The 57,671-nt window shown below is 58.4% G+C and carries 48 protein-coding genes and 5 tRNA genes (1 of these 53 running past the window's edge); 36 read left to right on the forward strand and 17 right to left on the reverse strand.

The window, feature by feature from the left end; all coding sequences use genetic code 11:
* Positions 1–212: 212 nt before the first annotated feature.
* Positions 213–285 (reverse strand) — tRNA-Lys (locus tag HMPREF3098_RS02865).
* 523 nt (positions 286–808) lie between these two features.
* Here HMPREF3098_RS02865 and HMPREF3098_RS02870 point away from each other — a divergent pair.
* Complete coding sequence (locus HMPREF3098_RS02870) at positions 809–2,230, forward strand: L,D-transpeptidase (RefSeq protein ID WP_246815822.1); 1,422 nt, start codon at positions 809–811, stop codon at positions 2,228–2,230.
* Here HMPREF3098_RS02870 and HMPREF3098_RS10910 read toward each other — a convergent pair.
* Entirely contained in the window at positions 2,157–3,125 is a 969-nt protein-coding gene (locus tag HMPREF3098_RS10910; protein ID WP_141739645.1) for a phytoene/squalene synthase family protein, read from the reverse strand. The genes HMPREF3098_RS02870 and HMPREF3098_RS10910 overlap by 74 nt on opposite strands.
* Positions 3,126–3,248: 123 nt before the next feature.
* Between HMPREF3098_RS10910 and HMPREF3098_RS02885 the strand changes: the two genes are divergently transcribed.
* Positions 3,249–3,461, forward strand: a complete 213-nt coding sequence (locus tag HMPREF3098_RS02885) for a heavy-metal-associated domain-containing protein (protein ID WP_070433931.1) — start codon at positions 3,249–3,251, stop codon at positions 3,459–3,461.
* Here HMPREF3098_RS02885 and HMPREF3098_RS02890 read toward each other — a convergent pair.
* The 7 genes from HMPREF3098_RS02890 to HMPREF3098_RS02920 form a co-directional block, all read right to left on the reverse strand.
* A complete protein-coding gene (locus HMPREF3098_RS02890; protein ID WP_070433932.1) occupies positions 3,458–4,000 on the reverse strand; it encodes a flavin reductase family protein in 543 nt (180 codons plus the stop codon). The two genes, HMPREF3098_RS02885 and HMPREF3098_RS02890, sit on opposite strands and share 4 nt — an antisense overlap.
* A 211-nt stretch (positions 4,001–4,211) precedes the next feature.
* Positions 4,212–4,287, reverse strand: a tRNA-His gene (locus HMPREF3098_RS02895).
* A gap of 95 nt (positions 4,288–4,382) precedes the next feature.
* Positions 4,383–5,030, reverse strand: coding sequence for an oligoribonuclease (orn, locus tag HMPREF3098_RS02900; RefSeq protein ID WP_035115531.1), 648 nt, complete (start codon positions 5,028–5,030; stop codon positions 4,383–4,385).
* A gap of 43 nt (positions 5,031–5,073) precedes the next feature.
* Positions 5,074–5,922: a mycolate reductase gene (cmrA, locus tag HMPREF3098_RS02905; RefSeq protein WP_035115534.1), complete on the reverse strand. Its 849-nt coding sequence runs from the start codon at positions 5,920–5,922 to the stop codon at positions 5,074–5,076.
* 311 nt (positions 5,923–6,233) lie between these two features.
* Positions 6,234–6,965: an anti-sigma factor gene (locus tag HMPREF3098_RS02910; protein WP_052095151.1), complete on the reverse strand. Its 732-nt coding sequence runs from the start codon at positions 6,963–6,965 to the stop codon at positions 6,234–6,236.
* Positions 6,962–7,531 carry a sigma-70 family RNA polymerase sigma factor gene (locus HMPREF3098_RS02915; protein ID WP_035115610.1) on the reverse strand — a complete coding sequence of 190 codons (570 nt, stop codon included), beginning with the start codon at positions 7,529–7,531 and terminating at the stop codon, positions 6,962–6,964. The genes HMPREF3098_RS02910 and HMPREF3098_RS02915 overlap by 4 nt, the downstream gene beginning before the upstream one ends.
* A 52-nt stretch (positions 7,532–7,583) precedes the next feature.
* Entirely contained in the window at positions 7,584–7,952 is a 369-nt protein-coding gene (locus HMPREF3098_RS02920; protein WP_035115536.1) for a hypothetical protein, read from the reverse strand.
* A 263-nt stretch (positions 7,953–8,215) separates the two neighbouring features.
* Between HMPREF3098_RS02920 and HMPREF3098_RS02925 the strand changes: the two genes are divergently transcribed.
* Entirely contained in the window at positions 8,216–9,952 is a 1,737-nt protein-coding gene (locus HMPREF3098_RS02925) for a cytochrome c biogenesis protein CcdA (RefSeq protein ID WP_070433933.1), read from the forward strand.
* Positions 9,953–10,078: 126 nt separating this feature from the next.
* On the opposite strand, the gene HMPREF3098_RS02930 is transcribed toward HMPREF3098_RS02925, so the two are convergent.
* Positions 10,079–10,155, reverse strand: a tRNA-Arg gene (locus HMPREF3098_RS02930).
* 164 nt (positions 10,156–10,319) lie between these two features.
* On the opposite strand from HMPREF3098_RS02930, the gene HMPREF3098_RS02935 reads away from it, so the two are divergent.
* The 5 genes from HMPREF3098_RS02935 to HMPREF3098_RS02955 all read left to right on the forward strand — a co-directional run bounded on the left by HMPREF3098_RS02935 (position 10,320) and on the right by HMPREF3098_RS02955 (position 16,983).
* The gene (locus tag HMPREF3098_RS02935) at positions 10,320–12,536 is read left to right on the forward strand and encodes a bifunctional copper resistance protein CopD/cytochrome c oxidase assembly protein (protein ID WP_070433934.1); all 2,217 of its coding nucleotides are present in this window, start codon (positions 10,320–10,322) and stop codon (positions 12,534–12,536) included.
* A gap of 410 nt (positions 12,537–12,946) precedes the next feature.
* Entirely contained in the window at positions 12,947–13,486 is a 540-nt protein-coding gene (locus HMPREF3098_RS02940) for a single-stranded DNA-binding protein (RefSeq protein ID WP_052095152.1), read from the forward strand.
* 165 nt (positions 13,487–13,651) lie between these two features.
* Positions 13,652–15,322 (forward strand): energy-dependent translational throttle protein EttA, encoded by a 1,671-nt coding sequence (gene ettA, locus HMPREF3098_RS02945; protein WP_070433935.1) that lies wholly within the window; start codon positions 13,652–13,654, stop codon positions 15,320–15,322.
* 349 nt (positions 15,323–15,671) lie between these two features.
* Positions 15,672–16,196, forward strand: a complete 525-nt coding sequence (locus HMPREF3098_RS02950) for an acyl-CoA thioesterase (protein WP_070433936.1) — start codon at positions 15,672–15,674, stop codon at positions 16,194–16,196.
* A gap of 22 nt (positions 16,197–16,218) precedes the next feature.
* Complete coding sequence (locus HMPREF3098_RS02955; RefSeq protein WP_070433937.1) at positions 16,219–16,983, forward strand: DUF8185 domain-containing protein; 765 nt, start codon at positions 16,219–16,221, stop codon at positions 16,981–16,983.
* Between the two features lie 512 nt (positions 16,984–17,495).
* Here HMPREF3098_RS02955 and HMPREF3098_RS02960 read toward each other — a convergent pair.
* The 3 genes from HMPREF3098_RS02960 to pepN form a co-directional block, all read right to left on the reverse strand.
* A complete protein-coding gene (locus tag HMPREF3098_RS02960) occupies positions 17,496–18,281 on the reverse strand; it encodes a TSUP family transporter (protein WP_070433938.1) in 786 nt (261 codons plus the stop codon).
* Positions 18,278–18,712, reverse strand: coding sequence for a globin (locus HMPREF3098_RS02965; RefSeq protein ID WP_083284005.1), 435 nt, complete (start codon positions 18,710–18,712; stop codon positions 18,278–18,280). Before HMPREF3098_RS02965 ends, HMPREF3098_RS02960 begins: the two co-directional genes overlap by 4 nt.
* Positions 18,713–18,812: 100 nt before the next feature.
* Positions 18,813–21,503 (reverse strand): aminopeptidase N, encoded by a 2,691-nt coding sequence (gene pepN, locus HMPREF3098_RS02970; RefSeq protein WP_070433939.1) that lies wholly within the window; start codon positions 21,501–21,503, stop codon positions 18,813–18,815.
* A 127-nt stretch (positions 21,504–21,630) separates the two neighbouring features.
* On the opposite strand from pepN, the gene HMPREF3098_RS02975 reads away from it, so the two are divergent.
* The gene (locus HMPREF3098_RS02975; protein WP_070433940.1) at positions 21,631–22,269 is read left to right on the forward strand and encodes a mycothiol-dependent nitroreductase Rv2466c family protein; all 639 of its coding nucleotides are present in this window, start codon (positions 21,631–21,633) and stop codon (positions 22,267–22,269) included.
* A gap of 168 nt (positions 22,270–22,437) precedes the next feature.
* The gene (locus tag HMPREF3098_RS02980) at positions 22,438–22,911 is read left to right on the forward strand and encodes a ribose-5-phosphate isomerase (RefSeq protein ID WP_070433941.1); all 474 of its coding nucleotides are present in this window, start codon (positions 22,438–22,440) and stop codon (positions 22,909–22,911) included.
* A gap of 161 nt (positions 22,912–23,072) precedes the next feature.
* On the opposite strand, the gene HMPREF3098_RS02985 is transcribed toward HMPREF3098_RS02980, so the two are convergent.
* A complete protein-coding gene (locus tag HMPREF3098_RS02985; RefSeq protein ID WP_035114353.1) occupies positions 23,073–23,288 on the reverse strand; it encodes a helix-turn-helix transcriptional regulator in 216 nt (71 codons plus the stop codon).
* Positions 23,289–23,549: 261 nt separating this feature from the next.
* Here HMPREF3098_RS02985 and HMPREF3098_RS02990 point away from each other — a divergent pair.
* The 7 genes from HMPREF3098_RS02990 (at position 23,550) to clpX (ending at position 29,373) form a co-directional block, all read left to right on the forward strand.
* Positions 23,550–23,624: transfer RNA gene (locus HMPREF3098_RS02990), tRNA-Gly, on the forward strand.
* Between the two features lie 166 nt (positions 23,625–23,790).
* Positions 23,791–24,105 (forward strand): hypothetical protein, encoded by a 315-nt coding sequence (locus HMPREF3098_RS02995; RefSeq protein WP_070433942.1) that lies wholly within the window; start codon positions 23,791–23,793, stop codon positions 24,103–24,105.
* Between the two features lie 248 nt (positions 24,106–24,353).
* A tRNA-Pro gene (locus HMPREF3098_RS03000) sits at positions 24,354–24,427 on the forward strand.
* Between the two features lie 289 nt (positions 24,428–24,716).
* Positions 24,717–26,258: a trigger factor gene (gene tig, locus HMPREF3098_RS03005; RefSeq protein WP_070433998.1), complete on the forward strand. Its 1,542-nt coding sequence runs from the start codon at positions 24,717–24,719 to the stop codon at positions 26,256–26,258.
* Between the two features lie 304 nt (positions 26,259–26,562).
* Positions 26,563–27,159, forward strand: coding sequence for an ATP-dependent Clp protease proteolytic subunit (locus HMPREF3098_RS03010; protein WP_035114347.1), 597 nt, complete (start codon positions 26,563–26,565; stop codon positions 27,157–27,159).
* Positions 27,160–27,164: 5 nt separating this feature from the next.
* Complete coding sequence (locus HMPREF3098_RS03015) at positions 27,165–27,785, forward strand: ATP-dependent Clp protease proteolytic subunit (protein ID WP_070433943.1); 621 nt, start codon at positions 27,165–27,167, stop codon at positions 27,783–27,785.
* 313 nt (positions 27,786–28,098) lie between these two features.
* Positions 28,099–29,373: an ATP-dependent Clp protease ATP-binding subunit ClpX gene (gene clpX, locus HMPREF3098_RS03020; RefSeq protein ID WP_070433944.1), complete on the forward strand. Its 1,275-nt coding sequence runs from the start codon at positions 28,099–28,101 to the stop codon at positions 29,371–29,373.
* Between the two features lie 214 nt (positions 29,374–29,587).
* On the opposite strand, the gene HMPREF3098_RS03025 is transcribed toward clpX, so the two are convergent.
* Complete coding sequence (locus tag HMPREF3098_RS03025; protein ID WP_083284007.1) at positions 29,588–30,367, reverse strand: hypothetical protein; 780 nt, start codon at positions 30,365–30,367, stop codon at positions 29,588–29,590.
* 138 nt (positions 30,368–30,505) lie between these two features.
* Between HMPREF3098_RS03025 and HMPREF3098_RS03030 the strand changes: the two genes are divergently transcribed.
* The 6 genes from HMPREF3098_RS03030 to ndk all read left to right on the forward strand — a co-directional run bounded on the left by HMPREF3098_RS03030 (position 30,506) and on the right by ndk (position 38,963).
* Positions 30,506–31,540: a malate dehydrogenase gene (locus tag HMPREF3098_RS03030; protein ID WP_070433946.1), complete on the forward strand. Its 1,035-nt coding sequence runs from the start codon at positions 30,506–30,508 to the stop codon at positions 31,538–31,540.
* A gap of 548 nt (positions 31,541–32,088) precedes the next feature.
* A complete protein-coding gene (locus HMPREF3098_RS03035) occupies positions 32,089–33,234 on the forward strand; it encodes an alpha/beta hydrolase (protein WP_246815823.1) in 1,146 nt (381 codons plus the stop codon).
* A gap of 173 nt (positions 33,235–33,407) precedes the next feature.
* Positions 33,408–36,197 carry a valine--tRNA ligase gene (locus HMPREF3098_RS03040; RefSeq protein ID WP_246815827.1) on the forward strand — a complete coding sequence of 930 codons (2,790 nt, stop codon included), beginning with the start codon at positions 33,408–33,410 and terminating at the stop codon, positions 36,195–36,197.
* Positions 36,198–36,295: 98 nt separating this feature from the next.
* Complete coding sequence (locus HMPREF3098_RS03045) at positions 36,296–37,891, forward strand: bifunctional tetrahydrofolate synthase/dihydrofolate synthase (protein ID WP_083284029.1); 1,596 nt, start codon at positions 36,296–36,298, stop codon at positions 37,889–37,891.
* 162 nt (positions 37,892–38,053) lie between these two features.
* A complete protein-coding gene (locus HMPREF3098_RS03050) occupies positions 38,054–38,518 on the forward strand; it encodes a DUF4233 domain-containing protein (RefSeq protein WP_070433949.1) in 465 nt (154 codons plus the stop codon).
* 34 nt (positions 38,519–38,552) lie between these two features.
* A complete protein-coding gene (gene ndk / locus HMPREF3098_RS03055) occupies positions 38,553–38,963 on the forward strand; it encodes a nucleoside-diphosphate kinase (RefSeq protein ID WP_035113277.1) in 411 nt (136 codons plus the stop codon).
* Positions 38,964–39,089: 126 nt separating this feature from the next.
* On the opposite strand, the gene HMPREF3098_RS03060 is transcribed toward ndk, so the two are convergent.
* The gene (locus HMPREF3098_RS03060) at positions 39,090–39,860 is read right to left on the reverse strand and encodes a helix-turn-helix domain-containing protein (RefSeq protein WP_070433950.1); all 771 of its coding nucleotides are present in this window, start codon (positions 39,858–39,860) and stop codon (positions 39,090–39,092) included.
* A gap of 163 nt (positions 39,861–40,023) precedes the next feature.
* Between HMPREF3098_RS03060 and HMPREF3098_RS03065 the strand changes: the two genes are divergently transcribed.
* The 6 genes from HMPREF3098_RS03065 to HMPREF3098_RS03095 all read left to right on the forward strand — a co-directional run bounded on the left by HMPREF3098_RS03065 (position 40,024) and on the right by HMPREF3098_RS03095 (position 49,096).
* Entirely contained in the window at positions 40,024–43,674 is a 3,651-nt protein-coding gene (locus tag HMPREF3098_RS03065) for an Rne/Rng family ribonuclease (protein WP_070433951.1), read from the forward strand.
* Positions 43,675–43,982: 308 nt separating this feature from the next.
* Positions 43,983–44,285, forward strand: coding sequence for a 50S ribosomal protein L21 (gene rplU / locus HMPREF3098_RS03075; protein WP_035113279.1), 303 nt, complete (start codon positions 43,983–43,985; stop codon positions 44,283–44,285).
* A 41-nt stretch (positions 44,286–44,326) separates the two neighbouring features.
* The gene (gene rpmA, locus HMPREF3098_RS03080) at positions 44,327–44,593 is read left to right on the forward strand and encodes a 50S ribosomal protein L27 (protein ID WP_013888020.1); all 267 of its coding nucleotides are present in this window, start codon (positions 44,327–44,329) and stop codon (positions 44,591–44,593) included.
* Between the two features lie 176 nt (positions 44,594–44,769).
* Positions 44,770–46,281: a GTPase ObgE gene (gene obgE, locus HMPREF3098_RS03085; RefSeq protein WP_070433953.1), complete on the forward strand. Its 1,512-nt coding sequence runs from the start codon at positions 44,770–44,772 to the stop codon at positions 46,279–46,281.
* Between the two features lie 54 nt (positions 46,282–46,335).
* Complete coding sequence (proB, locus tag HMPREF3098_RS03090; RefSeq protein ID WP_070433954.1) at positions 46,336–47,640, forward strand: glutamate 5-kinase; 1,305 nt, start codon at positions 46,336–46,338, stop codon at positions 47,638–47,640.
* A 163-nt stretch (positions 47,641–47,803) separates the two neighbouring features.
* Complete coding sequence (locus tag HMPREF3098_RS03095) at positions 47,804–49,096, forward strand: glutamate-5-semialdehyde dehydrogenase (protein ID WP_035113452.1); 1,293 nt, start codon at positions 47,804–47,806, stop codon at positions 49,094–49,096.
* A 97-nt stretch (positions 49,097–49,193) separates the two neighbouring features.
* Here HMPREF3098_RS03095 and HMPREF3098_RS03100 read toward each other — a convergent pair whose 3' ends face one another.
* Positions 49,194–50,099, reverse strand: coding sequence for a YwiC-like family protein (locus HMPREF3098_RS03100; protein ID WP_083284011.1), 906 nt, complete (start codon positions 50,097–50,099; stop codon positions 49,194–49,196).
* Between the two features lie 174 nt (positions 50,100–50,273).
* Here HMPREF3098_RS03100 and nadD point away from each other — a divergent pair, with 174 nt between their 5' ends.
* The 7 genes from nadD to holA form a co-directional block, all read left to right on the forward strand.
* Positions 50,274–50,933 carry a nicotinate-nucleotide adenylyltransferase gene (gene nadD, locus HMPREF3098_RS03105; RefSeq protein WP_141739649.1) on the forward strand — a complete coding sequence of 220 codons (660 nt, stop codon included), beginning with the start codon at positions 50,274–50,276 and terminating at the stop codon, positions 50,931–50,933.
* A 36-nt stretch (positions 50,934–50,969) separates the two neighbouring features.
* Positions 50,970–51,440 carry a ribosome silencing factor gene (rsfS, locus tag HMPREF3098_RS03110; RefSeq protein ID WP_035113282.1) on the forward strand — a complete coding sequence of 157 codons (471 nt, stop codon included), beginning with the start codon at positions 50,970–50,972 and terminating at the stop codon, positions 51,438–51,440.
* Positions 51,440–52,264 carry a histidine phosphatase family protein gene (locus HMPREF3098_RS03115; RefSeq protein ID WP_070433956.1) on the forward strand — a complete coding sequence of 275 codons (825 nt, stop codon included), beginning with the start codon at positions 51,440–51,442 and terminating at the stop codon, positions 52,262–52,264. Before rsfS ends, HMPREF3098_RS03115 begins: the two co-directional genes overlap by 1 nt.
* The gene (locus HMPREF3098_RS03120; RefSeq protein WP_070433957.1) at positions 52,261–53,394 is read left to right on the forward strand and encodes a DegV family protein; all 1,134 of its coding nucleotides are present in this window, start codon (positions 52,261–52,263) and stop codon (positions 53,392–53,394) included. The genes HMPREF3098_RS03115 and HMPREF3098_RS03120 overlap by 4 nt, the downstream gene beginning before the upstream one ends.
* A gap of 267 nt (positions 53,395–53,661) precedes the next feature.
* Positions 53,662–54,567: a ComEA family DNA-binding protein gene (locus HMPREF3098_RS03125; RefSeq protein WP_168155979.1), complete on the forward strand. Its 906-nt coding sequence runs from the start codon at positions 53,662–53,664 to the stop codon at positions 54,565–54,567.
* Positions 54,568–54,594: 27 nt separating this feature from the next.
* Positions 54,595–56,673 (forward strand): ComEC/Rec2 family competence protein, encoded by a 2,079-nt coding sequence (locus tag HMPREF3098_RS03130; RefSeq protein WP_070433958.1) that lies wholly within the window; start codon positions 54,595–54,597, stop codon positions 56,671–56,673.
* A 61-nt stretch (positions 56,674–56,734) separates the two neighbouring features.
* Positions 56,735–57,671 carry the 5' portion of a DNA polymerase III subunit delta gene (holA, locus tag HMPREF3098_RS03135; RefSeq protein WP_070434001.1) on the forward strand. Its footprint extends 41 nt past the window's final position, so the window shows 937 of its 978 coding nt (coding positions 1–937); its start codon is at positions 56,735–56,737; the stop codon falls past the right edge of the window.

Below are 57,671 nucleotides of genomic sequence, written 5' to 3' on the forward strand. Positions count from 1 at the left end.
CTGATTTCTCAGTCCAACTAATGGGGAGCAGTTCGCTTATGCTCCCTGTGGCGGGGGTCTTTTTGCGTTTCGGGTGACGACGACGTGACGACATTTTGACGACAATAGGCACTAAAATAGGCTAAAACACACCGAAATCCAACACGTGCAGAAAACACGAAAAACCCCGCCCTACCAGCTATTTAGCCTGATAAGACGGGGTATCTAAAATGTGGGCCATCAGGGACTCGAACCCCGAACCCGCTGATTAAGAGTCAGCTGCTCTGCCAGTTGAGCTAATGGCCCTTGTGTTGAACACGCTGTGTTAAAACACTGTGCAATAAGCACTTGGCTGTTGCCTCCGTGCTCGTTGGCAACGAAAAGAACTCTATACCGTATGGGTGAATCTTTACAAATCGCCAGCTCAGTTAGTGTTTCGTGGGGCTTGATTGTGCAAGGGAGAATGAGCCTGTGGCGGTCGGGAGCATTGCTCGGAGGAGCGAGTGCCGGACGGGGTTCGGTTCGGTCCGGTTGGGCGCGGGTTGATTGCTGGCTGGGTTCGGGTTGGCTGCAGGCCGGTTGCCGGACGGGGTCCGGTTGGGTGCAAGTCGGGTGAAGGGTACACGAGAGGCGAGGCGGTAACGATTTGGCCACAATCGAACAGTGTCAAGAGTTTCTGGTAACGCGATGTCGGACATGGGCGGTATGGTCCATGTATCAGATTTAAGCATTGGTAGCGCATGGCCCTGTGTGGGTTGTGCGGCCTAAAACCGCACTGGTTACCTGCGGATTCCCACACGGCACTACCAACTTTCGCAGTCGGAGCACGATGAACTTGAACACCCCGATGTTTTCGCCGCGCGCAATGCGGCACTCAGCTACTTCACGATCAGCCGAGCGTGAAACCGCCCAGGGCACCGTTCGTGGTGGATCCACCCCTCCACCGGCTTCTGGGGTTGTTTTTCGTCACAGCAAGGGTCGCGACCATAAGAATTCTCACCACAATGATCACGACCACAATGACCGTCACCACAATGACCGTCACCACAAGGATCCCAACTACAAGGGTCGTCGCTGGGGTGCGCGCGGCGTTACCGCCGCGGCGCTCAGCGGCCTGTTGCTGGTCTCTGGATGCACCATCGACAATGACGGTTCTGCCGAACAATCGTCAGGTCGCACCGAGGAGAAGACCTCCAAGCCCACCAGCGAGGTCAAGGGCAAGCTTTCCACAAATGTGAAAGATGGCGCGCAGGACTGGGGCGTCAATAAGAAAATCAAGGTGACAAGCGAAAAGCAGATCGCGGCCGCAACCATAACGGACGTGTCCGGAAACACGGTCGAGGGGAAGCTTAACGACGACAAGACCGAGTGGGTATCCACCGGGGACCTGCAGTTCGGAACTACTTACACGCTGACAGCGAAAGCTGGTGATAAAGAGATCAGCCGAACGTTCACCACTCAGGTCGCCCAAGCACTAGCTAGCACTGCACTAGCGCCCCTCGATGGTGCGACCGTCGGGGTGGCCCAAACTATTTCGTTGATTTTCGATACACCGATTCCCGACCGAAAAGCCGTGGAAAAGGCCATCGAGGTGAAAACGGATAACAACACCGAGGGGGCCTTTTACTGGCTAAATGATCGCATGGTGCGTTGGCGCCCGAAGGACTACTGGGAGCCCGGTACGAAGGTATCGGTAAAGACTCATCTGCGCGGTGTTGATCTGGGCAATGGAACGTTTGCGACCGAAGAACGCAATGCGGATTTCACTATCGGTGATGACGTGCGGGCCATCGTCGACGACAAAACCAAGATGATGGACATCTTCAAAAACGGCAAGAAAATCAAGACGATGCCAACATCCAATGGCCGCGATGGTGAATTTGCCACGCCAAACGGTGTGTACACGGTGGGTGAACAACATGAGCATCTGATGATGGATTCCACGACGTACGGCCTAGCGCTGGATGCCGGTGGATACCAAACCCAGGTGGCCTATGCGACCCAAATGAGCTACTCCGGCATCTACATCCATGGTGCACCGTGGAGCGAGTGGGCGCAGGGGTCGCAAAACACGTCCCACGGCTGCATTAACGTTTCCGTCCCCAACGCTCAGTGGGTGTTCGAAAACCTTAAGCGTGGCGATATCGTCGAGGTGAAAAACACCTCGGGAGATAAACTCAACGGGATGGATGGCCTAGGCGACTGGATGATTCCATGGGCGAAGTGGAAGGCCGGAAACGCCGACCAGTAACCCGTAGTTGAGCCCGCGCCACGATGCGGAGTTTGTGGCGATTGGGGATCCGCACCCGTTCGCGGGCGATTACATGAGCGGGGGTGCGATCCAGTTTCTCGGTGAGCTCTGCGAACAAATCGTGCGCCAGAACAACTCCGCTGAAAGCCTGCTCGGGCAGCAGATGAATGCCCCCTTGGGCGGTGCGCAATTCACTGCGTATCTCCTGGACGATGGCGGTTTTGGCCTGTTCCGTGAGCCCTCCGTCAACAAGCTGCGGAAGATAGAACCGCGCTAAAGCCGCAGAATCGTGGCGATAATCACGAAGGAAGTTAACTTTCTGGAACGCCGAGCCCAGGGCATAGGCAGCACGCTCTGTAGTCTGCTTTTCCGCATCGGTGAGAACCCGGCCGTTGGCTTCTGAGGTTTTCAGAAACACGGCGTTGCACATCCACCCGATGACACCGGCGGAGCCATGAATGTACTCTGCAGCTTCGCGCGACGTGTAGGACGTGGGCCCGCAGCTAGCTGCGCTGTGGGCATCCAACCGCATGGAATGGAAGAAATCGCGGATATGCTGCGTGTTGATTTCAGCCCACCGCGCGGTATTCGTGAATGCCTGGAGAATGAGGTCGGGGCTGAACCCGTCTTGGAGGGCAGTTAGCGTGGAGCGCTCGTACTCATCGAGGACGTCGAGCACCCTTTCAGCGGATAGACCTGCGCCAGATGCCGCACCATCCACGATTTCGTCCGCCACTCGCACCATCCCATAGATGTTGCGAATGTGGGTGCGAACCGGCTCGTCAAGTATTCGGCTGGCCAAGGAAAAACTCGACGAATATGAACTGATGACATCTGCGGCGATTGTTTCCGCCACACGCGAGTACTGCATAAAGGCAGCGGGAAAAGCTCTCATGATGGAACCCACTGTAGCGCGAGAGGGTGAGCAGGCGGTCGTACAATGGAGCCGAGTTCGTCACATGCGGCGAGCGATCGTCTGCACAACGCACGAGGCAATCGCGACACAAGGAGGTCCACTATGAGTCAGCTAGTTTTCAAAGTTGAAGGTATGAGTTGCGGTCACTGCGAGGCGGCAGTGCGCGAAGAGGTTTCCAAGATCCCAGGTGTAACCACGATTTCCGTGAGTGCGCAGGACGGATCCCTGCGGGTTGACGAGGATGGCACAGTTACTCCAGATGCCGTCATCGCAGCGGTTGATGAGGCGGGTTACGACGCCACGCAGGTCAGCTAACCCACTTCATCTTTGGACCCCAGCTGAGCGCCGCTGAAGTAATGCCTATCCTTGAAGATCAAGGCGGGGACTTGATGTTCGGGGTCAGCGAGGTTGGGTGCTTGGAGTACGTCCGTTACCTCTGCGGCAATGAGCGTAGATTCACCTGCGCGAGCCGCATCGAGGATATTCACACGCAGGACCGCACGTGAATTCGGCAAGAAGGGTTCGCCAGTCTCGGCTACCTGCCAGCCCTGCTCCTCGCTAAAACGATCTGGCGAGGGTTTTGCGAAGGATTTGGCGACGGAGGATTGGGCGTCGGAAAGAAAATGAACCAGTTGGCTTTCGGAACGCAAGATGCGTTCGGCCGAGCCCGTGCGCTTCATGAATGAAAAACTGATGGACAAGGGGTCCAAACTCAGCGACGCCACGCTGGACACGGTGATTCCCACAGGTTCGCCATCGACGGTTGCGGTAATGAGTGCCACACTTGCGGGATGGCCCCTGAAAATATCGCGGAACGCGGCTTGTTGGTGGGCCGTGGGCTTGGACTGGGACATCGCGTGTGAGTTTCCTCCGTGGTGCTGAATGAACGCGCTGCGGACAAGCGCTTGGATACCACTGTAACCCTCCCGGGGAGGTTGTACGAGGAGCGCCGGATGAACAGGACGCTGAATGGCAGGAGGTGCGGATGAGGGGTGCGGTGGATGGGGCCAATGCTGCATGAACGAAACCCCGAGTGATTAGAAGGATCAACTCGGGGTTAAAAATTGGGGTGGCTGACGGGACTCGAACCCGCGACACCCAGGATCACAACCTGGTGCTCTACCAGCTGAACTACAGCCACCATGGCATGTTTGATAGCTCTCAAACAGCGAATTTCATGTTAGACCACAATGATGTATTTTCACAAAAACGCTGCTGAGAGCCATTTCAAGGGGATTAAATAGGGTAATTCTCGCTAGCCGTCGCGGCTGCGTTGTGCACTTCTTCACTTGAGGGGGACTCTGCGGGGAAAAGCGCCGCTCGGTAGTACGCCAGTTCGCGAATGGATTCTTTGATGTCAGCCAGTGCGCGGTGGGCCAGGCCTTTATCAGGCTGCCCGTTGTAGACCCGTGGGTACCAGCGACGCGCCAGTTCCTTGATGCTGGATACGTCGATCATCCGGTAGTGCAAGAACTCGTTGAGGTCCGGCATGTAGCGTGCGATGAAGGTGCGGTCCGTTGCGATCGAATTGCCAGCCAGTGGCGCCGTACGGCTGAGGGGGACGAATCGCTTGATGTACTCGAGCACGTGCTGCTCGGCTTCGGAGACGCTCAATGTGGATTCGCGGATTTGATCCGTTAGCCCAGAGTTGCCATGCATCTTCGACACGAAGCTATCCATCCGGGACAGTTCATCCTCGCTGGCATGTATGACCAGGTCAATGCCTTCATCGAGCAGGTTAAGGTTGGCATCCGTGACGATCGCGGCAATCTCCACCAGCACGTGTTGATCGGGATCCAGCCCCGTCATTTCGCAATCCACCCATACAATGCGATCGTTTTTGGAAATCTGGTTTGGAGTGGTGTGCTCCGACGTGCTGGTCATGGGGGTTTCAAACTCCTTTGGAGAGATGGTGAGGGAGGGGGGACTACTTGGAATTCTGGGCTTTGGAGGCTTGTTCCTTGGCTACCTCTTGGGCCATCTTGGCGTATAACTTGGCCATGACCGGTGCGCTTAGCTTGCGCGGGATATAGGTAGACAAGGTGTTCATGATCTTGGACAGCGGCCCAGGGACGACACGCAATTTATTCGCAGCGAGAGCGTCGAGGGTTTCTACCGCGCAATCCTCGTAGGTTGTCCATACGAAATCAGGAGTGACCCGATCTACACCCGTGCGCTTTTCTTCTTCTTTGCGCGCCTCACGTACTGGTCCTGGTGCCAACAACGTGCACTTCACACCATGTTTCTTCAACTCGTAGTGAAGAGATTCGGTGTAGGTGTTCACCAGGGCCTTGGTACCCACGTACGTGGCATTACCGGGAATTGCCATGTTGCCAGCGGCTGATCCAACGTTGACGATCCCACCTTCCCGGCGGCTGACCATGCCCGGAATGACCGCTGCGGTCAATTCGAAAAGTGCAGTGGCGTTGAGTTCAAACTGAGCGCGCTCGTAACCGTAGTCAAGATCCGCGAAATCGCCGAAGGTTGCGATGCCCGCGGAGTTGATAATGATGTGCACTGGAAGCTTCTGCAGTTCGCTAACGAGTTCGGTGCGGCTTGTGGCGTCGGAAAGATCAACGGAGCGAATTTGTACATCGCGTTCCGGCAGTTGGTCGGCGATTGCCTGCATGGGGCCGGTGGAGCGAGCAACGAGTACAAGATCATGGCCTCGACGTCCCAGTTCCAAAGCCAAGGCTTCACCGATTCCCGAGGACGCGCCGGTGACAACCGCGTAGCTGCCAGGGCGTGGTGAGGGAAGTGAGTGCTCGGACGTCATTGACAATTCTCCTTTAGGTGTAGCCAGCGGGTGGGGCGCCGGTTAGTGATTATGCAAACGTGAACCACCCACTAGGGTACAGCGATCGTGATGAAGGCAAAACGAACGAAAGGAGGGAGCAGCGGTGTGGCGCGGGCGGTGTCCAGGAGAACACAGCGGGTGGTGTCCAGGAGAACACGGCGGGCGGTTCTCCAGGAGAACATGGCGCCGGGCGGTGCTCTGTGGTGGGCAAAACGCCGTAACGTGAAAACGAAAGCGCCCGGCACTGGCTGTGCCGAAAATGGCGCAGCGGCGAGGGGCGAGAATTCGACCTAAGAGACGTCCTCGGAGGACAACATCTGCCCCGATGGGGACTGACTGCCGGTGCCGGGTTCTTCCGTGATGGTGACGCGCATGGTGCCCGCGGGCAGGGGCATCCAGACATCGGAGTGAGGGTTGCGGTCAATCACGCCCGCAGATTTAGCTGTGCCGTCGCTCATGATTGCCCAAACTTGTGCACCCATGCCGTCATCGACGGAAGGGGTGCCTTGGACCATAGCGCCAGCTTTACCCATCGTGTCGCTTGCAACGATCGCGATGGACATTCCGTGGCCATTGATATCTGCGGTGCGGAGGTCTTTTGCCGCCATGATGTCGTGCATTTGGTCCACCCCGGTGGCAGGGCCCGTGGGGGTATGCGATGGGGAAGTGGGTTGTTCTGCCACGGTGTTTTGTTCTGACTGGTTGGTCAGCTGCGGGAGAACCACCATGCTTCCAGCCAGAATCGCTACGGTGGCCGCGGCGAGGAGGATTAACCCTCGACGCGGTTGGGCCTTGAAATCTGGCTGCGGGGTGGGCTCGGTAAAAGTGGGCCCGTTAGGGGTAGGCCCAGTAGATGTGGGCCCGGTTGGGGTGAGTTCGGTCGGGGTGGGTTCACCGGGCGCAATGCCGCCAGGAACCACCCGTGCATCTTCTTCATCAATGTGTTTCATGATGGATGCGAAGAGGTCTTCCGAGGGCTCGAGGGGTTCAGGTGCGCGGTTGAGTGCGTCTTCAGTGTTCACTGGGTGATCCCCCTCTCGGAAAGTAGTGAGGCGAGTCGCTTCATCCCGTTACGCACGCGAGTTTTCGCGGTGCCCAGCGGAATCTGATTTAGTTCGGCGATCTCGTTATGACTTAGGCCTTGATAGTAGGACAAGATGACCGCGGTGCGATTGGGCTCACCGATATCATCGATTGCCTGCCGGATTTCCGCACGCTCAGCTGCAGCTTCTGCGTTATCGGCCGGAGACGCGGGGCCGGGGTTAGCTAGGTTGAGCTCAAAATCGCGATGATCCCTTGCCTGGGAAGCTCGATCAGATCGCAATCGATCGATGGCCCGGGATCGGGTGAGGCGGAGCACCCAGGATTTAGCCCCTCCGCGACCAGCATCAAAATCCCCAGCTTTGCGCCAAATCTCCACGAAGACTTCCTGGGTGACTTCTTCTGCTGCAGCGCGATCGTTGAGGATGTAAAACGCGAGGCCTAAAACATTGCCGCTCAGACGTCGGTAGAGATCTTCGAAGGCGCGTTTATCGCCCCGAGAGACCCGCCCCAAGAGGGCGCTTTCAATCTCGACCGAATCTTTCACGATGATCAATGTTAGACCCTACGCAGTCTGGCACATGGGAAAAGGACTACTTTTACATGCCGTCTTTCATGCCATCCTTCATCTCGCCGGCCTTATCGCCCATCTTGTCGGTCATCTGACCGCCCTCTTTACTCATCTTGTCCTTCATACCATCGGCCTTTTCGCCCATTTTGTCCATGGCATCGGAAGGCTTCATGCTGTCAGAGCCCTCCATCTTGTCACCCTCCATCTTGTCGGAAGGCTTCATGGAACCGGACTCGGACATGGAATCGGAAGGCTGCATCATGGAGCTAGAAGGCGCCATGGAACCCGAGGGCTCCATCTTGGAATCATCTGCACCCTTGTCGTTGCAGGCAGCCAGGCCAACAGCCATGGTGGCGCATGCGGCGATGGTCACGGCCTTTTTAGTGAAACGAGTCATGGGAATATCCTCCAAAGAAAACTGAATGTTCAAAACGTGAGCGTGACAACTATCGAGCTGCCATTGAAAGCGCTGACAAAGCGCTCTCATACAGCACTACGGAGCAGACGGGCGGGGTGGATTGCAGGAGAGCAGAATTATTTTTCTTTTGTTTTACGCAATCCAAAAGTGGGGCACGCTCCGAACACCTGACTAGACACGGGCGAATGAATGCCGAAGCGCTAGATCGCCCATCAAGCCGTTGAATCTTTGAAAGGAACCCCATGGACTTAGTGCTGGTCGGGCTGCTCGGAGGGTTAATCACAGGAATTTCGCCGTGCATACTCCCTGTACTGCCCATTGTCTTTACAGTCGTGACCTCTCAAGGTCGTAAACCAGTGCCTGTAGTGGCCGGAATAGTGCTCAGCTTTTCCGTTATTACACTGCTGGGGACCAGTCTGCTTTCAGCCCTCGACCTCCCCCATTCCACCATCCGGTGGGTAGGTATCGGCATGCTGGTTATCTTGGGCTTGTCGATGATGATTCCTCCTTTGGGCGACGCCATCGCTAAACCTTTCCTCGCTATCCCCAAGCCCACGTTTTTGCAAAACAAAACGAAGAACAAGGGCGGTTTGGCCGTTGGACTAGCGCTGGGTGCTGTCTACGCACCATGTGCCGGACCAGTTCTCGCGGCAGTTACTGTTGCCGGCGCCACCGGTGAAGTGGGGTGGCCAACCGTCATCCTGACTTTGTCCTTCGCCGTGGGGGCCGCCATTCCCTTGCTGTTTTTCGCCATGGCAGGTGATAAAGCCGGTGATAAAGTTTCCGCGGTGCAGCGCCGGACCAAAGGGTTTTCCGTGGTTTCGGGCCTCATCACCATTGCCCTCGCAGTTGCCCTAGCTTTTGATGCACCGGCGGCATTGCAAAGGACGTTGCCCGACTGGTCCCAAGGACTGCAGGCCAAGTTCAATAATGACGAGCGCGTGCGGGACACAGTCGACTCGGTCCGAGCTGCAGGAGGCGCCGGGAGCGCAGGCGGGAATTTGGAAAACTGCCGGGCGTCGGGAAATAAAGGCCTGCAGGAGTGTGGCGAGGCACCCGAGCTAGAAGGGCTAACCGGGTGGTTTAATACCGATAAGCCGGTTGATCTGAAGCAATTCGGCACCGTGAAGTTTGTGGACTTTTGGGCCTATGCGTGCATCAATTGCCAGCGGGCGAATAAGCACGTTACGGCGCTGTATGACCATTATCGCGAAGCCGGATTAACGGTCGTTGGAGTGCATGCGCCGGAATATAGTTTCGAAAGGGACCTAGAAAACGTCAAGGCGGCGGCGCGCGAACAAGGAATCCACTATCCGGTCGCGCAAGATAACGACTTTAAGACGTGGCGGAATTACCACAATCAATACTGGCCAGCGCATTACCTGGTGGACGGCAAAGGTCATGTTCGCTCCATTCACGAGGGTGAAGGCCAGTATGCGGAAACAGAGCACATGGTGCGGGAACTGCTGAAGGAAGCCAACCCCAATGTGAAGTTGCCGGAACCCCTCAATAACGAGGAAGTAGCTACCGTTCGAGATCGCAATCCCGAGACCTATCTGGGATACGAACGCGCCGAGTATTTCGCTAATTCGAAACAGGAATACCGCCAGGGAACACGCACTTTTACTGCAGTGCCAAACTTGGAGTTTCCCAATTACGCATTGGAAGGGGAGTGGACTATCGGTCCCGATTTCATCCGAGCAGGTAAGGCAGCGAAATTACGATTGAATTACCGCGCCGGGTTAGTACAGATAGTGGCCTCTGGAGGGGAAGGGGCTGGCCAGGCGGGGCAATCGAGCGGTGCCGCGGGCGGGAAATCTGGACGCGCGGGGATCACCGTGAATGGGGTGCAACACAGCTTGCCGGTCACGCCTGGAACGATCGATATCGCCGGAAAGCCTGGAGGGGAGAAGCGGGAAGGTGTGTTGGAGATCGATGTGGCCCCTGGAGTGGTGCTGCATTCGATGACGTTCGGGTAGAAGCACGAAGAACCCGGTGCCCGAAGTACCCGGTGCACGAAGTACCTGGTGCGCGAAGTACCCGGTGCACGAAGTACCCGGTGCACGAAGAACCTTGCGCCCGAAGTACCCGGTGCACGAAAGACCTGGTGCCCCCGGCAGGACTCGAACCCGCGACACAAGGGGTAGAAACCCTCTGCTCTAATCCGCTGAGCTACGGAGGCTGACACGATCTGTCCCACACGTATCGGAACAGAACGCTACTTAGATTAACCCACCAGCTCCAGCGATGCCGGAGGGAGGTCGGGCTAAGCCAGCCCGTGGTCAGCGCTGTTACCCGCGTCTCAAGAAATCGGAATTCGCGCGCTACGGCGGTAATGTCAGGGGCATGTCTGAGACTGTCAATGCGACTTCATCTACAACGGCGGGCGCGGAAGAATCGTCGACTCGCGACTTGGTGGATAAGAACACCGCTGCCAAGAAGCGTACCTCCGCTAAGCCCACGCTATTTTACGTGGTGGCGGCAGTTGTCGCCGGCATCGTCGGCGCCGCGATCGGGTATAGCTTTCTGGGGGAATCCCTCGCGATTCTCGGTATTCCAGATCCCGGAGAACTCACGACCATCGGGTTGCCGTTTGTGCGCTCGGCCGTAACGTTGGTGGCGTTCCTGGGGATTGGCTCGTTCATGATGGCCGCGTTCGGGGCGCCGCCTCGTAAGGACGGCTACCTGGACCTTGACGGGTACAAGGCCTCGCGAACAGGCACGTGGTCCATGGTCGTGTGGGGTTTGGGTGCGCTGGCCCTAGTACCGCTGTACTTATCGGATGTGTCCGGCCAGCCACTGTCGGTCGCGATGGATCCCACTTTCTGGGAAACCGCCCTGTCCCAGGTCAGTGCCGCTCGCGTGTGGTTATGGGTCGCGGCGTTTGCCTTCGTCGTGGCCATCTTTTCTGCCACAACGCGCAAGTGGATTTGGCAGCCGGTTTATTTTGCCATCTCGATTCTTTCGCTTATTCCCCTCGGCTTGGAAGGGCACTCCGCCAGCGGTGGCAACCACGACTATGGTGTGAATTCCTTGTTGTGGCACCTCGTCCTCACGGCGGTGTGGGTTGGCGGTCTGATGGCCTTGGTTGCCCATGCCAAACGTCGTGGCGAGCACCTCGCTGTCATTGTAGAGCGTTATAGCTTTATCGCGTTGTGCGCAATCATCGGCATTGCTATCTCCGGGCTTATCAATGCGGCTATCCGCCTGAAATTCTCTGAGTGGTTCAGCACTCAATATGGGCTGGTTATCACGGCGAAGGCTGTCCTTACAATTGTTTTGGCCTACTGTGGTTGGCTACATCGTCGCAAGGTTATTCCTTTACTGCAGGCTGCAGAGGCCAAGGGTGATCGCACATCTATTTCCGACGCCCAGCGCCGTCCCTTCATCCGCCTTGCCCTGGTTGAAGTTTTGATCATGGCTGCGACCATCGGGGTGGCAGTGTCCCTGTCCCGCATCCCACCTCCGATTGAGCTGCAGCTAGATCTCACTCCCCAAGACCTGTTGTTGGGCTTCCGTTTAGAGGAGCCGCCGAGCGTGGCGAATTACTTCACCATGTTCCGCATGGATTTGGTGTTTGGCGTGGGGGCGTTGATCCTGCAGTGGATCTACACGTGGGCCTGGTTGTCTTTGAAAAAGCGTGGCATTGATTGGCCACTGTCCCGGTTGTTCTGGTGGACGTTAGGCAATGCGACCTTGTTCTGGGCTACGTCCTCGGGATTGGGCATGTACTCCATGGCGATGTTCTCCCCGCACATGTTGCAACACATGATTTTGTCGATGGCGGTTCCCGTGTTCTGGGTTTTGGGTGGGCCCATGACGTTGTTGCTGCGTGCGCTGCCACCGGCGGGACGCAACGGTGTGCCGGGGCCACGCGAGTGGCTGGTGGTGTTCATTAACAATCCCGTCTCGCGGTTTCTCACCAACCCCATTGTGGCCGGTATTCAGTTCGTGATCGGGTTCTACTACCTGTATTTGTCCTCCCTGTTCAACGTCATCGGCGACAATCACGGTGGCCACTTGTTCATGATGATTCACTTCATCATTTCCGGTTACATCTTTTACTGGGTGATCATCGGTGTGGATGCGGCGCCGCGCCAGCTCAGCCCATTCATTAAGATGTTGACGTTGTTCGCCGTCGTGGTATTCCACGCGTGGTTTGGTATCGCGATGATGCAAATGGCTACCCCTTTGAATCTGGAGTTCTACAAGCAACTGGACTTCCCATTCCCCGTGGATTTCGCGGAAGAACAGAATAAGGGCGGTGGAATTGCGTGGGCTCTGGGTGAGATCCCGTTGCTGGTGGTTACCGCTGCTCACGGTGTGCAGTGGATGCGCACCGATCGCAAGGAAGCCGCGCGCCATGACCGCCGTGAAGAGCGGACTGGAGGGGAAGAATTGGAGGCGTACAACGCCATGTTGCAGGGGCTTGCGGAGGGCCGTGGTGATTTTGGTAACGCGGAATACTACAGCGCGGACTACCACGATCAAGAAGTCCAGGGGGCTCTGCACACCAAGCGCCATCCTGCGAAGAAGCGAGGCCAGGTGGATAAGAACGAGTAGGGCGCTGACGGGGCAGAAGTGCGGCTAGCGATGGGGCGATGGGGCGCTGCCTGGGCAGAAGTGCAGCTAGCGATGGGGCGATGGGGCGCTGCCTGGGCAGAAGTGCAGCCAGAGATGGGGGCGATGGGGCGCTGTTTGGGCACAAGTGCAGCTAGAGATGGGGGCGATGGGGATTGCCTGGGCAGGGGTGCGGCCAGGCTGATTGAATCGATTATATTGACGCGCCACACCGGTACGCGTCCCCATGTCAAGGCCTAGGTAGTGGACTGTGGATAAGCCGGCGGTTCACCGTAGTTATGCACAGCAGGGCGTCGAGAAAAATGGCATGAGCACGTGATTGTGGCAACGTCGGAGTCAAACACTGGGGGACAAGCCCTCGGTGGGGACGAAAGGGAAAACACGTGTTTAATATGGCGACCGTTCATTTGGCAGGGCGGCTCACGAGGGAGCCGGAACTCAAATTTAGGAATTCAGCCAACGGGCGCACGTTGGTGCTACTCAACCTCGCACTGAATCACCGCTACCAAGATGCTAATGGTAACTGGTCGGAAGGCGAGCCAACCTTTGTCGAGGTGCAGTGCTGGGGGAAGTTAGCGAACAACGTGCTGGACTGCATGGGCAAGGGAATGTCGGTCCTGGTAATTGGCCGGTTGATCCAGAGCAATTGGGAAGCCGAGTTGAATGGCGAAAAGGTCAAGCGTTCGGTGCTGCGTGTGAAGGCCAGCCACGTGGGGCCTGATCTGAATTGGCAGCGAGCGAAAGCGATCAAGGATGAGGATTTCGGGGAGTTTGAAGCCCGTGGTACGGAAACCGCGCGCGCCGCAGAGAAAGCAGCGGGTGGCAGCGAAGACAACGAGGAGCGTGAATTGGTTGGCGCGGGCGTGGGAGCCCAATCCGGTAACTCGTTGGGGGGAAATGAGGAGGACAATAGCTCGAAGCCACCATTCTAGAAGCGGCAGGTCCCGCAACCAGGTCGCAAAGTGGGATGGACCCCTGTGACCACGTACACTGAGGGGCATGCGTGGTAGTCGCCGGCGTTAACCTCGGCGGCTTCCACATCGATAATTTCAGTGACGTGAGAAATCTATACCGGAAAGGTCGGAGACGAGTTCACAGTGGGCGAGTTCATCTACACCATGAAGAACGTGCGCAAGGCGCACGGCGAGAAGGTCATTCTCGATAACGTGACCATGGCGTTCTACCCGGGCGCCAAGATCGGCGTGGTCGGTCCTAACGGTGCCGGTAAGTCCTCTATTTTGAAGATCATGGCTGGTATCGATCAGCCTTCGAACGGTGAGGCGTTCCTCGACCCCGGTGCTACCGTTGGCATCCTGCAGCAGGAGCCACCTTTGAATGAGGAGAAGACCGTTCGCGAGAATGTCGAAGAGGGCATGGGCGAGATCTTCCAGGTTCGTCAACGCTACGAGGCGATCGCCGAGGAAATGGCGACCAACTACACGGACGAGCTCATGGAGGAAATGACCCAGTTGCAGGAGCAGATTGATGCTGCCGATGCGTGGGAACTGGATTCCAAGATTGAGCAGGCCATGGAGGCGTTGCGTTGCCCGCCATCCGATGAGCCAGTGACACACTTGTCTGGTGGTGAGCGCCGCCGCGTAGCATTGGCGAAATTGCTGCTCAGCGAGCCAGATTTGCTGCTGCTCGACGAGCCTACTAACCACTTGGATGCGGAGTCCGTGCTGTGGCTGGAGCAGCACCTGGCGAACTACAACGGCGCTGTTTTGGCCGTGACTCACGACCGTTACTTCCTGGATCACGTGGCCCAGTGGATCTGTGAGGTCGACCGCGGCAATCTATACCCATACGAGGGTAATTACTCCACTTACTTAGAGACCAAGGCCAAGCGTCTCGAGGTTGCAGGTAAGAAGGACCAGAAGCTGCAGAAGCGCTTGAAGGAAGAGCTGGCCTGGGTGCGCTCCGGTGCCAAGGCTCGTCAGGCGAAGAACAAGGCTCGTCTGCAGCGCTATGAAGAGATGGCTGCGGAGGCGGAACAGTACAAGAAGCTGGATTTCGAGGAAATTCAGATCCCAACCCCACCGCGCCTGGGTAATCAAGTTGTTGAGGTTAAGGATCTGCAGAAGGGTTTTGATGGCCGCGTGCTCATCAAGGACTTGTCCTTCACCCTGCCTCGTAACGGCATCGTGGGTGTGATCGGCCCTAACGGCGTGGGTAAGACCACCCTGTTCAAGACCATCGTCGGTCTAGAAGAGCCCGACGCAGGTGAGGTCAAGATTGGCCAGACCGTGCAGCTCAGCTACGTTGACCAGAACCGCGCGAACATCGATCCAGAGAAAACCGTGTGGGAGGTTGTGTCCGACGGCTTAGATTACATTCACGTGGGGCAGAACGAAATGCCATCCCGTGCGTACCTGTCCGCCTTCGGATTCAAAGGGCCGGATCAGCAGAAGCCATCCAAGGTCCTGTCCGGTGGTGAGCGTAACCGCCTAAACTTGGCGCTGACCCTGAAGCAGGGCGGAAACCTGATCCTGCTGGATGAGCCGACTAACGACCTGGATGTGGAAACCCTGTCCAGCTTGGAAAACGCGCTGCAGAACTTCCCGGGCTGCGCCGTTGTGATCTCCCACGACCGCTGGTTCTTGGATCGCACCTGTACCCACATTCTCGCGTGGGAGGGCAATGTTGCCGAGGGGCAATGGTACTGGTTCGAGGGTAACTTTGAGGACTACGAGAAGAACAAGATCGATCGCTTGGGTGCCGAGGCCGCCCGTCCGCACCGCGTTACGCACCGTAAGCTGACGCGCTAGGTTCCGCCGGTGCACGCCCCCGTGGGGGAGCATGGTTCTGCGAGGGATCGTCGGCTGCTTCGTGTAGTGGTAGCTGCCTTCGAGGAACCCCATTTGGTTCATCCGCTTTCGCTGGCCGTTCTTGGGGAACCGCCGACGGTCTCAACCCATGTTCCGGCCGGCTCCGCCGTAGTGTCGGCTTAACCAATTCCCGTGACTGGGCACTGAAAAAGTGTAAGAGTCGCGGGAATTTTTCATGGGTTGTGCATGTAACTTCTTTACCACCAGCCCCGATTGCTACAATGTACGTTCCGTATGGAATCCTTTTAACTTCGACAACAAACTTACAATCGAAGGGGACTGGCAAGCGATGCCTTTTATTCTTAATAAGAAGACCGATACTCGCTGGCACACGTGCCATCGGGAACTCCGTTGGACTGATTTTGATCAATACCAGCATGTTAACAACGCCAAGTATCTTGAATTCGCCCAAGATGCGCGCATGGTTTTTCTCAAGGACGTTCTGCTGGAGATGGATATTGCCGTTCCACCGTTCTTCGTTCGCCACACGACGATCGATTACCCTCGCCCGTTGTCTCCGGGTGAATCTGAGGTCGCAGTGAGCTCATTTTTCACCAGTCTGGGAACCCGTTCCTGCGTAATGCGCCAGCAGATCAAGGATTCGCTTGGCCGTGTTGCGTCCACGATTGATACCGTCATGGTGGGCATCGACGTGATGACCGGAAAATCTCGCGAGTGGTCGGAGCAGGACCTGAAGAACATGGGGTTGTTCTTAATTCCGGTTTCCGATGACGAAGAATCGAACTCCTCCGAAACCTCTGCTCGCGAACGCAATCGCACCCGTGCTGTGGAGAAGGCTAACAACGTTTCCTAAGCGCCCACCTATAGTGGGGTTTATGGAAATTCGTCTCGTTGTCCCTGATCTCGTCCATGCCAGTACCGCTAAGCAATGGCAAGCCGCTGCGCGCCGAACTAGCCAAGTCGCAGACCGGGTGCTGGCTATGGATCCGGATGCTTTGGCGCGGCTGCGGCAGGTTGACGGGGCGGTTGATTTTTTCTTTTCGACGCCCACGAGCACCATTTACATGCAGCGCATCCCTGGCACTTTGGTCGGTAGCGACGACGCGGTGGTTCGGGCACGTGCAATCAGGGACGCACTGGGATCCTACCTTTCAAGATTCGTCCCCCCACAGGGTCGATCGGAACAGGGCGTAACACTGGGTCAGACTGAACCGGGTACGCCAGGTCAGGACTTACCGCAGGAACTTGCCTTGGGTGCGGATTGTTCGTTGTTGTGGCGGGGTGCGTTGCCGCCTGAAACGGGATACACCCTGATTGACACCCCACCGGGGTCTGTGCTGCGTGAGTTGTACCAAGCGATGGTGGCAGAAAATCGCGAGCACTCAGGTCCCGCGGGGATTGCGCGCTCCCTCCTTGATCAGGAGCTCATGGAGGTGAGCTCTGATTCGGCGCAGGTGAGCATTACCGGTCGGATGATGGCAACAATGGGAGCGTTGGGTTTGGCACCAGAACCTGTGAATCCCGCGATGAAATCCTACGACTACGCACGAGTGAGTGCCCACGCTTCGTGGATTCGAGTGGATGGCGTAGGCGGCACCCTTTATGCGCCCCGACCAGGGGGGCTCGCGCGGGTGCCATGATTCTCTCGACGACGCTGATCTGCTCATTCCCGTGATCAGACCGCCATCTCCGGTGTCACTGGGTGCTGGATTAGCAGAATGAAATGATGTTGTGGCCACGTTTGTTGGGCTTTTCGTTCTGCTTTGTTGACATGGGATTGGTGTGGGTCCTGCCGTTGGTTCTGTATTTTTGGTGCTGTCTGGGTGCTGGATTAGCAGAATGAAATGATGTCGTGGGCACGTTTGTTGGGCTTTTCGTTCTGCTTCGTTGACATGGGATCGGGCGTCGACCTCGGGAGGGGCTTGGCCACGGCAAAGTGCGCAGTCGGAACTCATGAGCTCCCAACCCTTAGTCCGAACCACGTGGGACATGCGCGGCGTGGATGGCGGATCCCGCACTTTCAACCAGGCTCCGGCGTGGATGGCGGATCCCGCACTTTCAACCAGGCTCCGGCGTGGATGGCGGATCCCGCACTATCCACTAGGCTCCGGCGTGGATGGCGGATCCCGCACTGCGAGGGGGCAGCAGACAACTAACCGTTGAACAGGTCGTACGTTAGTTTCCCAGCCATCGCCACCACCACGATCAGCAGCATGATTCGAATGAAGCCCGTTCCACGCGAAATCACCAGCCGTGCCCCGGCTACCGATCCGCAGATATTGGCAATCGCGAGGACAAATCCCAGCAACCACATGACATTCCCGGTAGCCGCCAGTACGCACAGCGCGCCAGCATTGGTGGAAACATTGATGACCTTGGTCATTGCAACTGATTCCAAAAATGATCGGCTTAGAAGCGCCGTTAAGCTGATAATGAGGAACGTCCCTGTTCCCGGACCGAAGAACCCGTCGTAGGCGGAAATTAACCCGATCACCATCAGTGCTAGGAACCAGCGCCGGCGCGAGATGGCCTTGCGCTGCGTAATCGCGGAGCTTTCGCCAAAGGAGGGTTTCAGCGCCACGTAGGTTCCCACGGCAAGCAGTAAAACGATGATGATGGGCCGCAGTATCGCACTGTCGACCACGGAAACCATCAACGCGCCGCCCGCTGAACACGCCAGCGCCAGCGGAACAGCCCATGTAAGGAGGAATTTATCCACCTTCACTCGTCGCAGAAACGAGATCGCCGCGGTTGTTGTACCGCTGACGGATGCCACTTTATTAGTGGCGATGATGCTGGGCTCGGGCACCGTGGGAAGCGCAATCATCAGCAAGGGAATGAGGATCAGGCCACCACCACCAACGATGGCATCTACCAATCCCGCACTGAAAGCCCCCGCAACGAGGGCCCCAATGACGGGAGGAGCGATGTCCATCATCGCGCGTTAGGCTCCTGCGGGGATCCTTTCGATAAATCGGGGTGCCCGCTGGGTGCGTTAATCAGCATGTTTGCAACTCGTTCCATGTGATCCCACATGGCTGCTCGGTGCGCATCGGGCAAAGTGTCCTCATCAACAGTCGCCATTGCCTTGGACATCAGTTCCAACCACCGATCCCGCGCGGCCTCATCAATGTGGAAACGAGCGTGCCGCATGCGCAGCCGAGGATGGCCACGCTGGATGTTGAACTCTTGCGGGCCACCCCAGTATTGTGCGAGGAACCACCGCAGCCGATCCTCAGCACCTTCTAGATCGTCATCGGGGTACATGGGCCCCAGGATGTCGTCGGCGGGCACTTGCTTGTAGAACTCGTGCACAACCTTGCGGAAGGTTTCCTCCCCGCCGACTGCCTCGTAGAAATTCGCGCTCACTGCCTACCTCTCTGTTCGCATGCGTGCCAGCGCCCTTTTTTCTGACGCCACCCTGATCTCCACCGATCACATCTTTCAGTGGGAGCTGGACGCGACCGTGTTAGGACTGGTCGTATACCACCGCGGACTTACGGCGAGCGACGACATCGCGTCCCTCGCGGAGGGGGCGACGCAAACCGACCGGGGTGCTGTCCTTTTCAATCATATCGGCAATCACGGTGTCCGTTTCTTCGCTGGTATCCCAGGTGGGGTAGATGCCCTCCAGGGTGCGCAGCGCCATCTCCGGGGACAGTGCGTTCCACAGCGATGGGGCGACTTCGGCGTACTTCAAGCCAAAGCCGTCCAAGAGATCGCGCTGGCCGACGTGGTAGAACCCAGCCATGAGGTGGCGCAGTTCTAGGTTGGAGCGCTCTGGTCCGTGGACGGTGATTTCCTCCCATACCTTCTGCTTCGTCTCTACCGTGGGGATGACGGAGCGCGCTTGGAGCGCCCGCATTGCACCGGTGCTGGAGGAATCCGTCTTCTGTTCAGCTTCGATGCGTGCGGTGAGCGTCGGTTCCGATTCGTTCGTGATACGGGCCGCGCCGGTCAACGCGATGATGAAGGCCCAGCGAAGATCCTGGTCCACATCGAGGCCCGTGATGCCCGTAGGGGCGTCGGTTTCACCCAAAAGGGCCCGCAGGATTTCGGCAGATTCGGCAGACTGCAGACAACCGGCGAATGCGCGAGCGAAGGCGAGCTGGGCTGCTTCCGTGGTGGTGCGTACGCCCTCAAGGTAGGCATCGCGAAGCATGGCCCATCCGGTGCTGTCGGCCCACGCGGGATCAGCGTATGAGTCAACGGCGGAGCGCCCTTGCAGCAAAATCTGTTCTAACACTGCCATCTCGGTTTCAGCCACACATCCGCGGGCCACCAAGGCAACGAAATCGCGAGCCTTCATCTGGGCATTGCGGGTCATCTGCCACGCAGCGGACCACACGAGAGAACGTGCCATGGGGTCACCGATCTTGTCGATGTTTTCCGTGGCGGTACTCAGCGACTTTTCGTCCAGAGACATGAAGGCATAGGTTAGATCGTTGTCGTTAACTAATATGAGATCGCCCTCGTTGGCCCCAACCAGGTCTGCAATTTCGGTCTCAGGCCCTTCAATGTCCAGCTCCGTCTTGTGAGTGCGAACCAGCTGGCCAGAGTTGAAGGCGTAGATACCCACCGCGATGCGGTGGGTGCGAGTCTCGCCAGCGCCTGGTTCTGCACCCTGCTGTGTCACGGCAAAGCTGGTGTACTTACCGTCATTGACCTGGAACTTCGGCGCCAGCGTGTTGATGCCGGTGGTCTTGAGCCATTGGTCGGCCCAACTGGAGAGGTCACGGCCACTGGCTTTTTCGAGGGCTCCAAGAAGGTCATCAAAGGTGGCATTTGACCATGCATGCGCAGCAAAGTGGGAGCGAAGGCCGGAAAGGAATGGTTCCAAGCCCACGTACGCAGACAGCTGCTTCAATACACTTGCGCCCTTGGCGTACGTAATTCCATCGAAGTTGGCGTCTACCGTCACGATGTCCGAAGCGTCCGAGAAAACGGGGTGCGTGGAGGATAGCTGGTCTTGGCCGTAGGCCCATGCTTTTTCCTTGTTGGCGAAAGTCACCCACGCGGTTTTAAATTTCGTGGCCCCGGCTTGGCTCATGGCAGCGGACCAGGTTGCAAAGGACTCGTTGAGCCACAGGTCGTCCCACCACTGCATGGTGACAAGGTCGCCGAACCACATGTGCGCCATCTCGTGCAAAATTGTGTCCGCACGACGTTCGTATTCGTAGTGGGAGGCTGCGCTACGGAAGATGTATTCGTCGCGGAACGTCACCGCACCGGCGTTTTCCATCGCGCCCATGTTGTATTCGGGGCAGAAGATCTGGTCGTACTTGTAGAACGGGTAGCCCACACCAAAGTGCTCGGAATACCAGTCGAAGCCTTGCTTGGTGATTTTCAGCAACTCGTCAACATCCATGTACTCCGCCAATGACTGGCGGCAGTACAGACCGAGGGGCACGGTGATATCGCCGGATGTCTGCAAAGGAGCACGCTTGGTTGCTTCGGCAATGGCCTCCTGAGACATTTCGGGGTGTTCCGTGATGGTGCCGGTCCATTCGTCTCGAACCTCGTACCACGGGCCGACGCACAGGGCAACTAGGTAGGTGGACAGTGGGTAGTCGACGGTGGCGCGGTGGATACGGTGGACGTTACTGCCGTCGTCTGCATTTCGGTCATCCACGCTGACCACATTGTTGGTGACGACAGTCCACGTGGAAGGCGTAGTAACAGTGATGTCGTAGGTGGCCTTGATGTCTGGCTGATCGAAACAGGCGAAAACGCGCTTGGCATCTGCAGTCTCGAACTGGGTGTACATGTACACCTCGCCATCTGCGGGGTCACGGAACCGGTGCAGGCCTTCACCGGTAGCAGAGTAGACAGCATCGGCTTCCACGACTAAGGAGTGAGAACCAGTCGTGAGGTTGTGGAGCTGGATGCCTTGTTCTTCGTCGTAGGAACCGTTCTTCAACGGCACAGCGGTCTGGGTAATATCTTCCCCATCCAATTCCACCTTGCTGACGGAAGCGGCCCGCAGGTCCACAAAGGTGGAGCCAGATTCCGAGCTAAAGGTGATGGTGGTCTGAGAGGGGAACGTTTTCTGGTCGATATTGGCACCCTCGGTGAGGTCAACGTTGAAGCTGTAGCTCACGTTCGAAATGAGTCGGGCGCGGTTAGCGGCCTCGGTGCGTGTGAGGTTTGTAGAAGTCATGCGACCAACCTTAGTAACCGAGCGCGACAACGTGTAGAGCGGTAGCTGGTGTACTAACCCCGTTCTCACACGAGTCCGACTCGGGGGCCGCAGACGCGATGTCTGGGTTGTCGTTACAGTGGGAACCATGGCTACTAACAAAGTAACGATGTTTTTCGATTCCACCTGCCCTTTTGCATGGGTAACCAGTCGCTGGTTGCTTGAAGTTGAGAAGGTCCGTGATGTGACCATTGATTGGGCGCCCATGAGTTTGGCGGTTCTCAATGACGGCCGTGAAGGGCTCGATGAAGGTTATAAAGACCGTATGCAGTTCGCATGGGCGCCAGCCCGGGTGGCTGCTGCTTTGTACACCGAAGCCCCAGAAAAGATCGGCGCCTTTTACACCGCGATGGGCAACCGAATTCACAATGAAAAGCGCGTGAGCTATGAGGATTTGCACGCCAATGACGAACTAATTAAGGAGGCCTTGGCGGAGGCTGGAGCCCCAGCCGAGCTCTTCAACGCGGCATATAAGGGCTTGGGGGAGGATGGTTCCTACGAACAGCAACTACGCGATTCGCACCAACGTGCGCTGGATTTGGTTGGCGACGATGTTGGAACACCGGTTGTGCAGTTGGGCGATACAGCCTTCTTCGGCCCAGTCCTCACCCGTGTGCCTCAGGGTGAGGAAGCCGGCGAACTGTTCGATGCGGCCATGGTTCTGGGTGGCTACCCCCACTTCTTCGAGCTCAAGCGCACGCGTACTGAAGACCCGGTTGCCGAATAAGGTTTCGGTAGCGTAGCCGGTCCGGGCAATATCGGGCCAGGCGCCGAGTGTCCCGTCGTCGAGTACGACTTGGCACGACAGCTGGTGACAGGTCAGTGGTCGCTTGGGGCGCGCGCCGAGAATCCCGCCATCGGATGCGTATTTGAACCTAACGTTTAAACTGGCACCATGCGTATTTACCTAGGTGCGGACCACGCAGGGTTCGAAATGAAAAATGTCATCAAAGCTCATTTGGCGGACAAGGGATTTGAGGTCATCGACTGTGGCGCTCACACCTACGATGCCAACGACGATTATCCAGCTTTTTGTATTGACGCCGCCACGAAGGTGGTTGCCGACGAGGGATCTTTGGGAATCGTTCTGGGTGGCTCCGGAAATGGCGAGCAGATCGCTGCAAACAAGGTCCCAGGGGCACGTTGTGCGCTGGCCTGGTCTGTCGAGACCGCCAAGTTGGCGCGCGAGCACAACAATGCGCAGCTCATCGGTTTGGGTGGGCGTATGCATTCTGAGGAAGAGGCCTTGGCCATCGTGGATGCTTTTGTCTCCCAGCCGTGGAGCCAGGAGGAGCGCCACCAGCGTCGCATCGACATCCTCGCTGAGTATGAACGCACCGGTGAGGCCCCGGAGGTCCCCGGCCAGTAATACTCGCGTTTCTACCGAAACATCTGGCCCCAGAAATCGAAGCCCCCGGATCCCTATTGCGGAATTCGGGGGCTTGGTTTTGCGGTGATATGTCTCTGTGAATGGAATGTGGTGAAGTTCCCGGAGACGAGGGAACAAGGGTGGGGGATTAACTGAAAGGCTTACTTTTCGCGCTGTGCGATGCGGTTATTGTGCCACTCGCGGATATCATCCGAAAGCCAGAGTGTTAACCCGTGATGCTTGGCTACGGGCTCAGGCGCGCGACCGCGCCCGGCGTAACTGGTGAATGTCCCACGGGCAGTTCCCGTGTATTCAGCACACTGGGAAGCTGTCCACAGCTCAACTCCCGTGTCCTTGTCGATAATGATCGGTTGCATATTAAGTATGATAGCGTCCGGTTTTGGTGACGAGGATAGGTGTATTGCCTGTCGGGGGGGACGCACATTAGCTAACATACCGGAAAACTGCAGGTTAAGGGAAACCCTATGGGGGAAAGGAGAGGCGACAGTTGAACGGCCGAAAGTTCGAATTTGATTAGTCATGTGAATGGCGTGTAGGCTTTGGCTCCAGTGGTTACGCTACTTACTGCACGCTATCGCCGGGCCGGTTGTAGTGAGCAACGTAGAGTTACTACTTAGGGGAACGTCGTATAGTGGCTAATACCTCAGCCTTCCAAGCTGAAGACGCGGGTTCGATTCCCGTCGTTCCCTCCAGTTCAGGGGCGGTTTTTACTGCCTCTTGCCTTTTTAGTCATGACGTAAGTCATGACAATCATGGCATAGGTGCTTTTTAATGTGTACTCATCTGGGGGGAGCTCCGGGGGGTAATTCGGATGGCTCACCTTTGTGATGGCGGGGGTGGGAGGCACGAATCCTAAGCATGCCGGTGGGGTTGTGGGGTTCCATCGCAGTCGCGACAGGAATCGGGGTGATACTCAGCATTTCGCTGCAGATTTTCCTCGTGGGTATCGTCGCTGTCTTTCCAGTAGATCAGTATCGTCGCAGTCTTTCCAGTAGAACGCTGGGTGGAATGGGTCACGTCTCCGCGCTTATTGGATGGGGCTTGCAGTCTCTAGTCTTTAGCCTGATCATTAAGCCTATCGGGACAGCGCAGGCGGTAACGAATGCTTTCGCTACTGTGAGCTACGTGCCGGATAATGCAATTCCAACCTCATTAGATGCCGACCCTACGTAGGGGACTGCTGTAGCGGTAGGGGCCACATTCACTGGGGAGGTGACCGACCGTCTGTGGGATAGGGGGCCGCTGTAACGGTAGGTGCTACATGCTCTGGCTTGCCCATTCCCTGTGCCCGTTGAATTCGTTCTACTGATCGTATGCCACAAGCCCCTGAACTGTTGTTTTGTGTTTCCCTCCCGGTGCACGTAAAGTAATGCACGCAACAGCGCAAGCACCTCCTTGAGGGGTGCTAGTGTTTTGTGGATCGGGATATGGCGCAGTTTGGTAGCGCACTCGCTTTGGGAGCGAGGGGTCGTGGGTTCAAATCCCGCTATCCCGACAGTACTAAGATGACCCTCGGGCTAACCAGCCCAAGGGTCATTCGCATATTCGCGGCTCCGGGGGGATAGATCAAAGTCGGCGTGACGTGGCGGGATTAACTGGTTTCAGCGCGTTCAGTTTGGCCAAAGGCCCAGTAATAATCGACCCTTACGCAGCCAGCGGGGCGTCGACATATAAAATTGACGATCGACCGAAAAGATGCGGGAACGACCGCGCCCCAGAAACGGCGTATCGTGACAAAAGACCGCATCCGCGAAACCCTATTATCGACACAGGAGTGTGCATTCGTGAAGAGCTCTGTAGAGAAGCTGAGCGCCACCCGCACCAAGATCACCGTCGAGGTACCCTTCGAGGAGCTCAAGCCGGAGTTCGACAAGGCGTATGCCTCCCTGGCGCAACAAGTAAACATGCCAGGATTCCGCAAGGGTAAGGCCCCTGCAAAGTTGCTGGAAGCGCGTCTAGGCCGTGGCATGGTGCTGGATCAGGTAATAAACGAGATGCTGCCAAGCCGTTACAGCCAGGCAGTCGATGAGCACGACCTCAAGGTGCTTAGCCAGCCGGACATCGACATCACCGAGCTGGAAGATGGCAAGCACGTCATCTTCACTGCTGAGGTTGACGTTCGCCCAGAGATCGACGTTCCAGACTTCTCCAAGATTTCCGTCGAGGTCGACCCAGTAGTCGCCGACGAGGCTGCAGTCGACGAGGAACTGAAGAACCTACAGGCACGCTTCGGCACCCTGAAGCCAGTTGAGCGCGCTGTGAAGAAGGGCGACTTCGTTTCCATTGATCTCTCCGCCACCATCGATGGTGAGACCGTTGACGAGGCGACTACCGAGGGGCTGTCCCACGAGGTCGGCAACGATTCCCTCATTGAGGGCTTGGACGATACCCTGGTCGGCATGAAGGAGGGGGAGGAAAACACCTTCACCTCTAAGCTCGTTGCCGGTGAACACGCGGATGAAGAGGCCGAAGTCACCGTGAAGGTCGTATCCGTCAAGGAACGTGAACTGCCAGAGCTCGATGACGAGTTCGCACAGCTGGCCTCCGAGTTCGACACCTTGGACGAGCTGCGCGACTCCCTGAAGACCCAGGTGGAGAACCAGCTGAAGAATACCCAGGCCGGTCAGATTCGTGACAAGGTCTTGGAAGCTGCTCTGGACCAGGCCGAGGTTCCGCTGCCTGAGTCCGTTGTCAAGGAGCAGGTCGACGGGCAGATCCAGCAGATCATCGCCCAGTTCGGTGGTGACGAGAAGGTATTCGAGTCCATGCTGGCCGCACAGGACTTGACCCGTGAGAAGTTCGAAGAGGACGCACGCAGCTCCGCTGAGGATTCCGTGCGTACCCAGTTGTTCCTCGATGCGCTGGCTGACGTTGAGCAGCCAAACGTCTCCCAGGAAGAGCTGATGGACCACATCGCGTTCACGGCTAACCAGTACGGTATGGACCCGAACCAGTTCATCATGCAGCTGCAGCAGGCTAACCAGCTGGGCAGTCTGTTCGCCGACGTTCGTCGCGGTAAGGCTCTGGCATTGAACATCGCCAAGACCTCCGTGAAGGACACTGACGGCGAGGTTGTCGATCCCAAGCAGTTCTTTGGTGAGGAAGAGGCCGAGGGTGCCGAGGCCGAGGAGTCCACGGCTGACGCGAAGGCTGAGAAGAAGGCCGGCACCAAGACCGAGAAGAAGGCCGAGGACAAGGACGACAAGCCTGCGAAGAAGACCGCAGCTAAGAAGTCCACCAAGAAGACTGCGGCGAAGAAGTCCACCGCCAAGAAGTCCACGACGAAGAAGTCCACCAAGAAGGCTGACTCTTCAGAGGACAAGTAAATCCGCGCTCCGCCCTCTGGCCCTCGCTGAGCACCGACCGTCGCGCAGAATAGTGCGTGGGCGTGGCCATCAGCGGATGAGGGGCGGGGTTTCTAGGGTTTAGACGCTCCCACTGGTCTTGTCGACAAGACCGGTGGGCTTTGTCTTTTCCTGTCTCAATGCCTGCAGCTTTTTTCGTTTCGACGCCGACCTCCTCCCCGGATCGTGCGCTGATAGCGAACAAGCGCCTTCGGCGTCACACGATGTCCATAGACGTGACTAGGCTGGGGCGCACAACGAATTACACCTTGCTATAAGGAGCACAATGAGTACTCAATCCAGCCCTCGGGCGGCTAACGGCATGGAGGCCCCGAACATGAACGATCATGTTTTCGAGCGCCTGCTGCGGGAGCGCATTATCTTCCTCGGCAGCCAGGTCGATGACGAGATCGCCAACAAGCTCTGTGCCCAGATCCTGTTGTTGGCGGCGGAGGATCCCACCAAGGACATCTCCCTGTACATCAACTCTCCCGGTGGTTCGGTCACTGCGGGCATGGCTATCTACGACACGATGCGTTACGCACCGTGCGATATTGCCACCTACGGCATGGGATTGGCAGCATCCATGGGGCAGTTTCTGCTCTCCGCCGGGACTAAGGGAAAGCGCTACGCTCTGCCACACGCTCGCATTATGATGCACCAGCCATCTGCCGGTGTGGGCGGTACCGCTGCGGACATTGCTATCCAGGCCGAGCAGTTTGCGCATACTAAGCGCGAAATGGCGGAGCTCATTGCTGAGTTCACCGGCCAGACCGTGGAGCAGATTACCAAGGATTCGGATCGTGATCGCTGGTTCACGGCCCAACAAGCCAAGGAGTACGGCTTCGTTGATCACGTCATCACCTCTGCGAAGGAGAAGTAAGAACCATGCAGATGCCAGAAATGCGATACATCCTGCCATCCTTCGTAGAGCACTCTAGCTACGGTGCGAAGGAATCTAATCCGTACAACAAGCTGTTCGAGGAGCGCATCATTTTCCTGGGAACCCAGGTCGATGATGCTTCTGCCAATGACATCATGGCGCAGCTGTTGGTTTTGGAAGGTCTCGATCCAGACCGTGATATCACCATGTACATCAACTCGCCCGGTGGCTCTTTCACCAGCTTGATGGCGATTTACGACACGATGCAGTACGTACGACCCGATGTACAGACCGTGTGCCTCGGGCAGGCAGCATCCGCTGCCGCGGTGTTGCTGGCTGCCGGTACCCCGGGCAAGCGTGCCGCGTTGCCGAACGCCCGAGTGCTGATTCACCAGCCTGCCACCGGCGGGGTTCAGGGCCAGGTTTCCGACTTAGAGATTCAGGCCAAGGAAATCGAGCGCATGCGTACCCTGATGGAAACCACGTTGGCGCGCCACACCGGTCGTACTGCCGAGCAGGTTCGAATCGACACGGACCGTGACAAGATCCTTACCGCTGAGGAAGCCAAGGAATACGGCATCATCGATCAGGTATTTGAATACCGAAAGCTTTCCGCGCAAGATTAAGTTCTTCACGAAGAAAAGCGTTGTCATCGCGGGGTTCGGGGCCGGTAGGCCTCGGGCCCCGCGTGGCGTCGGTAATGAGGAAGCCCAGATGTGGCCCGCGTGTTTTCCCCTGCGGCGGTGAGTGCTGTGGGGGAGAGGGGCGTCGGTTCAATAGAGTAAGAAATGTGCGACACACCCACCGCCAGCAGGACACGGTGATGGTTGCGACGGCGGGTAAAGTGGAAAGCCTGAAGGCCGAAGGTGCTGTCGTTGTGGGGAATGTGGCAACGGGGCAGCACTCCGAGAGATTAGTAGAAAGCTGGACTGGAAACTCATGCCAGAAAGCGCAGAGCTATTGAAGTGCTCATTTTGCGGAAAGAGTCAAAAGCAGGTCCGCAAGCTCATCGCGGGGCCTGGTGTTTACATCTGCGATGAATGCATTGAACTGTGCAACGAGATCATTGAAGAGGAAATGATCTCCGCACCCGGTGGTGAGGGGAGCGATAAGCTGCCGAAACCATCGGAAATCGCTAAGTTCTTGGACGAATACGTCATCGGCCAAGACGATGCCAAGCGCACTTTGGCAGTGGCTGTGTACAACCATTACAAACGCATCAAGGTGGAGGAGGCCAATGCATCGGCCCGTCGCAGTGATGATGAAGTGGAGCTCAGCAAATCCAATATCTTGATGCTGGGGCCAACTGGTTCCGGTAAGACCTACTTGGCACAGTCTCTCGCCCGGAAGTTGGATGTGCCCTTCGCTATCGCCGATGCCACCAGCCTGACGGAGGCCGGTTACGTGGGCGAAGACGTGGAAAACATCCTGCTCAAACTGCTGCAGGCTGCGGATTTTGATGTAGCGAAGGCGCAGCGCGGGATCATTTACGTTGACGAGGTTGACAAGATTTCGCGGAAGTCGGAAAACCCTTCCATCACGCGCGATGTTTCGGGAGAAGGTGTGCAGCAGGCGCTGCTGAAGATTCTGGAGGGCACCGTTGCCAGCGTTCCGCCACAAGGTGGGCGCAAGCACCCCAACCAGGAGTTCATCCAATTCGACACGAAGAACGTGTTGTTCATTGTGGCGGGCGCGTTTGCGGGGCTGGAGAAGGTGGTCTCCGAACGTCGAGGCAAGAAGGGGCTGGGTTTCGGAGCTGAGATCAGCGGAAAGAAGGACGAGGAACCGAATCCGTTCCAGTACGTTGAGCCCGAGGATCTGGTGAAATTCGGGTTGATTCCGGAGCTGATTGGTCGTCTCCCCGTGGTCACCCACGTGGGGCACCTGGATGAGCAGGCGCTTGTACGGGTTCTGACCGAGCCGAAAAACTCCCTAGTGCGCCAGTATCAGCGGTTGTTCGAGATGGACGGGGTGCAGCTGAGCTTCACTGATGAGGCGCTGACCGAGATAGCTCAGCAGGCACTCGCGCGCGAAACCGGTGCCCGCGGGCTGCGGTCCATCATGGAGACAATCCTGTTGCCGATCATGTTCGCCATCCCAGAGGACGAGAAGACAGGTGAGGTCGTGATCACTGGTGAGTGCGCTGCTGGCAAGGCGGAGCCCACGCTACTGAGCCACGAGGAAGTCGCGGAGCGTGAGCGGAAGTCCGCGTAGGTTCGTGACTGCGGTGCTGGGGATGCTCCGCTAAGGGGCGGGTGCGATAGGCCGTGGGCGTGGTTGGGGGTCGGTGCGATAGGTCGTGGGCGTGGTTGGGGGTCGGTGCGATAGGCCGCGGGCGTGGTTGGCGGCGGGTGTGATAGGCCGTGGGCGTGGTGCTTGGGCCGTGTTGGCTGTTTGACTGACTGGGCCAGCGGTGGCTTAGTTCTAGCTACTCCCAGTCGTGGTGCTCAGTGGCGTATAACGAGGCCGCCACCGAGCTCGGCAGCCCCACCGAACTGGTGTGGGTTTGTGAAGAGTGCGTGTATGACGAGCCCTGGGACGTCGGCATGGTGGTCGTGAGGAATGCGAGTACTGCATCCTCGGTCAGCTTGCTCATCCCTTGCCGGTTAGCTTCATCGGAGGCATTCATGCCGTATAGAGCGTGAAACGCGGGCCCGTGCGCCATGGGGAAAGAGCACAGCGCCACGATGATCACGTAGAGGTCTTCCGCGGAGACGCCGTAGCGAAATGCGCCGATGTCGTGACCTCGCATTAGCACGCGATCGAGTTGCAAGATAACAGGCGATTGCTCCAGTTCCACCGTTGGTATCTCCTTGCTTTCCCTCCGACCCACATTGTCGGCCACGATGAAAGCGACCTCCGCGGGATGCTGATGGAAGCGGTGGAACGTGGTGCTGACTAGGTGGCGCAGCGCGTTGACAGGGGTGAGTGTGTACAGCTCCTCATCCATGACCGCATCGAGGCTTTCGTCCAATTCCGGCCAGATCTGAGCGTGCGCGAAGCGCAGACACTCCCCATACAGCTCCGCGATATCCGCGAGTGGCCGCTGGGTCGCGGGTACTCCGCTGCGGTGAGCGAGCTCTTCTTTTTCCTGCTCACTTACTTCTTCTCGACGCCCCGCTAGCAGCGGTAGCGCCTCTGTCATGAGTCTTAGGTAGTCACCGGAAGGTAGCCCGTATCGTGCAGCAGATTGGGGGAGGTTGGACATGTTCCACATCCTACCCAGACGGAAAACCGCAGCGACGGCTAACCTCGAGAGGGTAGCAAGAACCGAGGGATAGTGGTTTTCGCTTAAGGATCACTGGCTCGGCGCACGCACGCTCAATGGAAGGAATGACAGAACATCATGAATCAGCAGGTTACGAACCAGCAGTTAGCAAACAATGGCTCCACCCTGGACGATAGTTCCCCAGTTACGGTGACTGTCACCGGCGCGGCTGGTCAGATCGGCTATTCACTCCTCTTCCGGTTGGCTACTGGCGAGGTTTTCGGTCAGCGCAAGGTCAATCTGCGGTTGCTGGAGACGGAAGAGGGTGCGAAGGTCGCGAAGGGCGTAGCCATGGAACTGGCCGATTGCGCGTTCCCCTTGCTGGGTGAGGTGACGATTAGTACTGATCCCGCAGAGGGCTTTAAGGGCGCCAACGCGGCTTTTCTTGTGGGAGCAAAGCCTCGCCAGAAGGGGGAGGAGCGTTCTGATCTGCTCCAAGCCAACGGCAAGATCTTCGCACCGCAGGGTAAAGCGATTGGTGAGGTAGCCGCAGATGGCATTCGTGTTCTGGTGGTCGGAAACCCAGCAAATACCAATGCGGCCATTGTGGCTGCGCACGCTCAGGGTGTGGCCCCGCAGCAGATTACGGCCCTGACTCGCCTGGATCATAATCGTGCATTAGCGCAGATCGCAGAAAAGTTGGATGTGGCCGTGACAGATCTGACAAACATGACTGTGTGGGGTAACCACTCGGCCACTCAGTTCCCGGATGTTACCGAGCTAAAGGTCAAGGGGGAACCGGCAGGGGACAAGCTTGACGACCAGTGGGTCAACGATGAGTTCATTCCGCGGGTGGCTAAGCGTGGCGCGGAAATCATCGAAGTTCGTGGGCGTAGCTCCGCGGCGTCTGCTGCTTCTGCGGCATGTGATCATATGCGTACCTGGATTAACGGAACTGCTGGGAATGACTGGGTATCCGTTGCATTGCCTTCCGATGGCTCGTATGGAGTTCCAGAAGGCCTAGTGAGCAGCTTCCCTTGCCGCAGCGTGGACGGGCAGTGGGAGATTGTCCAAGGTCTAGAGCTCTCAGACGATCAGCGTGACCGGATTAACAATTCCGTGGCGGAACTGCAGGAAGAGCTAGATGCAGTGAAATCTGCTGGATTGGTTTGACAGCGCGCGTTGGTGGGAGTCGTCGCTATATAGGTTGTCAGTCCCGCAGGTGAGGTGGCCAGCCCCCAGGTGAGGTTGTCAGTCCCGCGGGTGCGGTTGTCAGTCCCGCGGGTGCGGTTGCCAGTCCCGCAGGTGCAGTTGCTGGAGACTAGGTAGTTCGTGAGAGGATAGGAGGTGCTCCCGAACGCCCCAGTGCCGGTGTTTTCGCACGCATCGCAGTGCCGGTGTGCTCGCGAACCTCCCAGTGCCGGTGTGCTCCCGAACCTCCCAGTGCCAGAGTGCTCGCGTGCAACGCAGTGCCGGTGTTTTCGCGATGAAAACGAATGTGCAGCAGAACTCCAACAAAATCGCGCCGATTTGTCGGAGTTCTGCTGCACATTTTGCATTCTGTGGGGGGCAGCGTGTCCGGTGCCGGGCACTTCGCTCCGCGGTGTTCGTTCCCAGGGTTGAGATACTCCCAACGCTTAAAAACTCACTACCGCAAAAAATTTTGCACGGGAAAGCGAAAATCAGCCCGCCCGTCGCAGTTGCGTGCCACGATGATGATTATGACGAATTCCGGTGCCAATTCTCACCAACTGTTCCCCGAATCCGCCGATACTCCATCTGTGCCCCGTTACGCGCAAGCTCCCCGAGCGCAAACGCTTCCGCAATATGACCTTTTCACACGGGCCATGGCCGTCGGAAGTAGGGCGATGACCTCGCTCCCTGCGCCTCTTTTGAAACTAGCTGGGACACGCACGAACCGCGATGGCAATGTTTTAGACTCTGACATCGCCCTCACCCTCAAAGTCCTCGGAATCATTCACAGCAAACAGTATTGGGATGTGACCATTGATAAAGCTCGTCAAATGATCGATGACGAAGCTTTCATGGGAGCAGGAAATACGCTTCCCGTAGGAAGCGTGACGGAGCACGACGTGCGGGGAGTGCGCGTTCGCCACTACCGGCCCCAAGGGGCGGAATCCCCTGATCGAGCTCAAGCGACCGTTGTTTATTTCCACGGCGGCGGGTGGACCCTCGGCTCGCTGGATTCCCATGATTCGACCTGCCGCTGGATCTGCAACCGGGCAGAAGTAGCGGTACTGTCCGTGGATTATCGCCTCGCGCCCGAGCACCGTTTCCCCGCGGGGTTTGATGATGCCTATGCGGTCGTGGATGCTGCCATGTCCACAGGGGAAATCGCTGGCGTGGATTCGCAAAGGATCGCGGTGGCGGGGGATTCCGCCGGCGGTAATTTCGCTGCTGCGGTTTGTTTGCGGCGTCGAGATGAAAAGAAACCCCAGCCGGCCCTGCAGGTACTGATCGTGCCTGTGACCAACTTGGCACAACCCCGATCGGAGAGTTACCACGAGTTTTCCGAAGGTCTTTTCCTCACCAGCGAACAGATGGATTGGTACGAAAAACAGTACCTCGGGCCAGACGGCGATCGCCAGAATCCCTACGTATCCCCACTTTTGGCGGCCGATGTGGCGGGTGTGGCACCGGCATATGTGGCGGTCGCGGGCTTTGATCCCCTGCGCGATGAGGGCGAAGCCTACGCAAGGAGGCTGGCGGAGCACGGGGTGCCAGTTACACTGCGACGCCACGCGGGCCTCGTTCACCCATTCGCGAACTCGACGGGGATTTGGTCTGGCGCTCGGCGTGCCATGGATGAAGCGGTGGGAGCTATCCGTTTCGCGCTGCAAGTTTAAGCCGGGCCTAGGGCCAAATGCGCGTGATCGGGGCAGGTGTATAACGCTTTCCGGTCAATCCCGGCTGTGCAGTGGTGTGTTAGCTGACGAGCTGCAGGGGATGTCCGTACTGTCTACTACACTGGTTCACCGTGAGTGAAAATAGTGAAAACCGTGCGTCCGAGGCCACCGCTATGCGTGGCACCATTGGTCCAGATCGTTCTGGAGCCCTGCCCAAGGCATGGGACCCGTCGATCGTAGAGACAACCCTCTACAACGGCTGGGTTGAGGCCGGTTATTTCACGGCGGATACCAGCAGCGATAAGCCCCCTTTCAGCATTGTTCTGCCGCCACCAAACGTGACCGGACAATTGCACATGGGCCACGCTTTGGACCACACCCTGATGGATGCCATAGCACGCCGTAAACGCATGCAGGGTTATGAGGTTTTGTGGTTGCCTGGTTCTGACCACGCGGGCATCGCTACCCAAACCAAGGTGGAAGCCACACTCAAGGAAACTGAAGGCAAGGATCGCTTCGACTACGGTCGTGAAGAATTCATTGAGCGCGTGTGGAAGTGGAAGTACCAGTACGGCGATGTTATCTCTAGCCAGATGCGCGCTGTTGGTGATTCCGTCGACTGGTCCCGCGAGCGTTTCACTTTGGACGAGGGGCTGTCCCGTGCGGTGCAGACCATGTTTAAGGAACTGTACGACAAGGGATTGATTTACCGCGCCAACCGAATGGTGAACTGGTCGCCAGTACTGCAAACTGCCATATCCGACATCGAGGTTGTGTACTCCGATGACGAGGGTGAGTTGGTGAGCATTCGCTACGGTTCTTTGGATGACAACGAACCACACGTGGTCGTTGCCACCACCCGTGTAGAAACGATGCTGGGAGATGTGGCTGTGGCCGTGCACCCAGACGACGAGCGGTATGCGGACATGGTTGGCACCAGCCTGCCACACCCATTCTTGCCTGATCGTCAGATGATAATCGTGGCCGACGACTACGTGGATCCGGAATTCGGTACCGGTGCGGTGAAGATCACGCCTGCACACGACCCGAATGACTTTGCACTGGGGCAGCGCCACAACCTGCCAATGCCAATCGTTATGAACGAAACCGGCCATATTGCAGATACCGGCACAGAGTTCGACGGCATGGATCGTTACGAAGCCCGTGAGAAGATTCGCCTGGCTCTCGAGGAACAGGGCCGGATTGTGGAACGCAAGTTCCCTTATATCCACTCTGTGGGGCACTCCGAGCGCAGCCACGAAGCGATCGAACCTAGGTTGTCCCTGCAATGGTGGGTGAAGGTGGATGAGCTGGCCAAGATGGCTGGCGATGCCATTCGCAATGGCGACACCGTGATTCACCCTAAGTCTCAAGAGCCTCGTTGGTTTGACTGGGTCGATGACATGCACGATTGGTGCATTAGTCGTCAGCTGTGGTGGGGGCACCGCATCCCGATTTGGTACGGTCCTGATGGTGAAATTGTCTGTTGTGGTCCCGATGATGAGCCCCCCACGGGTGAGGGCTGGACACAGGACGAAGATGTCCTAGACACCTGGTTCAGTTCCGGCCTGTGGCCATTTTCCACCATGGGTTGGCCCGAAAAGACCCCGGAGCTGGAGAAATTCTATCCCACCTCTGTACTGGTGACCGGGTACGACATCTTGTTCTTCTGGGTGGCGCGCATGATGATGTTCGCAACCTTCGCGGACAGTTTGGGTACTTCCGTATTAGGCGAAACCAATGGCGGTGAAGGCCATGCCACCCGTACCGATGGTGCAGTGGCTAACTCAGACCACGGCGATCGCCCTCAGATTCCTTTCAAGGACGTTTTCTTGCACGGCTTGGTCCGGGACGAAAAGGGCCGCAAAATGTCCAAGTCCTTGGGCAACGGTATCGATCCGATGGATTGGGTGCGCGACTATGGTGCGGATGCTCTGCGCTTCACGCTAGCTCGCGGTGCTAACCCAGGTTCCGATTTGCCCGTTGGCGAGGATTCTGCGCAGTCGTCCCGCAACTTCGCTACCAAGTTGTTCAATGCAACCAAGTTCGCATTGATGAATGGTGCACAGGTGGGGCAACTACCGGCCCGCGAGGAACTTACCGATGCTGACCGATGGATTCTGGATCGCCTGGAGCAAGTGCGTGCGCTAGTTGATGACGCCCTGGATCGTTACGAATTCTCCTTGGCTAACGAGAACCTATACAAGTTCGCCTGGGGCGAATTGTGCGACTGGTATCTAGAAATTGCCAAGGTACAGATCCCACGCGACTGGGATGTGGCAACGCCGGATGAGGTTCAGCGGGGCATCAATACCCAGTTAGTGCTGGGCCGTGTGCTGGATACCGTCCTGCGCCTGCTGCACCCTGCGATGCCATTTGTCACGGAGACCCTGTGGAAGAGCTTGACTAATGGTACCGAGGGGTACCCTGCTTCCCTGGTTATCGCTCCATGGCCTGGCGAGGAACTCACTAATGGCGGTGCAGAGGCAGACCACGTGGCAGCGCGCCGCATCGATGACATGGTGAAGCTGGTGACCGAGCTGCGCCGGTTCCGTTCAGACCAGGGCGTCAAGCCAACTCAAAAGGTGCCAGCACGAATGGACTTTGCCGCAGCAGATTTGAAGGAGCTGGAACCGGCGACCCGCTCGTTAGTGAAGCTGCAGCAGCCAGCCGAGGACTTTAGGGCAACAGCGTCCATCGAGGTGCGCCTATCCCAACCAACGATCACCGTGGAGCTCGATACCTCGGGCACGGTGGATATCGCCGCTGAGCGCAAGCGCTTAGAGAAGGATCTCGCTGCAGCGCAAAAGGAACTGGACAATGCAGCTAAGAAGTTGAGCAATGAATCGTTCTTGGCCAAGGCACCAGACAAGGTAGTAGAGGGTATCCGCGAACGTCAGCGCGTTGCGCAAGACGACTTTGATCGCATCACTGCCCGTTTGGAGGGACTTCCGAAGGCATGACAGATTCGCAACACGGGCTCCACAACGACTATGAGTCCGACGACCACGAGCCCAATGGCCCCAAGGCCAATGACCTCGACCACCTCGAAGAAGTCAGCATGGGGGACCTTTCACTCGGAGACACCGGGTTAACACTTCCCATCGATGCTGGCCAGGGGCGATTGGACAGCGGGCTACCCTCCGGTGGCACCACCGCAACCCAAGGTGGTGAGGGTACCGGGTTGGCAGGCCCAACCGGAGGGGATGGCCCGTTGGTGGATGCCGATGGGGAGCAGGTGGTGCCCCCGCGTCCTATCACCACGGAGGACATGAAGGACCTCGCGGAGGTCGAAGCGGAACTGGACCAGCGATGGCCGGAAACCAAGATCGATCCCACGCTGGAGCGTGTTCAGCTGCTGATGGATTTGCTGGGCAATCCCGAGCGAGCGTTTCCCGTCATCCACGTCGCCGGGACGAACGGTAAAACGTCCACCGTTCGTATGATCGAATCGCTGATGCGTGCGTTCCACCGTCGAACGGGGCGTACTACCAGCCCCCACTTGCAGATCGTTACCGAGCGCATCGCGGTCGACGGCGAACCCATCCACCCTCGTGACTACATAGCCACATGGCGCGAGATTCAGCCATACGTCGAGATGGTGGATGCCCAGAGCCAGGCTAACGGCGGCCCCAAGATGAGCAAGTTCGAAGTGCTCGTCGCGATGGCTTATTCCAGTTTCGCAGATGCCCCGGTGGACGTGGCGGTTGTGGAAACGGGTATGGGCGGCAGGTGGGATGCCACCAATGTGGTCAATGCCGACGTGGCGGTGATCACACCCATCGGGCTGGATCACATGGATTATCTCGGAGACACCATTGAGGAAATCGCTGCCGAAAAGGCGGGTATCATCAAGTCCCGCTGGGATGCTGACGACCTTCTCACCCCACCGGATAATGTCACGGTGATCGCTGAGCAAGACCCCGATGCAATGCGGGTAGTGCTGGCAGAAGCCGTTGAAAAGGATTCCGCGGTCGCCCGTGCCGGCAGCGAATTCGGTGTCGCTGACGCGCAGATTGCCGTCGGTGGTCAGCAAATCACGCTCAGGGGACTGGGCGGTATGTATGAGGACATCTTCTTGCCCCTGTCCGGTGAGCATCAAGCGCGCAACGCGGTTGTGGCCCTGGCTGCTGTTGAAGCATTCTTCGGTGCAGGTAGTGGCCGTCAGCTGGATATCGATGCTGTTCGCGAGGGCTTTGCCAAGGTCACCTCACCCGGTCGCCTTGAGCGCGTGCGCTCGGCCCCCAGTGTTTTCATCGATGCCTCACACAACCCCCACGGCGCCAAGGCCTTGGCCGCCGCGGTTGCTCGGGATTTTTCTTTCCGACGCCTCGTTGGTGTCGTCGGCGTGCTTGGCGATAAAGACGCTCGAGGCATCCTTGCAGCTCTAGAACCCGTGCTCGATGAAGTTGTTATCACTCGAACGCAGTCGCCGCGGGCGCTGGATGAAGAAACCCTAGCGGAGTACGCTCGGGATGCTTTCGGGGAAGAACGGGTGCATGTCACCACCAACCTGCCCGGTGCGGTGGAGTTGGCTATTGAGCTGGCGGAAGATGACGGCGATGAAGGCATGGTCAGTGGGGCGGGGGTGCTCATCACCGGCTCGGTGGTGACAGCGGGTGAGGCCCGTACGCTATTTGGCAAGCAACCGTGCTGATCGCCCGCCCCGGTCAGCACTGCGCCTTCGGGCCCAGCGTAACGGGCACGAGGTTTTCGTTACCTCCGCACCTAGGGGGTAGCGTTAATTCCTATGCGACCCTGGGACGTGGGGTCGCGTGGCGTCGGGTGTAAAAAAACCACGAGAAATCAAGGAGAAGCAGTGGCAAAAAACCGTGCTCACGATCTGCAGATGGGCCCATTTGGCCCAGGGCATGAGCCGGCGGCGGACCCGCTGAAAGGCCTACGGGGTGTGATGGCGGGTACCCACATTTTGGAGGCTCTCGTTGTCCTACTGGGGCTGACCGTGGTGACCCGAATTCACGACGGGGAATACGCGACAACATTCAACATTGTGTACGTGACCGTCGTGGGCGTGGCGATGATTGTGGCAGCTTTCCTGCAAAAGGCGAAGTTCGCTGACATCTTGAATATCGGGTTGCAGGTTTTTGCGATCGCAGGGTTTGTGGTGCACCCGTCCATTGGCGCGATGGGCCTGCTGTTCGCAGCGGTATGGTGGTATATCTACCACCTGAAAAGGAATCTCATCGAGCGCATGAAGCGCGGGCTGTTGCCCTCCCAGCACGTGGGACCGGACGGTAAGTTCGATTCGATCAAGCCTGAGTAAGCAGTGCGGAGTACAGCACGGTAGACTTTTGGGCATGACTGAACGTACTTTGATTCTGATCAAGCCAGACGGTGTTAAGAATGGCCACGTAGGCGAGATCATCGCTCGCATCGAGCGCAAGGGCCTGAAGCTGGCTGCTTTGGACCTGCGCGTTACCGACCGGGAGACCGCAGAGAAGCACTACGCGGAGCACTCCGACAAGCCATTTTTCGGTGAGCTCGTGGACTTCATCACCTCCGCCCCGCTGGTGGCGGGCATCGTCGAGGGCGAGCGTGCAATTGAGGCATGGCGCCAGCTCGCGGGTGGCACCGACCCAGTTTCTAAGGCCACGCCGGGCACCATCCGCGGTGACTTTGCCCTGACTGTGGGTGAGAACGTTGTGCACGGTTCCGACTCTCCAGAGTCCGCTGAGCGCGAGATCGGAATCTGGTTCCCTAACCTGTAACCCACCAGCGCTTTATCCCAGCGTTGGCGAATTGACTAACCCGTCACATCCGAGCAACCCCGGAGGTGGCGGGTTTTTCCATGCTTATGCGTTGCTGCACTGCTTCGGGCATACAGCAATTTCGGGCTAGCTCACCTGAGGCATTAGTGGCAGCCCCACGCTTTTCTTGAATGTCTCGCGACCCTTTTCGGTGAGCGTTACCCAGTGCACGCGGCCATCGTGGGAGCGGAGTTCCCGGATCAGCACGGCCTGGCCGGAACGTACTAGTTCATCTAGTGCGGCTTGTGTTGCGTTAGCATCCATTCCGTAGTGAGCCACGGACTCGGTGAGGGCATCGGTTCGAATTTGGTAACCACCGGGGACGATCTGGCTGGCGTAAAGGTACGCGCGCAGCCACTCGGCATCGTTGCGGATGTGAAGGGCGCCGTCACTTTCTACGTTTTTCACTAGTGAATAATGAACTGGTCGCCACGCGGGTGAACGCATGGCGATCCACATGATTACTCCGGCGAGAACGGCGAACACGGTGGCAAACGCCCAACTGGCGAAGAATCGAGACATGTTGAGGGGAATGAACATGAGCAACAGCACGATCACCCCCCGGCCTTCTTCTTTCCAACTCCACGGTGTGCGGGCCAGTTCTGCATCCGTTTTCATGGGGGAGTAGTCGTTACCGCGCTTGCCCTTGTGGCGCAATGTGAACCACCACACCAGTCCAATTGCCAACGCTAGAAACAGCAGGATGAGCGCAGGTAGTGTGCCCTTCTGGGGCGAAGCGGCCGTGAATGCTGCGATCGCGGTCAATACAGCGACAGTTAGCCTGCCGCCAACGCTAGGCTGGGTAGCCGAACTGATACCGAGGAGCGTGGGTTTGTCCAAAGCCGCGGGAGAATTCATACCAGCGATCGTAACAATCGCGTTCCCGTTTCACTCTGCCAACAGGTATGGTTCGCGCAGATGTATGACACAATAGAAAGCAGGCCAGCACCGTCCACAACGATGATGCGACGCAGTAGTGCCGGCCATAAAACTTAAATACACAGCTTTTACAAGGAGAATCGTGGCGAAAATCAGCCCGGAACTTGCAGCTCAGGCTGCCCAAATTAATACCGAGGAGTGGGGGGCCAAGATGCGAGTCCACCTGCTGGCCAAGCAGCTGGGACTGCGCGCGTCCGAACTACTTCCACATATCGAATCTGCCGGTATCGAGGGCAAGAAGGTGCAGTCTTCCCTCACTAAGCAGGAAGCTGCCAGTGTTGTTGCGGCTTTGTCTTCGGGGGACGACGCCACGTCGCAACCGGAAACGCCTTCCGCGGGGAAGTCGGCGTCGAAGAAAGAAAAGGCCAACAAGCCACAGCGGAAGAAAACGGCAACGAGGAAGAAAACTCAGGTTGCTGGTGCGAATGCTGCCGAAGCTGGCCGAGAGGACGTGGCGGACAAGCCTGAGAAGACGGAGCCGGTTTCGGAGCCTGAGACCATTGAAAAGGGTCAGGCGGAGCAGGTAGAGCCAGCCGAGCCGGTCGAACCACAGGAGCAGGCGGGGCAGGCCAAGCGGAGCAAGCGGGTCGAGCAGGGAGAGCAGGCCGAACCACAGGAACAGGCCAAGCGGAGCCAACAGACCAAACCGGCCAAGCGCAGCGAACAGACCAAACAGGCCAAGCGGAGCAAGCAGGCCGAGCAGAGCAAGCGGGTCGAGCAGACCGAGCAGGCCGAACCACAGGAGCGGGCAGGGCAGGAAGAGCAGAGCGAACAGACCACGCAGGGCGAGCAGACGGGTGGTGGCCAGGGGGGTGCATCGCAGCGGCGTCGTGCTCGCCGCAGGGTAGTGCGCCGCGTGATTGGACGCTCCGCAAACCAGAACGCGCCCGCGAATGAAGGTGCCGCTGCACAGACGGAAAATGCTACGAACGATAGTGCTGCTCGCGGTGGTGGTGCGGACGACAATGATGCGCAGAAAGCCGGGGCGAATCAGAGTACTGCTAAGGATGACAAGCGAGAAGGCGCTCAGCGGCGGAAATCTAAGAATGACCCAGCCGCTTCGACCCCTAAGCGTGTCGAGGAACTGCACCCTGCCGAGCGTGATGAATCCGACGTTGTGGATCAACCTGTCCGTCTGAAGGGGTCCACCCGTTTGGCATCTCAGCGTCAGTGGCGGCGCGAGAACCGCGAACGTACCCAGACTGTAAGTCGATCTGCGTTCTTGGCCCGTCGCGAATCCGTCGAGCGGAAGTTGGTGGTGCGTGATTCTCATCGCTCTGATCACCAAGGCCTGACTACTCAGGTTGGAGTGGTCGAAGACGGCATGCTGGTGGAACACTTCGTAACTAGTGAGACGCAGCAGTCGATGGTGGGCAACATCTACCTCGGCCGCGTACAGAACGTCCTGTCCAGCATGGAGGCCGCGTTCATCGACATTGGCACTGGCCGTAATGCTGTCCTGTATGCGGGCGAGATGAATTGGCACTCGCCCCACCTGCATTCCAAGAACCGCCGTATTGATTCGGCCTTGAAAGCCGGCGACCAGATCCTGGTGCAGGTCATCAAGGACCCAGTCGGGCATAAGGGCGCTCGGTTGAGCAACCGAGTGAGTTTCGCCGGGCGCTACTTGGTTTACTTCCCCGGAGGAACGACCGCGGGTATTTCCCGGAAGCTGCTTGAACCGGAGCGTAAGCGACTGAAAGACATCCTGGCCAATGTGATTCCCGGTGACGGCGGAGCCATTATCCGCACGGCAGCTGAGAATGTCCCTGAAGAACTAATCGGGGAGGACGTGGCACGCCTGCACTCCATCTGGGAAAAGGTCAGCAAGGAAGAAGTGAAAGCTCGCGATCGCAAGGGTGCGAAGCCGATCACGCTCTACGAAGAGCCAAACATGCTGGTCAAGGTTGTCCGTGACATCTTCAATGAGGATTTCAAGGAACTCGTCGTCGATGGTGCAAAGTCGTGGCAAGTGGTTCGTGACTATGTGTCACGCATGGCACCTGACTTGCAAGATCGCCTCATCAAGTGGAATCCCGATAGGCACGAAGGCGAAGATGTTTTCGCCGCGATGAACCTAGACGAGCAGCTGACGAAGGCGCTGTCGCGGAAGGTATGGCTGCCATCCGGTGGGCACCTCATCATTGATCCGACTGAGGCCATGACGGTTATTGACGTTAACACGGGATCGTTTGTCGGCTCCGGTGGAAACCTCGAGGAAACGGTTACTCAGAATAACCTTGAAGCGGCCGAAGAGATCGTTCGCCAGATGCGCCTGCGTGACCTGGGCGGCATGATTGTCGTGGATTTCATCGACATGGTATTGGAAGAAAACCGGGACCTCGTGCTGCGTCGTTTGACCGAGTACCTTGGCCGGGACCGTACCCGTCACAAGGTCAGTGAAGTAACGTCGCTGGGCTTGGTGCAGATGACCCGTAAGCGTTTAGGTACCGGTTTGCTGGAGACCTTCTCCACGATCTGTACCGAATGCGACGGTCGCGGTGTGATCTTGCATGCTGATCCTGTGGAGCATGAGGAGGAGGAAGCGCCACGCCGTGATCACGGCCACCGGAAGGAACGTCAGCAAGCGCGACGTCAACAAGTCATGCGTGAAGGTACGGGCAAGCCACGTCGCGATGAATCCTCCCGTCGTGGTGACAAAGCACAACGTGACGACAACGACGCTGGGTCCAGCTCGACTGAGGTGGGATCGCCCGCTGAGTTGGCATCTTCTGCGGAGCAGACCGAGTCGCGCAGTCACGATAAGGCCACATCTACCCGTCGAGTGCGCCGCCGTCGCGTTGTGCGTAGCGTGACGGGATCGCAGCCCGATACCGATGCGCGCAACGTTGATGAGGGCCTGACCCATCGTCGTCGCACCAAGGGCAACAACCTAGCCGATGACGGACAGGCAAAGACTAACCGTCGCCGGCGTGCAAATGACGTGGCTATCGACGACATCGCAGCATCCGCCTTGCGCAATGCAAAAGCTGAGGATCCAGATGAGCCATCGGGTGCTGACTACATGCCCAACGATGCGCATGGTGATGAGAGGGCTTCTCAGCGCATCGCGCGGAATAACCGAGGCAACCGGGGCAACCGCGATTACCGGGACAACCGAGGCAACCAGGGCAACCGCGATAACCGGGACAGCCGCGATAACCAGGACACCCAAGGCAACCGCGACAAGGACAGCGAAGGCGTAAGCGCGTCCCGCCGTCGTCGCGTTCGCCGCGTTGTCCGTGCGCGCCACGTGAATGCCGCGAACACTTTGGAGCAAGGTCAGGCGCCAGCCGATAGGGCCTCATCGAGTACAGAACACACCGATGTCACCCAATCCGAAGCGACGCAGTCTCGTGAATCGCAGTCCAGCGATTCCCGGAAGCAGCGAACGGCACGTGGTCGCCACGCGGACTCGCAGACTTTCGAAGAAGCGAAGGCTGAGTTCGAAGCTTCACCGCGCCGGAAGCGCCAAACGCGCGGTAATTCGCGGTCAGACATTGCACCACAACCGGAGGACTTTGAGCGCACCGGCGCTAAGGACCCCGGTCAAGGTGGGCGCGGTTGGAGCAACCGAACCCGGGACGGCCGCAACCAGAACAACCGCAACAATCGCGGTCATGACGGCCAAGGTCAGGTTAACCGCGGAACGGGACAGCAACTGGATAGTGCTGCCCCACGCGGTGGCCGTGGCACCCGTCGTGTGCGTCGCGTGGTTCGCAAGCGAACCTAGCGGGGAAAGCATGCTGCTCAAGTGCAGACAAAGAGCCTTTTGTGGCGCGTGTGAAACCACACGAGGGTGATTTTGTTTCCAGCCTTTTTAGGGGTAGTCTTGAGCAGTCGCTGTTCAATTGTGAGGTGGCTTGCACACTCATGCGTGCATCCGCCCAGCTCGCAGCCCAGAAGCTTTGCAGGGCTGACCAATTGAACGCAGTGAAAGCAATAAGTCCAGTCAGGGTGCTTCTGCTCGTGCCGTCGTTGTTAGGTACGACCGCGGGGGCTGCCTGAACCGAGTAGAGAAATTTAAAGGGGTAGCCCTACATGTACGCGATCGTCAAGACCGGCGGAAAGCAGTACAAGGTTGCCGAAGGTGACCTCGTCAAGGTCGAGAAGATCGAGGGTGAGCCAGGTTCTTCCGTGGCTCTCACCCCGGTTCTCGTCGTCGACGGTGCAGACGTCACCACCGGTGACAAGCTCGCTTCCGCAAGCGTCAACGCAGAAATCGTAGAGCACGTCCGCGGCAAAAAGATCCGCGGCATGCACTACCGCAACAAGACCGGCTACAAGCGCCGCTTCGGCCACCGTCAGGCCCTCACGGTCCTGAAGGTCACCGGTATCAAGTAACTTTACCGAGACACTGATCTTCCTTAAGGAGGGAGAGACACATGGCACACAAGAAGGGTGCATCTAGCTCTAACAACGGTCGTGACTCCGAGTCCAAGCGTCTCGGTGTGAAGCGATTCGGTGGTCAGCAGGTTAAGGCCGGCGAGATCCTGATCCGTCAGCGCGGTACTTCTTTCCACCCAGGCGAGAACGTTGGCCGTGGTGGCGACGATACTTTGTTCGCTCTCAAGGCTGGCGCTGTTAAGTTCTCCACCAAGCGCAACCGTCGCATGGTGAACATAGTCGAGAACGAGACCGTCGAGGCATAACCAGCCTCGCGCACGCCCCGCGACCGCTGCCCGTTGTCCTTTCCTCCCACTACTGTGGGGTGGCGAGGAACGCGGACACGGCGTGGGGCTTTTTCTTTTATTTTGGTCGACGCCCCGCTCGGCCCCGACCACGCAACTCAGCGTGGCGCAAATTCTTAACCGAAAGGACCACCTCAATGGCACAATTCGTCGATCGCGTGGTGCTCCACCTACAAGCAGGTGACGGCGGCCACGGCTGTAGCTCCGTGCACCGAGAAAAGTTCGTCCCCCTAGGTGGTCCTGACGGTGGTAATGGTGGCCACGGCGGTGACATTATCTTGGAAGTCTCCGACCAGGTGCACACGCTGCTGGATTTCCACTTCCACCCCCATATTAAGGCCAGCCGCGGCAACAACGGTGCTGGCGATCACCGCCACGGTGCCCGCGGGGAAGACCTCGTTCTTCCCGTACCCGAAGGCACGGTTGTTATCGACCAAGACGGCGAGGTCATCGCCGATCTTATGGGCAAGGGCACCCGCATGATCGTTGCGGAGGGTGGTCACGGCGGATTGGGCAATGCGGCCTTGGCCTCGAAAACTCGCAAGGCCCCTGGCTTTGCGCTGCTGGGCGAGCCGGGTGAGGTCAAGGACATTACCCTAGAACTCAAGTCCATGGCCGACGTGGGGCTGGTCGGATTTCCCTCTGCCGGCAAGAGCTCCCTGATCTCCGTGCTTTCGGCAGCCCGCCCGAAGATTGGCGACTACCCGTTCACTACGCTCGCGCCGAATCTCGGCGTGGTCAACATTGGGCATAAGGCATTTACTATTGCCGACGTGCCGGGCCTGATCCCGGGGGCTAGCCAAGGTAAGGGACTAGGGTTGGACTTCTTGCGCCACATCGAGCGCACCGCTGTGTTGGCCCATGTGGTGGACGCTGCCAGTTTGGAATCTGACCGCAATCCGGTGGACGACATTCGCGCGCTCGAAAAGGAGCTCGCCACCTACCAGGAAGAACTCACGTCTGATTCGGGCTTGGGTGATTTGCGGGAACGCCCGCGCGTTATCATTTTGAACAAGATGGACGTCCCCGATGCGGAGGACATGGCAGACCTGCAAGAAGAGGAGCTGATGTCCTTCGGCTGGCCCATTTTCCGCATTTCTACCGTCGCCCGCACGGGGCTGAAAGAGCTCACGTACGCGCTGTTGGAGATCGTGGAAACTCACCGCGCTGAGCATCCGGTGACCCGACGGGAAGTGAAAGTGCTGACACCGCAGGGCGTCAAGTCGAAGAGGGGCGGCAGGTTCGCTTCTTTCGAAGTGATGAAGGACTCCGAGAACCCTGGAGGGTTCTTGGTCACGGGTGAGAAGGTGGAGCGGTGGATCCGGCAAACGGACTTCGAAAATGACGAGGCCGTGGGGTTCCTTGCGGACCGGCTGGCCAAAGCGGGGGTCGAAGAAGAACTATGGAAGATCGGCGCAGTGGAAGGCGATGAGGTCACCATTGGTGATATCACCTTCGAATGGGACCCAACGACCGCGGCGGGTGTGGACATCATGCGCTCTGGACGAGGCACGGATATGCGCCTGGAACAGACCACACGTACCGGCGCTGACGAGCGTAAGCGTGCGTCTCAGGCCCGCCGTGGTCTGATCGATGAATATGACTTTGGAGACGGTGAAGAGGCAGATCGCGAGCGCTGGCAAGGCTAGCTGAGAATTGTTACTTAGTCATGCCAACGTTTTTTGGCTGGCATAATGGGATATATGCCGAATCCCAAGCCAGATGTTGAAGATCGAGACGATGAGACCGTAGGGGGAGCCGAACCGGTTCCTGCCTTCGGATCTCGACCCGTTCACACCCCGGGGCCGGTGATCCCTGCCACGACGGTAGAGTTTCCCGACCCCGAGGCGGATCCGGATGATCCCGCGATGGGCCATGAATCCGACGTACGTCGCGATGTGGCACACGCCCGTCGGCTCGTTGTAAAAATCGGTTCGTCTTCCTTGACGGATGACGACGGTCGGGTGAACCCCGAGCGCATCGACACCATTGCCGATGCGTTAGAGGCACGGATGGACCGGGGCACGGACGTTATCGTTGTGTCCTCGGGCGCTGTCGCTTGTGGTATGGGTCCTTTGGAGCTGTCCCAGCGCCCAACTGATTTGGCTACGAAACAAGCCGCCGCGGCTGTCGGCCAGGTGCTGCTTGCACAGGAGTGGGCGCGATCTTTTGCCCGCTACGGGCGCACGATTGGCCAGGTGTTGCTCACGGCGTCTGATGCTGCGGAGCGTGACCGTGCCCGCAATGCGCAGCGCACGATCGACCGGTTGCGGCAACTGAAGACCGTGCCTATCGTGAATGAGAATGACACGGTTGCGACATCCGAAATGCGGTTCGGTGACAACGATCGCTTAGCCGCCCTGGTTAGTCACCTTGCTTTCGCCGACGCCCTCGTGCTGCTCAGCGACGTAGATGGCTTGTACGACCGTAATCCCGCCGAACCGGATGCCAACTTCATTCCTGAAGTGCGCTCTGGTAAGGATCTGCGGGGTGTGATCGCAGGCGATGGTGGGCGCCTAGGCACAGGTGGCATGGCGGCAAAAGTGTCTGCCGCACGCCTGGCCTCGCGCGCAGGTGTTCCCGTGTTGTTGACATCAACGGAGAACATTGGTGCAGCGCTCGATGATGCCCAGGTGGGAACGTGCTTCTGGCCAGATGAAGACCGCTTGAGCGCCTGGAAGTTCTGGGTGCTGTACGCGGCTGATTCTAGGGGCCGTTTGCACTTGGATGCAGGTGCTGTCGAAGCCGTGACGAACAACCGTAAGTCCTTGCTGGCTGTAGGCATTACCTTGGTAGAAGGAGACTTCTCCCAGGGGGATATCGTGGACATTGTCGATCCTGAGGGTGTTCTGGTAGGCAGGGGAGAGGTAGCTTATGATTCCGTCATGCTCGATGGCATGATCGGTCGGCCAACCCAGGATATGCCCGAGTTTGCGCGCCGCCCCGTGGTTCATGCGGATTACATGTCAACCTATTCCAACCGTGCCCAGCTGAATATACCCAGCTAGTGAGCAAGAACTTCGAACTAGCAGCATATGGCCCAGCTGATAGGGATCAGCTGAAGAGCCCAGCTGATAGGGCTCAGCTGATTGTACCCAGTAGTTTTACGGCACTCTCGGCTCAACTGAATTTATCCAACTAGTAATGAACAACCCCGATACTGTGAAGGTTATGACTGACAACAACGCTAATGTGACCCCCGAACGCCAAGCCGAGCGCGCAGAAGTGTATGACAAGGCGCGCAAGGCCAAAGAAGTAAGCCAGCAGGTTCTGCTTACCACCCTGCAGAAAAATGAGCTGCTGGAAAAAGCCGCTGAAGCTCTCGAAGCCAACACCGAGGAGATCCTGCAGGCAAACGAAGAGGACCTGGCCGCAGGTAAAGAACGCGGCCTGTCTGACAGCTTGCTGGATCGCCTGCAGTTGGATGAGGAGCGGATCAAGGGCATCGCCAACGGCCTGCGCCTCGTTGTCGGCTTGAACGACCCAGTGGGTGAGATCGTCCGGGGACACACTCGCCCCAACGGTTTGCGCCTCAAGCAGGTTCGCGTTCCCCTGGGCGTGATGGGAATGGTCTACGAAGCGCGCCCCAACGTCACCGTCGATGCGTTCGGCCTCGCGGTGAAGTCTGGCAATATTCCGTTGCTCCGCGGTTCCAAGTCCGCTCGGCACACCAACGAAAAACTCGTGGAAATCCTGCAAAACGTGGCCGCTGAATATGGTCTGCCCCGCGAGATCGTGCAGTTGCTGCCATGCGATACACACGACTCGGTACAGGACCTGATCACCGCCCGCGGTTTGGTCGACCTTGTTATCCCGCGCGGTGGCGCCGGTTTGATCAACGCGGTGGTAACCGGTGCGACCGTCCCCACGATTGAAACGGGAACGGGCAACTGCCACTTTTATATCGACAATTCCGCAGATGTCGATACCGCAATCAAGCTGGTGATTAACGGCAAGACCCGCCGTTGCTCCGTGTGCAATGCCACCGAGGTGCTGCTGCTAGATACCAACCTGCCAGACCAGGACAAGAAGCGTGTTCTCAAGGCTCTGCAGGATGAAGGCGTGACGTTACACGGCAAGAAGGCAGAGCTGGACGGGCTTGCCGATGACGTTGTGGAAGCAACCGATGAGGACTGGACTGATGAGTACCTGTCCTTCGACATTGCTGTGGCACTGGTCGATGGCGTGCAAGAGGCCGTTGAGCATATCAAAAAGTACTCCACCGGTCACACCGAAGGCATCGCCGCCCAAGACTACAGCGTGACCAACTATTTCGAGACCTTCGTGGATTCCGCTGCGGTTTCCATCAACACCTCAACCGCGTGGACTGATGGCGAAATGTTCGGCTTTGGTGCCGAGATTGGCATCTCCACCCAGAAGCTGCATGCTCGTGGGCCAATGGGTCTACCGGAATTGACCTCCACCAAGTGGGTTGTCTCTGGCGACGGCCAGGTTCGCCCCTAATCTGATGGTGCAAGTTCACCCCTCAGCCGGTTGATTACCTTCGCGCCACGGTAGCGCGGGGGGACCCCCGGCGGCGTGGCCGGCATAGGCACGTCGTTTAGACCACTGCTACCCCCGCGGCAATAAGAGCTAAGACCAGCGGAATTTCCCACAACCCCACCTTCTTGGGAGTCCAAGTGGTGGGGTTTTTCTGGGCGTCGGCGGGGATCGCCACGCTGCGCCACCACGCGGCAGCCATGACGGTAATCACCAACAACGTGCTGGCCAGGTTGCGTCCTCCACCAAAAAACGCCGTTGCGGTGGCCGCGATCGTGAGAACGACGGCGACCGCGTGGTAATTGTGTGACAAATTCTCGAACGGGGCGTTTCCCTTTTCGCGGATCATAGTCTTCACGTAGAAAATCGTGCCCACGTAATACAACGCGGTGGATAAAGCCACCACCCAGATCTCAGCAGGCACGTTGAAAAAGAACCACGGCATGGGTGCGAATTCGCCGGCGCTGACCATCACCAAGAGCAGAGCCGAACTAGCCAACGTGGTTGCGATGCCCGAAATCAGGGAACGCGGGCGGCGTCGAATAATTTCTTCGACAGCCACCGCAACCAAGGGCGCAAAGATTAAAGCCCACCACGCCAAGCCGGGATACTGAATCAGTGCAAAAAGCCCTGCTAGCGCAGAAACTACACCGTACACGAGCATGGGGCGAGCGTACTGGGCTTTGCGGTTGGCTGAACGAGCCTTGAACCATAACCCGTATGCGAAAAACCAGAAGTATCCCAGCATCCACGCGATTGCGATGGCGGGAATTGCAGCACGGTGGTGTTGACCGGACGGCCCTTCGTAGGCCAATCCGATGATCGCGCCCACCAGCATGGGCGCCACCAGCATTGCCCACGCTCCGTGCTGGTTGGGGACCCAAGGGTTAATCCCACCGGGATGGCGTTTGCGGGGTGAGGGGCGACGAGGGTGCTCAGCCGAGCTGGTTGAGTGCTGCGAGGACATAGTAAGGCTATTCTAAACCCGTGCACCGCGTGAAAGGTATCCGTGCATGGTGGCCACCATGACTGCCAGCCGGCATATCCTTGGGCCTCAACGGCAGGTCCGTGGAACCCGAAGCGTGGCTAGCAACCCAGTCCCTCAAGGAGTTAGTTCTACGTGACATCCCCGCAGCCCGACGTGAAACCAGATCCCCGCCAGTACGAATCCCAGCGACATACGCACGACAGCCCGCGTCGTGTAGGAATCATGGGTGGAACGTTCGACCCGATCCACAATGGGCACCTAGTGGCTGGGTCTGAGGTGGCAGACATGTTCGATCTGGACGTAGTGGTGTACGTTCCCACCGGCCAGCCTTGGCAGAAGAAGGGTAAGAACGTTTCGGCGGCGGAGGATCGCTACCTCATGACAGTTATTGCCACCGCGTCCAATCCAAGTTTCGAGGTCTCCCGCGTAGATATCGAGCGCGAGGGGGACACGTTCACCGTCGATACCTTGACGGACATGCGAGAAATCTACCCCGACGCCGAGTTGTTTTTCATCACCGGCGCCGATGCCCTGAATAAGATCGTCACGTGGCGCGATTGGGAATCGATGTTTGAGCTGGCCCACTTTGTCGGGGTGACTCGGCCGGGCTACTCCCTATCTTTTTCCGACGCCACCACCTCCCCGCTCAAGCGCGAATTGGAAGCCGGGCGACTGCGTTTGGTGGAGATACCAGCGATGGCCATCAGCTCAACCGATATCCGTGAGCGCGCGGCTTCCGGCCGGCCAGTGTGGTACCTAGTACCCGACGGCGTGGTGCAATACATCGCAAAGCACCGCATGTATGTGCGGTAACATAGCTAAAAAAGAGATTTTCGAAAGGCTGACCATTTGACTGCCCACGCAGATTCAATTGCAATGGCGGGCTTGGCTGCCCGCGCCGCCGCTGACAAGCTGGCGGAGGATATTCTGGTGATTGACGTTTCCGAACGTCTGGCCATCACCGACTGCTTCGTGATTGCTTCCGGCGATAACGAGCGCCAAGTGAACGCGATCATTGACGAGGTTGAGGATCAGCTGCACGATGAAGGATTCAAGCCCACCCGCCGCGAAGGACGCGGGGAGGGCCGTTGGGTTCTACTCGATTACGGTGACATTGTTGTCCACATTCAACGCAAGGATGAGCGCGAATTTTATGCGCTGGATCGTTTGTGGCGAGATGCACCCCAAATTGAGGTCGACGGTGTGGAACAAATCGACCGTGGCCCCGAGTGGAACGCAGCTGAAGTCGATGAGCGCAATGTGAGCAGCGCCGAAGAGCTCCCGCTCGCGGGTCCAACCCCGGACGCGGACGAACTCTAATGACTGCCGCCTACCCAGTTGATCGCCGTTTGGTGCTGATTCGTCATGGCCAAACGGAATACAACGCAACTGGTCGGATGCAGGGGCAGCTGGATACCGAACTGAGCGAGGTCGGCCGAGAGCAGGCCCGCGCCGCAGCCGAGGTGCTGGCGGGATGGGCAGTTTCGCGCGTCATCGCCAGCGATTTGGAGCGAGCGGAAGAAACCGCCCGCATTCTGGCAGAACCGTGGGGTGTCGACGTCGAAACGGACCAGCGCCTACGGGAAACGGATCTGGGGGCGTGGCAGGGGGCGTCGCATAAGGAAGTCGACGCCGATTACCCAGGCCAGCGCGCGTACTGGAAGCACGACCCCGAGTGGGCTCCGCCGCAGGGAGAATCTCGCGTGCAGGTGGCCGAGCGCGCCTTCGCGGTGGTCGACGAGGTGATGAATACCGATGCGTTTGATCGGGGGCTGGTAGTGATCGTGGCCCACGGTGGCACGATTGGTGCGCTGACTGCTCGCCTGTTAAACCTGCCCAGCAGTCACTCGCTGGTGTTTTCCGGTCTAGGAAACGTCTGCTGGTCGCAGCTTTTGGCGCGCCCGCAGTTTGTTGGTGCCGGGGATTCCAGTGTGCCTGCCGTCGACGGATCGACGGTCCCGCTGGTTCCCAGCGGGGCGGAAGACTGGTGGAAAACACCAAAGTGGTTGCTTGAAGGCTGGAACGTGCATGCGAATGCGGCTGCTCCTGCGGGCGCACCCAGCCCAGATGAGGGCGGTGAGGCAACAAGCGGCGAGGGAAATGGCGCCGTGGGAACCGGCAAGACGGGGGAGCAACTGCGATGACCGTTCAAGTGCTGACCGATTCCGCCAGTTGTCTGCCCGTTGAGTTGGCAGCGGCAGCGGGGGTGACCGTGGTGCCCATCCATGCGGGTGGGGAAGGTGAGGAGCGCACCACAGCGGGCTTGAGCGCAATGGAGCTCACCGCTCACTACGCGCGTTTGTTGGAACGCAGTGGTGATGATGGCGTGGTGGCCCTTCACATCGCTAAAGGCCTCAGCGCAACGTGGTCCAATGGCACAACGGCCGCGGGGGTGGTCGGCGATACTGTAGAGACCGCCGATGCCGTTCGAGTTATTGATTCCGAATCCGCTGGGATGGCTATTGGGTACGCCGCCCTCGCCGCGGCTGAATGCGCGAACAAGGGCGGTTCCTTGGACGAGGTGGAATCCACGGCGCGGGAGGCTTTGACGTCCTCTAGGCTGTGGCTGTATGTACACCGCATTGACGCACTGCGCAAGGGTGGCCGGTTGTCCACGGCGCGAAGCCTGTTTACCTCCGCGTTGGCATTCAAGCCGGTCTTCGCGATTTCTGGGGGCAAGCTGACATTGGCCGCCCGTTCCCGCACGCAGAATAAGGCGATGGATCGAATGCTGAACCTGGTCGTGGATCAGGTCAAGCAGGCATCAGTTGAGGTCGCACCCGATGAGGATCCCGCGCAGGTGACCGCCCCGGTAATGCGTGTCGCGGTGCATTACGCAGATGATCCGGAAGTTGCGGCCAGCCTGCTGGCACGGATCCAGGTGGCCGTGCAAGAGCTTGGGGATGGAGACATCGATACTGAGGATGGGTCTTCTGCTTCTTCTACCCCGACGCCCCGCCGCCCTGAAAACGCTCATGATGGGGGTGAAGCGGGCGTGGAGGTAGAAGACACCGCGAAGTCCGCAGTGCGCGAGATTGTTAATGAGGTAGCGAAGTCGGCAACTACGTTCTTGGAGCGCGTGGTTGCAAGCCGGGCCGTGCAGAAGATCGCGGCGGTGGTGGAAGCGGAATCCGCGGAGCCCGAAGCGGCATACGGTGCGACCCATGTGGTGCCGAAGGTAGAGCTGCACTTGATTCCCATGGGAGAGGCCGTGCAGGTCCACACAGGTGCCGGTGCCGTAGCGGTTTCAACGGTGCAGCTGGCGCCCGAATAATCGGGTGCGCATGCAGGGTGAGTATCCGGGTTAGCGCGGGCGCGCGGGGGTTGCGCGCGGGTTAATTACCGGTTTTCCACAGCCACTCCAGTATTCACAGGCTGCAGGGCTTATGCGGTGCGTCTGGGAGCGACCCAGCAGGAGGCAGTGGCCGGGAGTGTTTTACTTCGACGCATGGGTGCAATGCGGGTGGAAAAATCATCAAAGACAGCGGAGGGCACGCGTCGGGAACTCTTGCACAAGCGAGTGGAGGGGCTTACGCAACCTGTGGCTGAACATCAGATTGCCGAGCTGGATTTGGATACCCGGCGTGGATTCACCATGCGATCGGGCACCATCGTTCTGGTGGCGGTGGTTTTCCTAGCAGTAGTGGTTGGTGCGGTTATGGGAATCCGCGTGTTAGCCGGGACGGACGAGCAAAACGGTAATGGTGGTACTGGGGTGGGTGGTACTCACGCCTTGAGTGTGCCGACGAGCGAAACAACCGTGGTGAGTCACCCGGAATCTGGGGCACCACACGAGCGCGCGGGGAAGGGTGGTGAAGGTACTGGTGGCAGAAGTGGGGATCGTGCGGGCGATTCGCCTGATGTTGATGGGAAAACCGAGGCATCGGGCGAGCGTGCGGACAGTGAGATCACGACCAGTGGCTCTGGGATCATCGTCGTCAGCGTGCAAGGCATGGTTGCCCACCCTGGCCTGTTGCGGGTGAAAGATGATTTGCGGGTGGGGGATGTTATTTCCTTGGCTGGGCCCACGCATTCGCGGGCGCGGGTGGATGGGCTCAATCTTGCGCAGCAGGTTGCCGATGGGATGCAGATCGTCATTGATCCCAGGGGTTCTCGACTAGTGCTGCCCGTTGGAATGACCGGTGGTGCGGATGGGGCTGCTAGCGGTGATGGGGCGGGTGCGCATGCACCGTCTGCTGCAGCGGGAGGCACTACGGGATCCGCCGGAGCAGAAGGTAACAAACCGGGGGAAGCAGGGAAGGTGAACATTAATACCGCTGATGAGGCAGCATTGGAAACCCTCAGTGGGGTGGGGCCCGCTACGGCGAAGGCGATTGTGGAATGGCGCACGACTAATGGCAAGTTCCGATCGGTGGAACAACTCATGGAGGTCCGGGGCATTGGACCCGCCAAGTTCGCCACCATGAAGGATTCGGTGACGGTGTGACGACAAACGACCAGAAATGGGTGTTCCATGAGGGTGACGTTAGATCCGAATGTCGCTGCTGCGCGTGACCCGCGGTCCCCGGAGGCCATCCGGCAGCGGCGCGGTCCTGATGCACGGTTGGTTCCCGTGGCGGCAGCGGTGTGGATTGCCGTGGCGTGGACCATGGTCGATCGCTCGGGTGTGCCCGCTGCCGCGTGTGCGGTGGTAGCTGCACATGCCGGGGGAGTGATTGGGGTGAGCAACGTGCGCTACTGGCGTGGCCGGGGCAAGGCACGGTCGCAACAGGAGTTCACGCGGCGAAAAATCATGCATGCACTGTGTTGGCAATTGGTGGTGTGTACCGTGGCAGCGGGCACGGTCGCGGGGATGGCTACCGTACGCATTGTGCACGCCGATCAGCTTGCGTGGTTGAGTTCACACAGCACTCAGCATTTCCGAGGAGAGGTAACCATTGCTGGATTGCCGCGACTAATGGATCGAGGCCGGGTGCAGGTTCCCGTGGAGGTTCCGGGAGTGGGGATTGTGCCTTTATTCGTGGAGCGCGACGAGTTGCGGGGGTTGGATGGGGGCGAAACTGCGCTGAACGGTGACGGTGGCACAACCCAGGAAACAGTGAGCGGGGCAGCACCGAACAAACCACAGTCTAATCAGGCCCGCGATAAACCTTTGAGTACCCTACTGGCACCGGGTAAGCGTGTGAACATCTCCGCCACGGTTAGTCGGACGGATAAAGCGCTCGTCTTGCCTTTGCAATTGTCGTCGCAGCGCGATGTGCGCCCCGTTGAAGGCGGGGAACCGCGCGGCCTGTGGGCCATTGCCCAGCGCCTTCGATGGAGCCTTTGGACTAATATCTCTTGGCTGCCGGACGAAACCCGACGATTGGTTCCGGGCATGGTGATGGGGGATGTGAGTATGCAAACCCCTGCGGTGCGCCAGGAATTCGTCAACACGGGCCTTAGTCATTTGAGCGCCGTTTCGGGATCCAATATCGCCATCCTGGCCAGCAGCGTGATGGTGCTTGCGACGGCATGCGGGTTGCGCCGACGGACACGTACTGTCCTCACTGGGATGTCGATATGTGCCTTCATGGCGGTCGTCGGTCCGGAGCCGAGCGTGCTACGTGCCACTGTTATGGGTTTGATCGGGGTGATCGCCGTAGCCACCGCGCGTTGGAAGGACATAGTGGTGGCACTGTGTATCAGCATCATCGTGCTGCTCAGCGTGGATCCCAACCTGGCGGTGAATTACGGATTCGTCTTGTCCGTGGTAGCCACCGCGGGCATTGCCGTGCTGGCCCCGCGGTGGTCCGCAGCAACACTGCGGTGGTGGGCTGGTCTCACGGCCCGGCACTTTCACCGTTTCCCGCAGCAATGGGAGGCGCAGTTTATCCGGGTACTGATGGTGGCGATAGCCGCGGACCTAGTCACCATCCCGGTTATTGCGCACATGACGGGACGGTTGCCGGTCGTTACCATCGTCGCCAACGTATTAGTCCTATGGGCTGTCCCCCTCGTTACGACGGTAGGGTTGGCCGTGAGTGTGGTGGGAGCGATTGCGCCCGCTGTCGGAATTGGTAGCGGGGTGACCAAGTGGTTTGCGATCGCTCTTGTTCCACCGGCCCAGTGGGTAGCATGGATCGCGTCTTCGTTTGCCAACGGCCCAAAAATCACTGTTCCAGAATCGTGGCCAGGCGCTATTCTCACCGCCACCATTGCTTGTATCGGGGTATGGAGTGTGCGGCACCCTCAACGGATGGGCATACGGTGCGCGTGGCCGGTTGCCATTGTCGCACTGGTGGTGATGGGGCGAGCGGGACTTGTGGGCGTCGACCAAACAAAAAAGCCGTGGACACAGCAGCGGGAAGTGGTAGCCGACCGGTCGCGCACGGTGGTGGTTCCTAAGGAGGCGCAGGTGATCGCCACTTTTGGGGTAAAGCCCCAGGTAGAAGCTCAGTCCAATGAGCCACCACCGCCGCGGTCCGAAGTGCAGCCGCGGATGATCGTGGTGGAAGAATGCGGGGAGCCACTGGGACGGCCCTCATTCACAGCTAGCGGGATTCCGGTGATCTATCCCTGCCGTAATGGGACGAAAGTGAGATGGGAATGAGGTGCCGGGGACCGTGGATCGAAAGTGAACCCGAACTCCCCGGCGTGGCAGAATGATCAACATGAACAAGCCCCAGCCGCCCGCGCCTGTGAACCTCATCGTCGGTGAGGACGAGTTTCTGGCAGAACGTCGGCGACGGGGGATTGCACAGCAGGCGCGCCGGGCTAGCGGAAACCCTGATTTGCCCGTAGAGATGCATAAGGCATCGGAGCTCAGCGAGCCGGAGCTGCTAGAACTGCTCAGCCCCAGTTTGTTTGCTGAAGATCGGATCATCTATATCAGCGAGGTCGAGGATAAGGGGAAAGAAATTGTTGAGCTGGTGGAGGGTGCGATCCGCGATCCAGCTCCGGGAATCGTGCTGATTATCTGGCACAAGGGCAAAGGACGAAATAAGAAACTCGTTCAAGCATGGCCGAAGCTCGGCGCGGTTGTGCATGAGGCCGCACCACTGAAAGGCCGGGCGATTCTGAGTTTCATCGATGGGGAGTTCCGCAGTCACGGGGTGCGCGTGGCAACGGATGTGTCCAGTGCGTTGCACGATGCGGTGGGGTCCGATCTACGCGAACTCGCCAGCGCCGTGAGCCAGCTGGTGGCAGATACGGACGGCAAGGTCACCGTGGAGTCAGTGCATACATACTACGTGGGGCGTGCGGAGGTCTCCGGATTCGATGTGGCTGACCTCGCGGTCACGGGGCACATCACGAATTCTGTTGCCATGGCCCGCCGCGCCATGCAGGTTGGAGCCAAGCCCATTGCGTTGGCTACGGCTTTAGGTATGGGGGTTACTGGCATCGCCAAGGTGGCCGGGGCCGGTCGGGTCGACGCCCGCCGCGATGCCAGCGCCTTTGGGATGAGCCCATGGCAATTGGAGAAAACCGTGCGCAACGCACGCAGTTGGACTCCAGCAGCTATCGCCGAAGCGGTACAGATCGTGGCGGACCTAGATGGTGCCACCAAGGGCAGCGCGCTCGATGAAGAATATGCGGTGGAAGAGGCCG

Source organism: Corynebacterium sp. HMSC28B08, from assembly GCF_001806865.1.
Taxonomy (GTDB): Bacteria; Actinomycetota; Actinomycetes; order Mycobacteriales; family Mycobacteriaceae; genus Corynebacterium; species Corynebacterium auriscanis.

Bases quoted from the DNA above. Each gene is read 5' to 3' on its own strand.
- HMPREF3098_RS02870 (WP_246815822.1), top strand. From the start codon at position 809: ATGAACTTGAACACCCCGATGTTTTCGCCGCGCGCAATGCGGCACTCA.
- HMPREF3098_RS10910 (WP_141739645.1), bottom strand. From the start codon at position 3,125: ATGAGAGCTTTTCCCGCTGCCTTTATGCAGTACTCGCGTGTGGCGGAA.
- HMPREF3098_RS02885 (WP_070433931.1), top strand. From the start codon at position 3,249: ATGAGTCAGCTAGTTTTCAAAGTTGAAGGTATGAGTTGCGGTCACTGC.
- HMPREF3098_RS02890 (WP_070433932.1), bottom strand. From the start codon at position 4,000: ATGTCCCAGTCCAAGCCCACGGCCCACCAACAAGCCGCGTTCCGCGAT.
- orn (WP_035115531.1), bottom strand. From the start codon at position 5,030: ATGACCAGCACGTCGGAGCACACCACTCCAAACCAGATTTCCAAAAAC.
- cmrA (WP_035115534.1), bottom strand. From the start codon at position 5,922: ATGACGTCCGAGCACTCACTTCCCTCACCACGCCCTGGCAGCTACGCG.
- HMPREF3098_RS02920 (WP_035115536.1), bottom strand. From the start codon at position 7,952: ATGACTCGTTTCACTAAAAAGGCCGTGACCATCGCCGCATGCGCCACC.
- HMPREF3098_RS02925 (WP_070433933.1), top strand. From the start codon at position 8,216: ATGGACTTAGTGCTGGTCGGGCTGCTCGGAGGGTTAATCACAGGAATT.
- HMPREF3098_RS02935 (WP_070433934.1), top strand. From the start codon at position 10,320: ATGTCTGAGACTGTCAATGCGACTTCATCTACAACGGCGGGCGCGGAA.
- HMPREF3098_RS02940 (WP_052095152.1), top strand. From the start codon at position 12,947: ATGGCGACCGTTCATTTGGCAGGGCGGCTCACGAGGGAGCCGGAACTC.
- HMPREF3098_RS02950 (WP_070433936.1), top strand. From the start codon at position 15,672: ATGCCTTTTATTCTTAATAAGAAGACCGATACTCGCTGGCACACGTGC.
- HMPREF3098_RS02955 (WP_070433937.1), top strand. From the start codon at position 16,219: ATGGAAATTCGTCTCGTTGTCCCTGATCTCGTCCATGCCAGTACCGCT.
- HMPREF3098_RS02960 (WP_070433938.1), bottom strand. From the start codon at position 18,281: ATGATGGACATCGCTCCTCCCGTCATTGGGGCCCTCGTTGCGGGGGCT.
- pepN (WP_070433939.1), bottom strand. From the start codon at position 21,503: ATGACTTCTACAAACCTCACACGCACCGAGGCCGCTAACCGCGCCCGA.
- HMPREF3098_RS02975 (WP_070433940.1), top strand. From the start codon at position 21,631: ATGGCTACTAACAAAGTAACGATGTTTTTCGATTCCACCTGCCCTTTT.
- HMPREF3098_RS02980 (WP_070433941.1), top strand. From the start codon at position 22,438: ATGCGTATTTACCTAGGTGCGGACCACGCAGGGTTCGAAATGAAAAAT.
- HMPREF3098_RS02985 (WP_035114353.1), bottom strand. From the start codon at position 23,288: ATGCAACCGATCATTATCGACAAGGACACGGGAGTTGAGCTGTGGACA.
- HMPREF3098_RS02995 (WP_070433942.1), top strand. From the start codon at position 23,791: ATGCCGGTGGGGTTGTGGGGTTCCATCGCAGTCGCGACAGGAATCGGG.
- HMPREF3098_RS03010 (WP_035114347.1), top strand. From the start codon at position 26,563: ATGAGTACTCAATCCAGCCCTCGGGCGGCTAACGGCATGGAGGCCCCG.
- HMPREF3098_RS03015 (WP_070433943.1), top strand. From the start codon at position 27,165: ATGCAGATGCCAGAAATGCGATACATCCTGCCATCCTTCGTAGAGCAC.
- clpX (WP_070433944.1), top strand. From the start codon at position 28,099: ATGCCAGAAAGCGCAGAGCTATTGAAGTGCTCATTTTGCGGAAAGAGT.
- HMPREF3098_RS03025 (WP_083284007.1), bottom strand. From the start codon at position 30,367: ATGTCCAACCTCCCCCAATCTGCTGCACGATACGGGCTACCTTCCGGT.
- HMPREF3098_RS03030 (WP_070433946.1), top strand. From the start codon at position 30,506: ATGAATCAGCAGGTTACGAACCAGCAGTTAGCAAACAATGGCTCCACC.
- HMPREF3098_RS03035 (WP_246815823.1), top strand. From the start codon at position 32,089: ATGACGAATTCCGGTGCCAATTCTCACCAACTGTTCCCCGAATCCGCC.
- HMPREF3098_RS03040 (WP_246815827.1), top strand. From the start codon at position 33,408: ATGCGTGGCACCATTGGTCCAGATCGTTCTGGAGCCCTGCCCAAGGCA.
- HMPREF3098_RS03045 (WP_083284029.1), top strand. From the start codon at position 36,296: ATGGGGGACCTTTCACTCGGAGACACCGGGTTAACACTTCCCATCGAT.
- ndk (WP_035113277.1), top strand. From the start codon at position 38,553: ATGACTGAACGTACTTTGATTCTGATCAAGCCAGACGGTGTTAAGAAT.
- HMPREF3098_RS03060 (WP_070433950.1), bottom strand. From the start codon at position 39,860: ATGAATTCTCCCGCGGCTTTGGACAAACCCACGCTCCTCGGTATCAGT.
- rplU (WP_035113279.1), top strand. From the start codon at position 43,983: ATGTACGCGATCGTCAAGACCGGCGGAAAGCAGTACAAGGTTGCCGAA.
- rpmA (WP_013888020.1), top strand. From the start codon at position 44,327: ATGGCACACAAGAAGGGTGCATCTAGCTCTAACAACGGTCGTGACTCC.
- obgE (WP_070433953.1), top strand. From the start codon at position 44,770: ATGGCACAATTCGTCGATCGCGTGGTGCTCCACCTACAAGCAGGTGAC.
- proB (WP_070433954.1), top strand. From the start codon at position 46,336: ATGCCGAATCCCAAGCCAGATGTTGAAGATCGAGACGATGAGACCGTA.
- HMPREF3098_RS03095 (WP_035113452.1), top strand. From the start codon at position 47,804: ATGACTGACAACAACGCTAATGTGACCCCCGAACGCCAAGCCGAGCGC.
- HMPREF3098_RS03100 (WP_083284011.1), bottom strand. From the start codon at position 50,099: ATGTCCTCGCAGCACTCAACCAGCTCGGCTGAGCACCCTCGTCGCCCC.
- HMPREF3098_RS03115 (WP_070433956.1), top strand. From the start codon at position 51,440: ATGACTGCCGCCTACCCAGTTGATCGCCGTTTGGTGCTGATTCGTCAT.
- HMPREF3098_RS03120 (WP_070433957.1), top strand. From the start codon at position 52,261: ATGACCGTTCAAGTGCTGACCGATTCCGCCAGTTGTCTGCCCGTTGAG.
- HMPREF3098_RS03130 (WP_070433958.1), top strand. From the start codon at position 54,595: ATGAGGGTGACGTTAGATCCGAATGTCGCTGCTGCGCGTGACCCGCGG.